Origin of the sequence: Chromobacterium alkanivorans (assembly GCF_016937655.1) — a bacterium.
GTDB classification, from domain to species: Bacteria; Pseudomonadota; Gammaproteobacteria; order Burkholderiales; family Chromobacteriaceae; genus Chromobacterium; species Chromobacterium alkanivorans.
Genome location: NZ_JAFHKL010000009.1, coordinates 1 through 55636 on the forward strand (window position 1 = coordinate 1; position 55636 = coordinate 55636).

The 55636-nt window shown below is 65.5% G+C and carries 54 protein-coding genes and 3 tRNA genes (1 of these 57 cut by a window edge); 25 read left to right on the plus strand and 32 right to left on the minus strand.

What is annotated here, in order from left to right; all coding sequences use genetic code 11:
• Positions 1 to 62: 62 nt before the first annotated feature.
• From JW897_RS16040 to JW897_RS16060, 5 genes are all read left to right on the plus strand, one after another.
• A tRNA-Asp gene (locus tag JW897_RS16040) sits at positions 63 to 139 on the plus strand.
• A 42-nt stretch (positions 140 to 181) separates the two neighbouring features.
• Positions 182 to 258 (plus strand) — tRNA-Val (locus JW897_RS16045).
• Between the two features lie 6 nt (positions 259 to 264).
• Positions 265 to 341: transfer RNA gene (locus tag JW897_RS16050), tRNA-Asp, on the plus strand.
• 188 nt (positions 342 to 529) lie between these two features.
• Positions 530 to 2086 (plus strand): FecR domain-containing protein, encoded by a 1557-nt coding sequence (locus JW897_RS16055; protein ID WP_205466907.1) that lies wholly within the window; start codon positions 530 to 532, stop codon positions 2084 to 2086.
• Positions 2087 to 2095: 9 nt separating this feature from the next.
• Entirely contained in the window at positions 2096 to 3748 is a 1653-nt protein-coding gene (locus JW897_RS16060) for a CHASE2 domain-containing protein (protein ID WP_205466908.1), read from the plus strand.
• A 52-nt stretch (positions 3749 to 3800) separates the two neighbouring features.
• Here JW897_RS16060 and JW897_RS16065 read toward each other — a convergent pair whose 3' ends face one another.
• The 6 genes from JW897_RS16065 to pmbA all read right to left on the minus strand — a co-directional run bounded on the left by JW897_RS16065 (position 3801) and on the right by pmbA (position 11579).
• Positions 3801 to 6446 carry a TonB-dependent receptor plug domain-containing protein gene (locus JW897_RS16065; protein WP_205466909.1) on the minus strand — a complete coding sequence of 882 codons (2646 nt, stop codon included), beginning with the start codon at positions 6444 to 6446 and terminating at the stop codon, positions 3801 to 3803.
• Between the two features lie 313 nt (positions 6447 to 6759).
• Positions 6760 to 7251, minus strand: a complete 492-nt coding sequence (locus JW897_RS16070) for a disulfide bond formation protein B (RefSeq protein WP_205466910.1) — start codon at positions 7249 to 7251, stop codon at positions 6760 to 6762.
• A gap of 82 nt (positions 7252 to 7333) precedes the next feature.
• Positions 7334 to 8473, minus strand: coding sequence for a patatin-like phospholipase family protein (locus JW897_RS16075; protein ID WP_048413359.1), 1140 nt, complete (start codon positions 8471 to 8473; stop codon positions 7334 to 7336).
• A gap of 188 nt (positions 8474 to 8661) precedes the next feature.
• A complete protein-coding gene (locus tag JW897_RS16080) occupies positions 8662 to 9579 on the minus strand; it encodes a DNA-3-methyladenine glycosylase family protein (protein WP_205466911.1) in 918 nt (305 codons plus the stop codon).
• A 3-nt stretch (positions 9580 to 9582) separates the two neighbouring features.
• Positions 9583 to 10227: a DNA oxidative demethylase AlkB gene (alkB, locus tag JW897_RS16085; RefSeq protein ID WP_205466912.1), complete on the minus strand. Its 645-nt coding sequence runs from the start codon at positions 10225 to 10227 to the stop codon at positions 9583 to 9585.
• Positions 10228 to 10235: 8 nt separating this feature from the next.
• Positions 10236 to 11579: a metalloprotease PmbA gene (gene pmbA, locus JW897_RS16090; RefSeq protein ID WP_048413356.1), complete on the minus strand. Its 1344-nt coding sequence runs from the start codon at positions 11577 to 11579 to the stop codon at positions 10236 to 10238.
• Between the two features lie 85 nt (positions 11580 to 11664).
• On the opposite strand from pmbA, the gene yjgA reads away from it, so the two are divergent.
• Genes yjgA through JW897_RS16115 form a run of 5 tightly spaced genes read left to right on the plus strand, consistent with a single transcriptional unit; the run spans position 11665 to position 15702 of the window.
• On the plus strand, positions 11665 to 12216 hold the full coding sequence (gene yjgA / locus JW897_RS16095) for a ribosome biogenesis factor YjgA (RefSeq protein ID WP_048413355.1): 552 nt from the start codon (positions 11665 to 11667) through the stop codon (positions 12214 to 12216).
• Entirely contained in the window at positions 12216 to 12794 is a 579-nt protein-coding gene (mog, locus tag JW897_RS16100; RefSeq protein WP_048413354.1) for a molybdopterin adenylyltransferase, read from the plus strand. The genes yjgA and mog overlap by 1 nt, the downstream gene beginning before the upstream one ends.
• Positions 12795 to 12797: 3 nt before the next feature.
• On the plus strand, positions 12798 to 13745 hold the full coding sequence (locus JW897_RS16105; RefSeq protein WP_048413353.1) for a YheT family hydrolase: 948 nt from the start codon (positions 12798 to 12800) through the stop codon (positions 13743 to 13745).
• 58 nt (positions 13746 to 13803) lie between these two features.
• Complete coding sequence (locus JW897_RS16110) at positions 13804 to 15120, plus strand: MFS transporter (RefSeq protein WP_205466913.1); 1317 nt, start codon at positions 13804 to 13806, stop codon at positions 15118 to 15120.
• A 12-nt stretch (positions 15121 to 15132) separates the two neighbouring features.
• Positions 15133 to 15702, plus strand: a complete 570-nt coding sequence (locus JW897_RS16115; RefSeq protein ID WP_205466914.1) for a hypothetical protein — start codon at positions 15133 to 15135, stop codon at positions 15700 to 15702.
• A 203-nt stretch (positions 15703 to 15905) separates the two neighbouring features.
• On the opposite strand, the gene JW897_RS16120 is transcribed toward JW897_RS16115, so the two are convergent.
• The gene (locus JW897_RS16120; RefSeq protein WP_205466915.1) at positions 15906 to 17057 is read right to left on the minus strand and encodes an HD-GYP domain-containing protein; all 1152 of its coding nucleotides are present in this window, start codon (positions 17055 to 17057) and stop codon (positions 15906 to 15908) included.
• A gap of 167 nt (positions 17058 to 17224) precedes the next feature.
• Between JW897_RS16120 and JW897_RS16125 the strand changes: the two genes are divergently transcribed.
• A complete protein-coding gene (locus JW897_RS16125; protein ID WP_048413350.1) occupies positions 17225 to 18070 on the plus strand; it encodes a dienelactone hydrolase family protein in 846 nt (281 codons plus the stop codon).
• A 6-nt stretch (positions 18071 to 18076) separates the two neighbouring features.
• Here JW897_RS16125 and JW897_RS16130 read toward each other — a convergent pair whose 3' ends face one another.
• Positions 18077 to 19183 carry an HD-GYP domain-containing protein gene (locus JW897_RS16130; RefSeq protein WP_048413349.1) on the minus strand — a complete coding sequence of 369 codons (1107 nt, stop codon included), beginning with the start codon at positions 19181 to 19183 and terminating at the stop codon, positions 18077 to 18079.
• A gap of 142 nt (positions 19184 to 19325) precedes the next feature.
• Here JW897_RS16130 and JW897_RS16135 point away from each other — a divergent pair, with 142 nt between their 5' ends.
• From JW897_RS16135 to JW897_RS16150, 4 genes are all read left to right on the plus strand, one after another.
• Positions 19326 to 19925 (plus strand): HD domain-containing protein, encoded by a 600-nt coding sequence (locus JW897_RS16135; protein ID WP_048413348.1) that lies wholly within the window; start codon positions 19326 to 19328, stop codon positions 19923 to 19925.
• A 240-nt stretch (positions 19926 to 20165) separates the two neighbouring features.
• A complete protein-coding gene (locus JW897_RS16140) occupies positions 20166 to 20369 on the plus strand; it encodes a cold-shock protein (RefSeq protein WP_019101682.1) in 204 nt (67 codons plus the stop codon).
• Between the two features lie 79 nt (positions 20370 to 20448).
• Entirely contained in the window at positions 20449 to 21009 is a 561-nt protein-coding gene (locus JW897_RS16145) for a DUF1415 domain-containing protein (RefSeq protein WP_048413347.1), read from the plus strand.
• 81 nt (positions 21010 to 21090) lie between these two features.
• The gene (locus tag JW897_RS16150) at positions 21091 to 21825 is read left to right on the plus strand and encodes a hypothetical protein (RefSeq protein WP_205466916.1); all 735 of its coding nucleotides are present in this window, start codon (positions 21091 to 21093) and stop codon (positions 21823 to 21825) included.
• Positions 21826 to 21929: 104 nt separating this feature from the next.
• On the opposite strand, the gene JW897_RS16155 is transcribed toward JW897_RS16150, so the two are convergent.
• The 3 genes from JW897_RS16155 to JW897_RS16165 all read right to left on the minus strand — a co-directional run bounded on the left by JW897_RS16155 (position 21930) and on the right by JW897_RS16165 (position 24554).
• A complete protein-coding gene (locus JW897_RS16155) occupies positions 21930 to 22499 on the minus strand; it encodes a lysophospholipid acyltransferase family protein (protein ID WP_048413345.1) in 570 nt (189 codons plus the stop codon).
• A 196-nt stretch (positions 22500 to 22695) separates the two neighbouring features.
• Positions 22696 to 23334, minus strand: coding sequence for a helix-turn-helix transcriptional regulator (locus JW897_RS16160; RefSeq protein ID WP_240352246.1), 639 nt, complete (start codon positions 23332 to 23334; stop codon positions 22696 to 22698).
• Positions 23334 to 24554 (minus strand): MFS transporter, encoded by a 1221-nt coding sequence (locus JW897_RS16165; RefSeq protein ID WP_205466917.1) that lies wholly within the window; start codon positions 24552 to 24554, stop codon positions 23334 to 23336. The genes JW897_RS16160 and JW897_RS16165 overlap by 1 nt, the downstream gene beginning before the upstream one ends.
• A 218-nt stretch (positions 24555 to 24772) precedes the next feature.
• Here JW897_RS16165 and JW897_RS16170 point away from each other — a divergent pair, with 218 nt between their 5' ends.
• The 3 genes from JW897_RS16170 to JW897_RS16180 all read left to right on the plus strand — a co-directional run bounded on the left by JW897_RS16170 (position 24773) and on the right by JW897_RS16180 (position 27152).
• Positions 24773 to 25000, plus strand: a complete 228-nt coding sequence (locus tag JW897_RS16170) for a glycine zipper 2TM domain-containing protein (protein ID WP_048413343.1) — start codon at positions 24773 to 24775, stop codon at positions 24998 to 25000.
• A gap of 96 nt (positions 25001 to 25096) precedes the next feature.
• Positions 25097 to 26464: a deoxyguanosinetriphosphate triphosphohydrolase gene (locus JW897_RS16175; RefSeq protein ID WP_231589223.1), complete on the plus strand. Its 1368-nt coding sequence runs from the start codon at positions 25097 to 25099 to the stop codon at positions 26462 to 26464.
• A gap of 46 nt (positions 26465 to 26510) precedes the next feature.
• On the plus strand, positions 26511 to 27152 hold the full coding sequence (locus JW897_RS16180) for a histidine phosphatase family protein (RefSeq protein WP_205466918.1): 642 nt from the start codon (positions 26511 to 26513) through the stop codon (positions 27150 to 27152).
• A gap of 44 nt (positions 27153 to 27196) precedes the next feature.
• On the opposite strand, the gene JW897_RS16185 is transcribed toward JW897_RS16180, so the two are convergent.
• The 3 genes from JW897_RS16185 to JW897_RS16195 are packed head-to-tail and all read right to left on the minus strand — an operon-like array spanning position 27197 to position 30249.
• Positions 27197 to 27817, minus strand: coding sequence for an SCO family protein (locus JW897_RS16185; RefSeq protein WP_053077274.1), 621 nt, complete (start codon positions 27815 to 27817; stop codon positions 27197 to 27199).
• Between the two features lies 1 nt (position 27818).
• Positions 27819 to 28265 (minus strand): hypothetical protein, encoded by a 447-nt coding sequence (locus JW897_RS16190; protein WP_053077273.1) that lies wholly within the window; start codon positions 28263 to 28265, stop codon positions 27819 to 27821.
• Positions 28237 to 30249, minus strand: a complete 2013-nt coding sequence (locus JW897_RS16195) for an RICIN domain-containing protein (RefSeq protein WP_205466919.1) — start codon at positions 30247 to 30249, stop codon at positions 28237 to 28239. Before JW897_RS16195 ends, JW897_RS16190 begins: the two co-directional genes overlap by 29 nt.
• A gap of 499 nt (positions 30250 to 30748) precedes the next feature.
• Between JW897_RS16195 and msrB the strand changes: the two genes are divergently transcribed.
• Entirely contained in the window at positions 30749 to 31141 is a 393-nt protein-coding gene (gene msrB, locus JW897_RS16200) for a peptide-methionine (R)-S-oxide reductase MsrB (RefSeq protein ID WP_048413341.1), read from the plus strand.
• Between the two features lie 260 nt (positions 31142 to 31401).
• On the opposite strand, the gene JW897_RS16205 is transcribed toward msrB, so the two are convergent.
• From JW897_RS16205 to hflX, 3 genes are all read right to left on the minus strand, one after another.
• Positions 31402 to 32244, minus strand: a complete 843-nt coding sequence (locus JW897_RS16205; RefSeq protein ID WP_240352247.1) for a PhzF family phenazine biosynthesis protein — start codon at positions 32242 to 32244, stop codon at positions 31402 to 31404.
• A 457-nt stretch (positions 32245 to 32701) separates the two neighbouring features.
• On the minus strand, positions 32702 to 34369 hold the full coding sequence (locus tag JW897_RS16210) for an ABC-F family ATP-binding cassette domain-containing protein (protein WP_205466920.1): 1668 nt from the start codon (positions 34367 to 34369) through the stop codon (positions 32702 to 32704).
• Between the two features lie 216 nt (positions 34370 to 34585).
• Positions 34586 to 35974, minus strand: a complete 1389-nt coding sequence (gene hflX / locus JW897_RS16215; protein WP_205466921.1) for a GTPase HflX — start codon at positions 35972 to 35974, stop codon at positions 34586 to 34588.
• A gap of 162 nt (positions 35975 to 36136) precedes the next feature.
• Here hflX and JW897_RS16220 point away from each other — a divergent pair, with 162 nt between their 5' ends.
• Complete coding sequence (locus JW897_RS16220; protein ID WP_205466922.1) at positions 36137 to 37393, plus strand: DEAD/DEAH box helicase; 1257 nt, start codon at positions 36137 to 36139, stop codon at positions 37391 to 37393.
• A 99-nt stretch (positions 37394 to 37492) separates the two neighbouring features.
• Here JW897_RS16220 and JW897_RS16225 read toward each other — a convergent pair whose 3' ends face one another.
• Positions 37493 to 38272, minus strand: a complete 780-nt coding sequence (locus tag JW897_RS16225) for an HAD-IIA family hydrolase (RefSeq protein WP_048413337.1) — start codon at positions 38270 to 38272, stop codon at positions 37493 to 37495.
• Between the two features lie 326 nt (positions 38273 to 38598).
• Here JW897_RS16225 and JW897_RS16230 point away from each other — a divergent pair, with 326 nt between their 5' ends.
• The 3 genes from JW897_RS16230 (at position 38599) to JW897_RS16240 (ending at position 41520) form a co-directional block, all read left to right on the plus strand.
• Complete coding sequence (locus JW897_RS16230; RefSeq protein WP_048413336.1) at positions 38599 to 39339, plus strand: acetoacetate decarboxylase; 741 nt, start codon at positions 38599 to 38601, stop codon at positions 39337 to 39339.
• A 214-nt stretch (positions 39340 to 39553) separates the two neighbouring features.
• On the plus strand, positions 39554 to 40336 hold the full coding sequence (locus JW897_RS16235; protein WP_048413335.1) for a 3-hydroxybutyrate dehydrogenase: 783 nt from the start codon (positions 39554 to 39556) through the stop codon (positions 40334 to 40336).
• The gene (locus JW897_RS16240) at positions 40333 to 41520 is read left to right on the plus strand and encodes a DUF3734 domain-containing protein (RefSeq protein ID WP_205466923.1); all 1188 of its coding nucleotides are present in this window, start codon (positions 40333 to 40335) and stop codon (positions 41518 to 41520) included. The genes JW897_RS16235 and JW897_RS16240 overlap by 4 nt, the downstream gene beginning before the upstream one ends.
• 135 nt (positions 41521 to 41655) lie before the next feature.
• On the opposite strand, the gene yfcF is transcribed toward JW897_RS16240, so the two are convergent.
• The 13 genes from yfcF to cmk all read right to left on the minus strand — a co-directional run bounded on the left by yfcF (position 41656) and on the right by cmk (position 53198).
• Entirely contained in the window at positions 41656 to 42279 is a 624-nt protein-coding gene (gene yfcF / locus JW897_RS16245; RefSeq protein WP_338030576.1) for a glutathione transferase, read from the minus strand.
• A 110-nt stretch (positions 42280 to 42389) separates the two neighbouring features.
• Complete coding sequence (cysM, locus tag JW897_RS16250) at positions 42390 to 43274, minus strand: cysteine synthase CysM (RefSeq protein ID WP_048413332.1); 885 nt, start codon at positions 43272 to 43274, stop codon at positions 42390 to 42392.
• A 94-nt stretch (positions 43275 to 43368) separates the two neighbouring features.
• Positions 43369 to 43812 carry an NUDIX hydrolase gene (locus tag JW897_RS16255; RefSeq protein ID WP_205466924.1) on the minus strand — a complete coding sequence of 148 codons (444 nt, stop codon included), beginning with the start codon at positions 43810 to 43812 and terminating at the stop codon, positions 43369 to 43371.
• Complete coding sequence (gene rfaD / locus JW897_RS16260; protein WP_205466925.1) at positions 43809 to 44804, minus strand: ADP-glyceromanno-heptose 6-epimerase; 996 nt, start codon at positions 44802 to 44804, stop codon at positions 43809 to 43811. Before rfaD ends, JW897_RS16255 begins: the two co-directional genes overlap by 4 nt.
• A gap of 54 nt (positions 44805 to 44858) precedes the next feature.
• Positions 44859 to 45437, minus strand: coding sequence for a DUF924 family protein (locus tag JW897_RS16265; RefSeq protein ID WP_205466926.1), 579 nt, complete (start codon positions 45435 to 45437; stop codon positions 44859 to 44861).
• Positions 45438 to 45473: 36 nt separating this feature from the next.
• Positions 45474 to 46436 carry a D-glycero-beta-D-manno-heptose-7-phosphate kinase gene (gene rfaE1, locus JW897_RS16270; protein WP_053077271.1) on the minus strand — a complete coding sequence of 321 codons (963 nt, stop codon included), beginning with the start codon at positions 46434 to 46436 and terminating at the stop codon, positions 45474 to 45476.
• An 8-nt stretch (positions 46437 to 46444) separates the two neighbouring features.
• Positions 46445 to 47764, minus strand: a complete 1320-nt coding sequence (locus JW897_RS16275) for a UDP-glucose dehydrogenase family protein (protein ID WP_205466927.1) — start codon at positions 47762 to 47764, stop codon at positions 46445 to 46447.
• Positions 47765 to 47767: 3 nt separating this feature from the next.
• The gene (gene pyrF / locus JW897_RS16280) at positions 47768 to 48505 is read right to left on the minus strand and encodes an orotidine-5'-phosphate decarboxylase (protein WP_205466928.1); all 738 of its coding nucleotides are present in this window, start codon (positions 48503 to 48505) and stop codon (positions 47768 to 47770) included.
• Positions 48506 to 48714: 209 nt separating this feature from the next.
• On the minus strand, positions 48715 to 49875 hold the full coding sequence (gene lapB / locus JW897_RS16285) for a lipopolysaccharide assembly protein LapB (protein WP_048413380.1): 1161 nt from the start codon (positions 49873 to 49875) through the stop codon (positions 48715 to 48717).
• Between the two features lie 119 nt (positions 49876 to 49994).
• On the minus strand, positions 49995 to 50288 hold the full coding sequence (locus JW897_RS16290; protein WP_019104285.1) for a LapA family protein: 294 nt from the start codon (positions 50286 to 50288) through the stop codon (positions 49995 to 49997).
• A 135-nt stretch (positions 50289 to 50423) separates the two neighbouring features.
• Positions 50424 to 50738 carry an integration host factor subunit beta gene (locus JW897_RS16295; protein ID WP_019104286.1) on the minus strand — a complete coding sequence of 105 codons (315 nt, stop codon included), beginning with the start codon at positions 50736 to 50738 and terminating at the stop codon, positions 50424 to 50426.
• A 7-nt stretch (positions 50739 to 50745) separates the two neighbouring features.
• Positions 50746 to 52437 (minus strand): 30S ribosomal protein S1, encoded by a 1692-nt coding sequence (gene rpsA / locus JW897_RS16300; protein WP_085951937.1) that lies wholly within the window; start codon positions 52435 to 52437, stop codon positions 50746 to 50748.
• Positions 52438 to 52529: 92 nt separating this feature from the next.
• Entirely contained in the window at positions 52530 to 53198 is a 669-nt protein-coding gene (cmk, locus tag JW897_RS16305) for a (d)CMP kinase (RefSeq protein WP_048413326.1), read from the minus strand.
• Positions 53199 to 53427: 229 nt separating this feature from the next.
• On the opposite strand from cmk, the gene aroA reads away from it, so the two are divergent.
• Positions 53428 to 54720 (plus strand): 3-phosphoshikimate 1-carboxyvinyltransferase, encoded by a 1293-nt coding sequence (gene aroA / locus JW897_RS16310; protein ID WP_048413325.1) that lies wholly within the window; start codon positions 53428 to 53430, stop codon positions 54718 to 54720.
• Positions 54721 to 54869: 149 nt separating this feature from the next.
• Positions 54870 to 55289 carry a pyrophosphohydrolase domain-containing protein gene (locus tag JW897_RS16315; RefSeq protein ID WP_205466929.1) on the plus strand — a complete coding sequence of 140 codons (420 nt, stop codon included), beginning with the start codon at positions 54870 to 54872 and terminating at the stop codon, positions 55287 to 55289.
• A 175-nt stretch (positions 55290 to 55464) separates the two neighbouring features.
• Here the strand turns inward: JW897_RS16315 and JW897_RS16320 are convergent, their stop codons facing one another.
• Positions 55465 to 55636 carry the 3' end of a class I SAM-dependent methyltransferase gene (locus JW897_RS16320; protein WP_082158802.1) on the minus strand. Its footprint extends 461 nt past the window's final position, so the window shows 172 of its 633 coding nt (coding positions 462-633); its start codon lies beyond the right edge, outside the window; the stop codon is at positions 55465 to 55467.

Below are 55636 nucleotides of genomic sequence, written 5' to 3' on the forward strand. Positions count from 1 at the left end.
CGTCTGCCTTACAAGCAGAATGTCGGCGGTTCGACTCCGTCAACGCCCACCAAGTTTCGGTTGGAGTGGTAGTTCAGTTGGTTAGAATACCGGCCTGTCACGCCGGGGGTCGCGGGTTCGAGTCCCGTCCACTCCGCCAACAGCATTGCATAGCAGTACCCGGAAACGGTGCAACAGTTTCGGGCGGTTAGTCTCAGTTGGTAGAGCACTGCCTTCACACGGCAGGGGTCGCTGGTTCGAGTCCAGTACCGCCCACCAATTGCTGGAGTGGTAGTTCAGTTGGTTAGAATACCGGCCTGTCACGCCGGGGGTCGCGGGTTCGAGTCCCGTCCACTCCGCCAAGCATTGCAAAGAAGCAGCCTTTGGGCTGCTTTTTTGCATTTTGCGTCGCATATTTCATGCAAACATTCGCTTATCGCCCAATTTAGGACAAACAACTACCATTCTATTGCTTATCAGCTTGCAATGCGCCTAGGCTGCGGTGATACTTTTGGTTGACTTTCTGTATTTCATATAAAGAGATTCAACTATGCGCAATTTAATCCTGGCGGCTGGCTGCTTCGCCAGCGCGTTGGCCTGGGCAGGCGACCCCGCCGACAAGGCCATCTGGGAATATACGGTCAAGAACGGCGACAATCTGTGGTCGCTGGCGGCCGAGCATCTGTCGTCTCCCGGTTATGTGCCGAAGCTGCAAGCCAGAAATCGCATCGCCAACCCTTACCGGCTGATCCCCGGCAGCATCGTGCGGGTGCCCTACCCCTGGATCAAGCAAGCCCAATCCGACGCCACGCTGGAGGAAATGGCCGGCGAATCCGCCGCCGCCGACGGCAAGGGCAAGCCGCTGGAGCTGGCCGTGGGCAAGAAATACCCCAAAGGCACCCGCTTCACCACCGGCAACGACGCCATGATCAAATTGCGCTTCGTCGACGGCTCTTCGCTGGTGATCAACGCCAACACCGATCTGAGCCTGCAAACCCAGGTCTACTATCCCAGCACCGGGGCGATCCAGTCCCAGATCAAGCTGAACAACGGCAGCACCGGCAATTCGGTGATACCCAACATCCTGATGCCCAGCCGCTATGAAATCCGCACCCCGTCGGCGGTCACCACCGTGCGCGGCACCGAATTCCGCGTCAACGCCGCCGGCGGCGAAGACACCTTGGCGGAAGTGCTCAAAGGCAGCGTGGAAGTCAAAGGACGTCGCAGCAAGGTGGACGTGCCCGCCGGCTTCGGCACCCTGTCCAGCCGCAAAGGCGGGCCCAGCAAGCCGGAGGAACTGCCGCCGCCGCCCGACCTGTCCACCGTGGCGGACAACAGCCAATTCAATCCGCCGCCGCTGGAATGGCAGCGCGACGAGCGCGCCGCCTCCTACCGCGTCACCCTGAGCGGCAAGAAACGGCTGGCCGAACGCCAGTTGCAGACGCCGCGCTATTATCCGCGCCTGCCGGGCAACGGCGAATACGTGCTGAAAGTCCGCGCCAAGAACCGCTCCGGCCTGGAAGGCTACGACAGCACCCGCAGCTTCAAGCTGCAAGCCTACCCGCTGCCGCCGCTGTTGTTCACTCACGCGGACGGCGTCCAACTGCGGGGCAAATCCCTTCCCCTGCGGGTAAACGCCAGCCCGGAACGGCCGCTGCGGCTGCAGATTTCGCGCCAGGCGGACTTCGCCCAGCCGCTGCTGGAACAGACTTTGACCGATGCCGAGTTCAAAGCCGACTTGCCGGAATCCGGCACCTGGTACTGGCGGCTGGCGCGGCTGGACGCGCAAGGGCGGCCCGGTCCCTTCTCCGCCGCGCAAAAGGTGGAGTCCAAAGGCTGGCTCAGCCGGCTGGACCAAAGCGCCCCGGTGCTGGCCGCCCGTCCCTACCCCGTCGAGCGCGCGCGCTACACGCTGACGCTGAGCGCGGCCCAGGCCGCCAACGTCCCGCCGTTCTCGCTGAGCAGCGACCGGCCGCAATGGGAGCTGAAAGCGCTGGAAGCCTTGCCTGCCGGGCAATACAAAGCAACGGTCAAGATCGAGGGAGAACACGGCTACCAGGCGACGGAAGAGCAAGAAATGCTCACTCTTCCCGGAAAACTTCCCTAGAATGGCAACATGCTAACTCACTATCGCGACAAGATTTTGCGCTTGTTGCCCTTCTTGCTGGCCCTGCTGGCGGCTATGCTGACCCTCTCCGGCCTGTTGCTGCGGCTGGATTTCTGGCTGTACGACGGGCTGATCCGGCTCAAGTCCAACCATGACCAGACCAGCAATATCGTCGTGGTCTCCGTGGACGAGCGCAGCCTGTCGGAACTGGGCCGCTGGCCCTGGCCGCGCGAATACCACGCCCAGCTGGTGGACAAGCTGTCGCAGGCCAAGGCGGTGGGCCTGGACATCGTGCTGGCCGAACCCTCGCACAACACCCCGGAGTCGGACCAGGCGCTGGCCGACGCCATCCGCCGCAACGGCAAAGTCATCAGCCCGGTGTTTCCCGAAATGCAGGGCAATCGCCTGACCGAAACCCGCCCCTTGCCCGGCATCGCCGCCGCCAGCGCCGGCCTGGGCCATACCGACTACGAACTGGACAGCGACGGCGTGATACGCCGCGTCTATCTGAAAGCGGGTCTGGGCTCCCCTCACCACCCCAATTTCGCGCAGGCGGTGCTGGACCTGGCCAACGGCCAGCGCCAATCCGAACAACAAAAAATGGACATGCCCCACGGCAACCCGGACAGCTGGCTGCGCGAAGACCCGGTGATGGTGCCCTATCTGGCCGGCTCCCCGCCGTTCCAGCAAGTGTCCTATATCGACGCGCTCAATCAGCTGCCCCCGTCCTTCTTCGCCGGCAAGATCGTGCTGGTGGGCGCCACCGCCACCGGCCTGGGCGACATTCACTCCACGCCGCTGTCGGCCAACAACCGCGGCATGCCGGGCGTGGAAATCAACGCCTTCCTGCTGTACGGGCTGCAGCAGGACAACACGCCGGTGCCGCTGCCGCTGGGGTGGAAGGCCGTCATCAACGCGCTGGCCATCCTGCTGCTGGACTTGCTGCTCAGCCGCTACAAGCACCGCCAGGGCATCCTGCCGGCCTATCTGCTGGCCTCCTGTGGCGTGCTGGTGCTCAGCGTGCTGCTGCTGACGCTGGCCTCGGTGTTCTGGAGCGGCGTCACCACCGCCATCCTGCTGTGGCTGGCCGGCAGCGTGCGCTTCGTGTCGCGACAGTCCAAGCTGCTGCTGCAGGCCAACACCGACGGGCTGACCGGGCTTTACAACCGCCGGCACTTCGACGAGATCCTGGCGCCGACGCTGGACAAGCACCGCGCCGCCGGCAAGACGCTGGCGCTGTTGATCCTGGACGTGGACAACTTCAAGGGTTACAACGACCACTACGGCCATTACGCCGGGGACCTGATTCTGCAAAGGCTGGCGCAAGAATTGAACGCCTATTTCAGCGCCCGCCGCCACATCGTGGCGCGCTTGGGCGGCGAGGAGTTCGGCATTGTGCTGGAAGAATGCGGGCTGGATCAGGCGGTGGCGGCGGCGGAAGGCTTCCGCGCCCGGCTGGAGGAATTGGAGCTGCCGCACGTGAAGAGCCCCTTGCGCAAAGTCACCTGCAGCATAGGCGTCGCCGCCCGGGTGCCGGAAGTGGACGACAACGGCCGCACCTTCTACGAAGACGCCGACAGCGCGCTCTACATCGCCAAACGCTCCGGCCGCAACGCGGTCAGCCCCGCCCCCGCCGCGCTGACCCCGCAGCACCAGCGCTGACCCCGCTCCGGAACGCCGCGTCGCCGACGCGCCGCGGACGCTGAACCAGCGTTTAGAATGCGTAGCGGCCGGACAGATACAACATCCTCCCCCATAAATCGGTGGCCGGGCCGGAGTAAGCGGCCGCCCCGCCGCTGAAGCCGGCGCCGGTGGCGTAGCTGGGCATCCGGTTGCCCAGATTGCGGATGCCGCCGCTGACGCTGAGGTTTTTGATCGGCTTCAAACCGAAATTGAGATCCAGCGCGGTATAGGACGCCACCCTCTCCTTCACGTTGCCGGCATTGTCGTACAGCTGCGAATACAGGTTTTTGTAGGAGGCGTAGCTGCGCGCCGTCAGCCCCACGGAATAATCGCCGCGGATATAGCTCACTTCGAAGACGTTTTTCCAGCGTGGCTGCGCGCCGTAGTCGGCGTATTCCAGCAGCGGGTCGGTTTCGGTCTGCGACTCCTGATAGCTGAAGATCCGGTTTTGCGCATTGCGGAACTTCAGCTTGCCGTAAGCGCCCAGCGACCAATCGTACTGCAGGTCGATGTCCACGCCGGTGGTCCGGGTCTTGCCGATATTCATATAGGGCGCGGAGATGTAGTCGATGTCTCCCCTGACCCCGGGCAGATCCGCGGCTTTGCGCACCACGAAGCCGGGAAAGCGGTCCGGATTGTCCAGCACGTATTGCGGATCCAGCGACTGCACGGTGTTGGACACCTCGATCCGATACCAATCCACGGTGGCCGACAAGGCCGGACTTGGCTGCAACACCAGGCCCAGCGCGTAGTTCCGGGAATCTTCCGGCTTCAGCCCGGCGTTGCCGCCGCTGCGCAGCTGATTGCTGGCCAAGCCGCAGCGCTCGCGGGCGATGCCGCGGTCGGCGCACTGCGCGTAGTCGTACACCGAGGCGTAAGCCTGGCGCGACGCGTACAGCTGCGGCAGCGTCGGCGCCTTGAAACCGGTGGTGACCGAGCCGCGCAGCATCGCCGGCTCCCAGGGACGGAAGGAAAAAGCCAGCTTGGGGTTGATCGTGTCGCCGAAGTCATTGTAGTGGTCGGCGCGCAAAGCCAGCTGGACCTCCAGATTCTTCAGCACCGGCAGATTGACCTCGCCGAAGGCGGACAGCACCGAGCGGCTGGCCTGCAGGCTTTGCTGCACGGCGAAGTTCATGATCTTGCCGGCTTGCAGCTGCGGGTCCGGCTGCGAGTCAATCGACTCGTGCGACCACTGCAGGCCGGCGGCGAAGCCGGCCGCGCCGGCCGGCAGCTGGAACCACTCGTCCGTGCTGGCCTTGAACTCGAACGCCGACAGGCGCGACGACGAGGAGTTGGCGATGGTGGTCAGATACGGCCGCAACGCTGCGGCGCTATTGTTCTGCGAAAACGGGTCGTACAAGGGCTGACCGGCGGCGCCGTTCCGCAGCATGGAAAGAAAGGCCTCGCTGAGCACCACATTGTTCTGCCTCGCCTCCGCCTTGTTGAGTCCCAGATTCAGCGAGCCCTCCACGTCCCAGCCTTGCAACACGGTGCGCGCGCCCGCCACCGCGCGATAGGTGTCGCTGGTGACCTCGTTGAGCCGGCGGCCGTTCTCGGACAGATTGCGGGTGATCTGCAGATTGTCGGTGGGCTTGAAATCCGGGTAGACCGAGGCCAGGCCGCCGTCCCGCGGATACACCGCCCAGCCCGGGCCGACTATGGTCTGGATGAAGGAATAGCCGCCGTCCAGCGGCGTCTGGCTGCGGTTCACGCCCAGTTCGGCGAAGAACTCGGCGTCGCCGCCCAGACGCTTGGTGTAGTTGGCCATCAGACCGTAGCGGCTGGTGCGCGGCGACAGCTGCGTGCCCAGCTCGTCGACATCGGACACGCACAACTTCGCGCCGCTGGGCCGCGTGGTCAGCCGCCGCGGCGGGCAGCCCGGCAAGGGCTTGGCCAGCGCGTTGCTTCGGTCGGCATTGGGCGTGCGGTCGTTCCAATAGCCCCATTGCGCGCCGCTGCGCAGGTCCGGCCCGCCCTGAAACCGGTAGTCGTTGCTGCGGGTGGCGTCGTGCTTGCGGCTGAACACCGGCTCGCGGTGGTAGACGTCGAAGGACAGCAACAGGTTCTGGCCGTCCCGTTCCAGGTCGCCGAAGCCTCCGCTCAGGCTCAGCGCCTGCTCGACGCCGTCGCCGTCCAGATTGCCGCCGCCGCGCAGCGTCGCCTCCGCGCCCCGGTAATTGCGCCGGGTCTTGAAGTTGATCACGCCGGCCACCGCGTCGGAACCGTAAATGGCCGAAGCGCCGTCGCGCAGAATCTCCACCGATTCGATAGCCGACAAGGGCAAGGTGTTCAGATCGACGAAGGCGTCGGTGCCGCTGATGAACATCGCGTAATTGGGCAGCCGCCGGCCGTTCAACAACACCAGCACGTATTTGGAGCTCATGCCGCGCAGGCCGGCGGTGGCCGCGCCGGCGGCGAAGCTGCTGGAGTTGGTGCCGGCCAGCAAGCTGCCCACCGACGGCAGCCGGTCCAGCAGCTGGATCACGGTGGACGCGCCGGTCTTGTCGATCTCTTCCTTCTTGATCACCTCCACCGCCAAGGCCTTTTCCTTGCCGATGCGCTTGATATTGGAGCCGGTCACCGTCACCCGCTCCAGCGCGACGGTCTCCTCCGCCCAGGCGTCCGCGCCCAGCGCCATGCTCGCCGCCGCGGCGCAAGCCAGATAGCTGCGTTTCATCTCCTCACCCCCTTGTAGTTGGCGCGCCGTCGCCCAAAGCGGCGGCGACGCGCGCCCTTAAGCTGCCCCAGCGGGCGCGGCAAAGAGATCGGGAACGGCCGCGCGCAGCCGCCCCCGGAGGGATTCATCGCAATATCATTAAAAATCAACAGCTTAATAAATAAATTATTGTTGCGGCAAAATGACAGGCCCGCCGCGCCGTCCCCGCCGTTGCGGACGCCTTCATTATTTTTTACATATTAAGCATGCAATAAGATCATGCGCCCATGAAAAAGGCCGCCCAAGGCGGCCTTGCATGGCTCGAGCTTGGGACTCAGGCCGATTTGCGCGCCAGCAGCCAGCCGGCGAAGCCGATCACGCCGACGAAGAACACCGCCACCCAGAACGGCATCGCCATGCCCAGGAAGGTCCAGTCCACGGTCGCGCATTCGCCGCTGCCCTTCAGCACCTTGGAAATCACCTCCATCAACGGCGAGGACTCCATCAGGAACTCCAGGCCCGGGCCGCAGGCCGGCACCTGGTCCGCCGGCAACTGCTGCAGCCACAGCTGGCGCAGCGACACCGACAAGCCGGCCAAGGCGGCCAGAATCGTCAAACCGCCCCAGGCCCTGACGCCGCAGCGGCCGGGGTTGGCCAAGGCCGCCAGCAAGGCGATGATGCCGGCGGCGATCACGCCTATGCGCTGGAAAATGCACAGCGGGCACGGCTCCAGGCCCAGCTGGTACTGCGCGAACAGTGCGAAGCCCATCGCGCCGGCGCAAGCGGCGGCGATCAGCAGAAAACCTTGTCGGTTGCTCAAGCCCATATCTTCCTCAATGTTTGGCGGTAAAACGTCATGGCGCATGATTGTGCCATACAACATGGAGGATTCAGAACCGCGCCGCGGCTTAAAGTTCCAGGAAGCGGCGGATCGCCTCTTTCTGCTGCAGGGCGTCCTTGTAGCCCAGCGTGATCAGCTCGCGGGTATAGCCCGGCTCGAACAGCAGATAGGTGGCCAAGGCGGTGCCGCGGTGGCGGGTGGCGCCGGTGCCCTTCATCAGGAAGCGCAGCAAGGGCGGAAACAGCCGGGTATGCCTGTAGGCGATGCCCTCCAGCGATTTGCTGGGGTTGAGCATGAAGATGTCCACCTTGCGCAACTGGGTCTGGCGCGCCAGCTCCTCGTGGCTTTGCAGCAGCGACACGGTGTGGTTGACCCGGGTCAGCCGCTCCATGTCCACCGACATGCTGTCGATGAACACGCTGTTGAGCAGATGGCCGAAAATCTGCGCCGGCGACGGGTAGAAGCCGCTGTGGCGGCGCTCTATGGTGTCCGGCCGCTTGCTGGCCAGGCCGACGACGAACAGCTTTTCCGCGCCCAGATGCAGCGCCGGCGACAAGGGCGACAACTGGCGCACCGCGCCGTCGCAGTAGAACTTCTCGCCTATGCACACCGAGGGGAAAATCAGAGGAATGGCCGAGGTGGCCATCATGTGATCGATATTGATGCGCTCGCGCATGCCCAGCCGCTGATAGCGCTCCCACTCCTCCAGGCTGTCCGCGCCCTGGAAAAAAGTGACCGACATCCCGGTGGTGTAGCAGGAGGCGGTCAACGCCAGCGCCTTGAGCGCGCCGTGGCGAACGGAATGGTCTATGCCCTCGAACACCATCACCTTGGTCAGCAGCTCGCGCAGCGGGGCGTTGTCGAGAAAGCTCTTGGGATTGCGCCACAGCCGGCCGCCGGACAGGATGGACAGGCCGAAGTGCAAAAAGGTCTTCAGGAAGTAGCCGGAACTGGCGTCGTAGACATCCTGGATGTGCAATTGCTTCCACATCTGCGCCAGCGTGGACACCGCCAGGTGGAAATTGCCGGCGCCGGAGGCCAGCGCCACCGCGTTGATCGCCCCGGCGGACGTGCCGCAGATGATGGGAAAGGGATTGACGCGCGCGTCCGGCAACAGCCGGGAAATCCCCAGCAGCACCCCCACCTGGTAAGCCGCGCGCGCGCCGCCGCCCGACAATACCAATCCGATCTCGGATTGCCTCCCCATCCCGCACCTCGCGTGGCTATGTTGGCGGCCCGGCTTGCCGGACACCGCGCGGCTTCTTGTTCTATTTAGGCATAGTCAAACGCCGCGGCCAGCGCCAACTTCGCGCGGAGGAAATCCGCTGGACACGCCGGAAGCGCCGCCGCAGGCAGCGCAGCTACAACGCGGGCTCAGGGCTCTTGCAGCCGCCCTTAATAGCCGGCCGCCGTCTGCATCGCCCACAGATGCGCGCCCACCAGCGCGCGCCACGGCGCGAAGCCCTGCAGCCACTGCTCGGTCTCGCGCGGCGACACCGCCTCGGCCCGGCCCAGTAGGCCTTGCAGGCCGCGCCGCACCGCCACGTCGCCGTGCAGCGAACCGTCCAGCCAGCCATAGCCGCGCAGCAGCGCGTAGCTGACCGTCCACGGTCCGATGCCGGGCAAGGCCAACAAGCGCGCGGCGATGTCTTCCGGCGCGCCGCCGTCCAGCCAGCCCTGCAGCGGCAGGTCGCCGTCGGCCGTCCGCCGGCTCAGCTCCAGCAAGGTCCGGGTCTTGGCGCGGGAGAAGCCGGACTGGCCCAGTTGATCCGGCTCCAGCCGCGCCAGTTGCTCCGGCGACGGATGGCACAGCAGGCCGCCGCTGTGGCGCTTGCCGAGCAATTGCATCAGCCGGCGCCGCAGCGAGACGGCGGCGTGCACGCTGATCTGCTGGCCGGTCACCGCCCATACCAGCGCCTCGAACGGGGTGGCGGTCTGCGGCACGCGCAAGCCGGGGCGCGCGGCGATCAGGCCGGCCAGTTGCGGATGGCCGCGATGCGCGCGCTCGAAATCCGCCACCGGCTGCTCCAGCCCCAGCATGCGGCGCGCCATGCCTGTCAGCGCGGCCTCGTCGCCGGCCCGCGGCGGCGCGTCCGCGTCCAGGCCCACCCGCGCCGCGTCCGCGGAAAAATCCATGCTCAGGCAGGCCGGCGCGCCGCGCCACAGCAAGCCCTTGCGCAGGCTCAGCTCCGTCACCCGCTCGGACAGCTCCTGAGCGTCGCGGCGGTGGAAGGCCATGAAGTCGTCGCGGCGGAAATCCGCGGGCAGGGAAAGGGATATGGACAGCGAAACGGAATCGGCCGGTTCAGCCATGGATCAGCGCGCCTTGCGAAAAGTCAGATTGATGCGGCGCCGCCCCAGCAAAGGGTGTTCGCCCTCCGCCACCGGCAGCACCCCGTGGAAACGCATGCGGTCCGGCCCGCCCCACACCAGCACGTCGCCATGGCGCAGCTCGACGCGGCCGGGACGTTCGGCGCGGCTGAAGCCGCCGAACAGGAAGATCGCCGGCAGGCCCAGCGACACCGACACGATGGGCGCGCCGAAATCGCGTTCGTCCTTGTCCTGATGCAAGGACATCTTGGCGCCCGGCGCGTAGCAATTGATCAGGCAGGCGTCCGGCGCGAAGCCGGCAAAGCCGGCCTCGGCGGCGGCCTCCTCGGCCAGAGCCCGAAACAAGGCCGGCATCGCCGGCCAGGGCCGGCCGCTGCCCGGATCGCGCTCGGCGTAGCGGTAGCCGCGCGCGTCGGACACCCAGCCGTAAGCGCCGCAGCTGGAAGTGGCCACCGACATCGCCCGCCCTCCCGGCGTCTGCATGCCGCGCGGCGGCGCCTGTCGCAGCACCGCCTCCACTTCCGCCAGCAAGGCGGCGTCGATGTCGCGGGCGCGGCGATGCAACAGCGCCGCGCCGGGCGACAGGCGCTCCAGCCAGCCGCCCTCGTCCGGCGCGAACAGATCCGCCATCGCCGGCCTCAGGCCTCGCCGGCCACCATCATGCTGCGCAACAGCACCGAGCCCATCTGCCGGCCGCCGCGCTCCAGCACGTCGTTGCCCACCGCGTCTATCTGCATGAACATCTCGCGCAGATTGCCGGCGATGGTGATTTCCTCCACCGGGTGCACGATCACCCCGCGCTCCACCCAGAAGCCGGCCGCGCCGCGCGAATAATCGCCGGTCACGGTGTTGACGCCCTGGCCCAGCAGCTCGGTCACCAGCAGGCCGGTGCCCATGGCCTGCAGCAATTCATCCAGGCTTTCGCCGGTGGAGTGCACGACCAGATTATGCGCGCCGCCGGCGTTGCCGGTGGTCTGCATGCCCAGCTTGCGCGCCGAATAGCTGCCCAGCATATAACCCTGCAGCACGCCCTTGTCCACCAGCCGGCGCGCCACCGTGGCCACGCCCTCGTTGTCGAAGGCGCCGCTGGCCATGCCGCGCAGCAGGAAGGGGTCTTCGTCCACGGTGACGTTGGCCGACATCACCGGCTTGCCCAGCGAATCCAGCAGGAAGGACGATTTGCGGTACAGGCTGCCGCCGCTGATGGCGGCCACCAGATGGCTGAGCAGCGAGGCGGCGATCGGCGCCTCGAACACCACCGGATACTGACCGGTCTTCACCTTGCGCGCGCCCAGCCGCCGCGCCGCGCGCTGGCCGGCCTTGGCGCCGATGGCTTGCGGCGCGTCCAGATCCTCGCGCCGCCGCGCCGACGAATACCAGTAGTCGCGCTGCATCGCGCCGCCGTCCTCGGCCACCACCGCCGCGGAGATGCTGTGGCGGCTGCTGGCGTAGCCGCCGATGAAGCCGTGGCTGTTGGCGTAGGCGAAATGGCTGGACTGAGACGAGGCGGTGCCGCCTTCGGAATTGCGGATGCGCGGATCGGCCGCCAAGGCCGCGGCCTCGCAGGACTTGGCCAGCTCGATGGCCTCCTCCACCGGCAGCGCCCACGGATGGTACAGGCTGAGATCGGGAAACTCGGTGGCCATCAGCTGGGAATCGGCCAGGCCGGCGCACGGGTCCTCGGCGGTGTAGCGCGCGATGTCCCGCGCGGCGCGCACGGTGTCGGCCAGGGCCTCGTCGGAAAAGTCCGAGGTGCTGGCGTGGCCTTTCTTCTGCCCCAGGTAGACGGTCACGCCCACGCCCTTGTCCTGGTTGTACTCGATGGTTTCCACCTCGGACAGGCGCACGCTCACGGTCTGGCCCAGGCCCTCGGAAACGTCGGCCTCGGCGGCGCTGGCGCCCTCGGCCTTGGCCAGTTCGATCACGCGGGAGGCGATGTCCTCCAGCGCGGCCTGGCTGAAACTGAATGTTTTGTCTGCCATAGTGTCTTTCGCAATGGTCGAAACGGCCGGAGGCCTTTTCCGGTATCATACCAGCCTTGAGAAAACCGATTGAGAATTGCCAACGATGACCCAATACCAGAACGACAGCCCGGACGACGGCTACGTCAGCAAATCCCAGCGCAAGCGCGACATGGATGCGCTGCAGGACCTGGGCCGCGAACTGGTGGAGCTGTCCAAGGACACGCTGAAGAAAATGCAGCTGCCTGAAGACCTGCTCACCGCTATTCTGGACTATAAACGCTTTACCGCGCACGGCGCGCTGCGCCGCCAGCTGCAATACATCGGCAAGCTGATGCGCGACGTGGACCCAGAACCGATCCAGCAGTACCTGCAAATTCTCAAGGGCGAATCGTCCGAGCACATCGCCTGGCAGCACCTGCTGGAGCGCTGGCGCGAACGGCTGATGGAAGACGACAAGATGCTGGCCAGCTTCGTCACCGACTTCCCGGCCGCCGATCCGCAGCAGCTGCGCACGCTGATCCGCAACGCGCGCAAGGAAAAGCAGGACAACAAGCCGCCCAAGTCCTTCCGCCTGCTCTACCAGGCCGTCAAGGACGTGATTCCGGAACCGGGCAAGCCGCGCCTGCATCAGCAGGACCAAGAGGACGACGAGTGATGTTGAAGGTAGGCCTGGTCTCGATCTCCGACCGCGCCAGCAGCGGCGTGTACGAAGACAAGGGCATTCCCGCGCTGCAAGACTGGCTGGCCGCCGCGCTGGCCAGCCCCTTCGCCGTCGTCGCCCGCCTGATCCCGGACGAACAGCCGCAGATAGAAGCCGCGCTCAAGGCGCTGGTGGACGAGGAAGGCTGCCAGCTGGTGCTGACCACCGGCGGCACCGGCCCGGCGGCGCGCGACGTGACGCCGGAAGCCACGCTGGCGGTGGCGGACCGCGAGATGCCAGGCTTCGGCGAGCAGATGCGCCAGATCAGCCTGCGCTTCGTGCCCACCGCCATCCTGTCGCGCCAGGTGGGCGCGATCCGCAAGCAGGCGCTGATCCTCAATCTGCCCGGCCAGCCCAAGGCGATCAAGGAAACGCTGGAAGGCCTGCGCGGCGCCGACGGCCAGGTGGAAGTGCCCGGCATCTTCGCCGCCGTGCCCTACTGCATCGACCTGCTGGACGGCCCCTACATCGAAACCCGCGAGACGGTGGTCAAGGCCTTCCGCCCCAAATCGGCGCAGAAAAAACCGGACTGAGCCATGGCTTACCAGTCCCCCTCCTGGCTGCGCGGCGGCCACGCCCAAACCATCTGGCCGGCGCTGGCGATCAAGACCCGCCGCCCGGACTACCGCCGCGAGCTATGGGACACCCCGGACGGCGCCCGCATCGCGCTGGACTTCGTGCCCGGACGGCCGGACGCGCCGCTGGTGGTGCTGTTTCACGGCCTGGAGGGCAGCAGCGACAGCCACTACGCGCGCGCGCTGATGCAGGCAGTGCAGCGGCGCGGCTGGAACGGCGTGGTGCCGCACTTCCGCGGCTGCGGCGGCGTGGACAATCCCTTGCCGCGCGCCTACCACGCCGGCGACGGCGCCGAGGTGCGCTGGATCCTGAGCCGGCTGGCGCAACGCTTCCCGGTCTTGGCCGCCGCCGCGGTGTCGCTGGGCGGCAGCATGCTGCTCAACTACCTGGCGGACGAAGGCGCGCAGGCGCTGCCGCGCGCGGCGGCTGCGGTGTCCGCGCCGCTGGACCTGGTGGCGGCCAGCACCCGGCTGGACCGCGGCCTGGGCAAGCTGCTGTACACCCGCATGTTCATGGGCACGCTCAAGCCCAAGGCGCTGGAATCGCTGCAGCGCCATCCCGGCCTGTTCGACGGCGGCAAGCTCAGCCGCGCGCGCACCTTCATCGAATTCGACGACCTGGTCACCGCGCCCATCCACGGCTTCGGCACCGCGCTCAACTACTGGCGGACCGCCAGCGCCAAACCGCGGCTGGGTCAGATCGCCCGCCCCACCCTGGTGCTGAACGCGCGCAACGACCCCTTCCTGCCGGAACAGGCGCTGCCGCGCCAGGCCGACGTGGCCGCCAGCGTCACGCTGGAATTCCCCCGTCACGGCGGCCACGTCGGCTTCGCCTCCGGCGCCTTCCCCGGCACGCTGGAATGGCTGCCGTCCCGCCTGCTGGAATTCTTCGAGCCGCATCTGGATTGACTGCGCGGCGCTTTCTGCGCATCTTGACGGCATCTCCCCAATCTCGCGAAAGCGCCGCATGAGCCCAGACGCCGTCCAAACCTCCGTTCTGCGCAAAACCTATCTGCGCATCCTCCTCCCGCTGTTCATCGCCTCGGTGCTGGCCTTTCTGGACCGGGTCAACGTCAGCTACGCGGCCTTGACCATGAACGCCGACCTCGGCTTCGACGCCAAGGTCTACGGCCTGGCCGCCGGCATCTTCTTCGCCGGCTACGTCTTGTTCGAAGTGCCCGGCGCCATCCTGGCCGAGCGCTGGAGCCCCAGCCGCTGGATCGCGCGCATCCTGTTCTCCTGGGGCGCGGTCAGCATGCTGCTGGGCCTGGTGCAGAACGAATGGCAGTTCTATTTCCTGCGCTTCATGCTGGGCGTGTGCGAAGCCAGCTTCTACCCGGTGATCTACGCCTCGGTGATCCCGCGCTGGTTCGTCGCCGAAAACCGCGCCCGCGCCATCTCCATCACCCTGAGCTCGCTGCTGGTCTCCGCCATCGTCGGCGCGCCGCTGGCCGGCTGGATGGTGGGCCTGCAGCCCTTCGGCCTCAAGGGCTGGCAAAGCCTGTTCCTGCTGGAGGGCGGCGTCACCGTGCTCTACGGCTGCGCGATCCTGCTGTGGCTGCGGGACGACCCGGCCAAGGCCGGCTGGCTGAGCGCGGAGGAAAAGCGCTATCTGATCGACGCGTTGCGGGCGGAAAAGGCCGCCACCCGCCAACAACAGCCGGCCACGCTGCGCCAGGCGCTGGCGCAGCCGGCGGTGCTGCGGCTGTGCCTGATCTATTTTCTGTGGATCACCGGCTTCTGGGGCTTCAGCTTCTGGATGCCCACGGTGATCAAGAACGCCTCCGGCTGGTCGCCGCTGGCCATAGGCCTGGCTTCCGCCGTGCCCATGCTGGCGGCGCTGGCCGCCATGCTGTGGCTGGGCCACTCCTCCTCGCGCCGCGCCGAGAAACGCTGGCACGTGGCGCTGCCGCTGCTGCTCGCCGCCGCCGGCTTCCTGATCGGCGCGCTGAGCGACAATGTCGCCGTGGCCCTGCTCTCCGTCACCGTCGTCGCCATCGGGGTCTACAGCCCGATGGGCGTGTGGTGGTCCATCCCCACCACCTTCCTCACCGGCACGCTGGCGGCCGGCGCCATCGGCCTGATCAATTCCGTAGGCAATGTCGGCGGCTTCATCGGCCCCTACGCGCTGGGCCTGATCGAGGCGGCCACCGGCAGCCACACCCTGGCCTACTTCTGGCTCAGCGGCTCCCTGCTGCTCAGCGCGCTGCTGGTGCTGGGCTTGAAGCCGCAAGCGCAAACAGCGGACAATTCAAGCCAAGCCGCCGCTTCCGGCGGTCGATAGGACGCCCGACCCATGCTGAAACGAATCTTCGCCCCCGCCCTCTGCGCGCTGCTGCTCGCCGGCTGCGCCACTATGGCCGATCGCCTGCGCGGCTCGCTGGAGCCGCCGGCCGAGCGCGGCTACGCCATCGTGTCGCTGACCGGCAAATCCGCCAATCCGGACAGCGCGACGCTGGGCATGGACATCGCCAACGCCTCCGGCCGCGTCGTGGCCGCAGACAGCGCCAGCCTGCTGACCGACACCGTGTTCGGCGAGCAGGGCAAATCGATGGCGGAGGGGAAATTGATGCTGTTCACGCTGGAGCCGGGCAGCTACCGGGTGGAACAGGTCTGGGCCAACTGGCTGGAGGACGGCGCCTGGGGCGTCAACCGCAAGATGCGCAGCTTCCGCCTGGCCGCGCCCTTCGAGGTGAAACGCGGCGAGGCGGTCTATTTGGGCAATGTGGAGGTGGAAATGAGCTTCCTGCCGGAAGCGCGCCTGCGCGACGAGTCCGAGCGCGACTTCGCCCATGTCCGCCGCATCTGGAAGATCAAGGATGTGTCCGGCGTTCAGCTGCGGCCGCTGGGCCAGGCGCACCCCTGAGAACCTGTTTACGATCTGCTGCGCTGCGGCGATACGACGTTGAAACCCGCTTCGAAATGCTCATGTACCACTCGTACATTCCGCTTTCTCAGCGGGTTTCGCCTTGTCTCGCTCTTGCTCGCGAGATCGTAAACACGTTCTCAGCGGTTTTCGTCTTGTCTCGCCCTAGCTCGCTAGATCGTAAACACGTTCGGAGAATTCGCTCACTTCTGCCACAGCTTGGCCAGATAGGCCGGCTTCACCACCGCCGCCGACAACGGCGCCGCCTCCAGCACCCGGTAGGCGTTCTGCCGGGTGTCGCGCAACAGCGCGTCGGCGTAGGGCGCGCCGTCCAGCTTGCGCAGAGCCGCCACGCGCGGCGCGTTGGCCTTGTCGCTGCGGTGGGTGACCACGCCGATCTCGTTGCTGGCCAGCTTGACGAAGCTGCCGGGCGGGTACACGCCCAGCTCCTTGATCAGCAGGGCCGCGTGCTGCGGATCGAAGTCGCCCAGCTCGCCGCGGTACAGGCTGCCTATCACCAGCGCCGGCAAAGCCGGCTGCGGCTGATGTATGCAGGAACACAACACGTCCACCATGTGCAGCAAGGCCGCGTCCGGGTGGATGTCCTCGCCGCGCAGCCCCTGCGGGTAGCCGTCGCCTCCGCGCTGCTCCTGATGGGTCTGCACCAATAGATGCCAGTGCTCGTCCACCACGCCCGCCTCGCGCAATATGGCGGAGCCGACGATGGGGTGGGCGTAGAGATCGTCGCGCTGCGCGGCGTCCGGCGGCGTTTGCTGCCGCGACAGTTGATTCAATAGGCCGGTGATCGCCAGATTCATGCTCAAGGCCGCGCCCACCACCGCCTGCAAGCGCGCCTCCTCCATACCCAGCCGTCGCCCCAGCACCGCCATGATCGCCGCCACATGCACGCTGTGGGCGCTGCCGATGTCGCGGTAAGGCGTCAGCAGTACGCTGGCCAGCACCCCGTCCGGCTGCTTGCAGGCCAGCCTGATCAGCGCGTCCGCCATGTCCACCAGCCGCCCGGCCAGTCCCGGCACCGCCAGGCCGTGCAAGAGCAGGCCCTCGGCGCGGCGGGTCTGGAAGCCCAGCTCCATGATGGGGTTGGGCTGCACCTGCGCCGCGGCCTCTTTTTCGCGCTGCGCCGCGCGCTCCAACTGTTCGCGCTCCAAGCGCGCCGCCACCTCCTCGCTGTCGCCGTGCGCCAGCGTCACCAGCCGCTCGCGCTGCTCCGGCGTCAGCACGTAATGGCCTTTTTTCAACAACAGCAGGCCGTTCTTGGCGTACACGTCGACCGGCAGTTGCTGGCCGATGCGCAAGAAGCTGGTGGGCAGCTTCACTTTGGAGGAGTCCGGCATAATCTATATACGTTTCGTTAAGTCATGCTTCAATGGCTGTGAATAATGCCGCATTCCCTCGGCCTAAGGAAGCCCCCGCGCTCCGGCGCGCGCGCCGGCTTGCCAGGCAATGCCGACAGCATTAATCTAGTTCCCTCAATCCCATCACCTCGTTGGAGAATGCCGTTATGACAAGCAATCGACCTGTCGACGCTTCGCGCAGGGACTTTCTGAACAGCGCGGTGGGCGTGGGCTTCGCGCTGGCGGTGCAGCCCGTCGCCGCCAGCGCCATTCTCACCGACGGCGACGGCCTCAACGCCGGCGCGGCGGAGATTCCGACCGGACCGGCCGTCATGCCGGGCTATATGGCCAAACCCTCCGCGGCCGGCGGCCCGCTGCCGGTGGTGCTGGTGGTGCAGGAAATCTTCGGCGTGCACGAACACATCCGCGACCTGTGCCGGCGGCTGGCCAAGGCCGGCTACCTGGCGGTGGCCCCCGAGCTCTATTTCCGCCAGGGCGACCCCAGCAAGGTGGCCAGCATCAGCGAGCTGGTTAGCGGCCTGGTCAGCAAGGTGCCGGACAGCCAGGTGCTGGCCGATCTGGACGCCACCCTGGCCTGGGCCGGCGGCCACGGCGGCGACGTCAAGCGCGCGGCCATCACCGGCTTTTGCTGGGGCGGGCGCCAGGTATGGCTGTACGCGGCGCACAATCCCGCGCTCAAGGCCGGCGCCGCCTGGTACGGACGGCTGCAGGGCGAGGCCGGCGCCAACACCCCTCGCCAGCCGCTGGACGTCGTCGCGCAACTGCATGCGCCGGTGCTCGGGCTCTACGGCGGGCTGGACAAGGGCATTCCGCTGGAATCCGTGGACAAGATGAAGGCCGCGCTGCGCGCCGCCGGCAAGGCGTCCGAAATCGTGGTCTACCCGGAGGCCGACCACGGCTTCAACGCCGACTACCGCCCGACCTACAACGCCGCCGCCGCCAACGACGGCTGGCGTCGCATGCTGCAATGGTTCAAACAACACGGCGTCTGACACCGGCTACTCTCCCGGCGGCCGTCTGGCGCAGGCCGCCAGCCGCATGCGGATCACCTGATTGAAGCGCGCCAGCCAGTAGGGATCGAACTGACGCTCCGAGGCGTTGATCTCGGCGATGGCGCGCATCATCGAATGCCGCAAGCCGCGATGCGCGTGTTTCAAGGTCACCGCCTCGAAGGCGTCCACCAGGGCCAGGATGCGCGCGCCGCTGCAAATCTCGTCGCCGCGCAAGCCCAGCGGGTAGCCGCGGCCGTCCGGCATCTCGTGGTGCTGGGCCACCATCCGCGCCGCGTCGGCCCAGGCCGGCATCCGCTCCAAGAGGCCGGCCGCCCAGCCGGGGTGCTCCGCCATCTGGAGGCGCTCGGATTCGCTCATCCTCCCCACTTTCAACCAGAACGACTCCGGCAACAGCATCATGCCGATATCGTGCATATACACCGCCGCTTCCAGCTGTCTGTCGTCCACCATCCCCGGCGCCTGGCGGCTGGCCTCCAGCGCCAGTTCCAGATTGCGTTCGGTGCGCCCCTCGAACTGCGGCAGGCGCTGCTCGAATTGCAGGGCCAACAGCCGGAAAAACGCCAGATCGCCCTGGCTGAGCTGCGCGGCGGCGTCCGCCGGCGCATCCGGTTCGATCACGTGCAGGGGAATGCCGGTGATCTGTTCCACCAATTGCTGGCAACGCTGCAACAGCTCGCCCACCGGACACTCCGCCACCTGGTTCAGCGCCCGCATCAGCAGGGGCAGTTGCAGATCGTCCAGCAATTCATGGCTCTCCAGCGCCTCCAGCGCCAGGCCCAGGCGGTCCATCACCAGCAGCATCACATCGCCTATCGAATCCTCGTAGGCCACCTCGCCGCTGCGCAGCCGCTCCAGCAGGCTTTCCAGCGCGTGAACGAAGGGCACCACGAAACGCACCTGGCACATGCTGGCGTCGCCCTTGATGCTGTGCAGCAAGCGAAACAGCTGATCGATCTGCGCGGCGTCGTTGTCGCCGAAACCCAGCTGGCAAACCAGATGCTCAACCTGCGGCGCGTAATCGCTCATCACTTCCATGAAATCGTGAAACGCCTCCGGCTCCACGATCTCCAGCGTCAGCTCCTGCTTCCCCATGCCCCCTCCCATTTTCAATCGCCCTTCATTCCAGTATATGCAGCATGCGGCAAAGCGTGCGACAGCGGCCTTTCCAAACCCTCGCGCGCCGCGCATAATTTGCGCCCTCGGCGCATCGCCCGCCCATCCGCCCGATATTCCCATGCCAAATCAACTGCAAACGCTGCAACAACACATCGCCTTCATTATTGAAGTGGACAAACTCAAGACCGTGCTGCGCAAAACCAAGGCCGCCCACGTTGACCGCTACGAGAACTCGGCAGAACACAGCTGGCAGATCGCCCTGTTCGCCCTCAATCTGCGCGACTTCGCCGCCCAGCCGGTGGACATAGACAAAGTGGTGCGCATGTTGCTGATTCACGACTTGGGCGAGATCGACACCGGCGACACCATCGTCTACGCCGCGGACGGCGCCGCCGAGCGCGAAGCCGAAGAACTGGCCGCGATGCGCCGCATCCTGGGCCTGCTGCCCCAGCCCATGGGCTCGGAGCTGCTGGCCTTGTGGCAGGAGTTCGAGGCCAGAGAAACCCCGGAAGCGCGCTTCGCCCGCGCGATAGACCGCTTGATGCCCATCTTGCTCAATCTGCAATCCGGCGGCCAGAGCTGGCGCGAAAACGGGGTCAGCAAGCAACAAGTGCTGAGCATGGCGGTGGGCAAAGTGGAGGACGGCTGTCCGCTGGCGGCGGGCTGGTTGCGCGCGGAATTGGACCGCGCGGAGCGGGCCGGTTGTTTCGGCGCCTGAGTCAAAACCCTAAAAAACCGGCAGAAATGCCAGGGGCTCCTGAAAAAACAGGGGAAAAACCCTTTCGGCCATGCAGAAAACGCTTGCCATGTCCCGGAACTATAGGCACTATTCCTGCCGCAGGATGCTCAAGTTGTGGATGTGTTGTTGTCGTAGTGGCATTAAGTCCGTACCTCAGTCGCCATTTCCCTTGAACTTCGTGCCTTTTATTTCAACTGCTCGTTTTGAGGAATTAACAAAATGGCAACCGGTACCGTTAAGTGGTTCAACGACTCCAAAGGTTTTGGCTTTATCACCCCGGATGAAGGCGGCGACGACGTGTTCGCTCACTTCTCCCAGATCAATGCCAAAGGCTTCCGCACCCTGGCCGAAAACCAGCGCGTTAGCTTTGACGTCGTAGACGGCCCGAAAGGCAAACAAGCCTCCAACATCCAGCCCATCTAATCCTCGCGATTAGTCAGCTTGATGAAAACCCGGCCTCGGCCGGGTTTTTTGCATTTACGCCTCAACGCAAGGAATTCCCATGTCCGCCTCCGACGACCACGAACACATCATCGCCGCCACCCGCGACTGGCTGGAAAAAGCGGTGATAGGCCTCAATCTCTGTCCGTTCGCCAAGAGCGTCTACGTGAAGAACCAGGTGCGTTACGTGGTCAGCGACGCCACCCAGCCGGACCAGCTGGCGCAAGAACTGGCCACCGAACTGCAATTGCTGGCCGACAGCAGCCCGGACGAGATCGACACCACCTTGCTGATCCACCCGCGCGCGCTGCAACGCTTCCTGGATTTCAACGATTTCCTCGACATCGCCGACGCCATCGTCGAAGACATGGGACTGGACGGCGAGCTGCAAGTGGCCAGCTTCCACCCCAAGTTCCAGTTTGAGGGCACCGGCGTCAACGATATCGAGAACTTCACCAACCGCGCGCCCTACCCCACCTTGCACCTGCTGCGCGAAGCCAGCATCGGCCGCGCGGTGGAAGCCTTTCCGCAAGCGGAAGCCATCTACGAGAAGAATATCGAAACGCTGAAACAGCTGGGCCTGGACGGCTGGAAAGCGCTGTTCGCCGGCAAAACGCAGTAAGCGCACGCGAGTCGCGCATTGCCAAGCGCGGCGCCGGCATGGTACACCAACGGGCATTCCACCCCTTGGAGTTCAAGTCTCATGTTGCTCAGGCCCTTGTTGCCGCTCACCGCGCTGCTGTTGAGCGCGTGTGCTTACACCCCGGTACAGAAGCCCGTCGCCGGCGACGACTTCCGCGGCAACGAGCTGGGGCAGAGCAGCGCCAACCGCATGGCCAATCTGGCCATGCGCGACAATCTGGCCAGCTTGCAGACCCTGCTGGAAAAACTGTACAAGCGCAATCCGCGGGAGTGGCGCAAAACCGGCGCCGCCGACTACCCGGCCGCGATGCGGCAGGTGATGGCGGCGATCCGCAACAACGCCCCGCTGCCGGCCCTGACCGGCCAGCGCTCCATCTCGGCGATGAGCGCGGCCTTCGAGCCGGGCTTTGGCGGCGACCGCGCCGGCGCGCTGATCTACGGCATGGGCTCGATGCTGGTGGACGCCTACGGCGGACGCACCGAGCTGTTCCTGGTGCACGGGCTGGACGCGCAACAGCTGGCCAACGCCTCGCACAATCTGGAAGTGGCCGCCTGGATGCTGAACAACCGCCAGATCAGCGGCGCGCCGGTCTTGCTGTCCAATGAAATCGGCAGCGTGCGCAATCTGTCCTTCGAACGGGAATTCGGCAAGATGATGGCCAGGCTGGACCTGCTGGCGGAGTTGTCGGACGAGAAACTGCGCCGCAGCGCCATCGACTTCGGTCAATCGCTGATCGCCGGCCCCTTCCTGCAGTTTCTGCCGGTCAGCGCCGCCGCCCAGGCCGCGGCGCCCTAGGAGCCGCTAACAAAACCTCGCGAACCAGGCGTTGCCGCTGAGAAAGCGGAATGTGCGAGTGCTATATGAGCATTTAGAATGCGGCACTCGCCACGCCACGCCTTTCAGCTCCGACGCTTGCCCACCTTGTCGCCATAGAAGGCGCGGATGCGCGGCATATCGGCGTCGATATCGCCGCTGGGCGTGAACATCGGCCCGAAACCGGCCTCCTTGCGGCCGTAGTCCAGGTAGGCCAGCGCCACCGGCACTTCCGCGCCGCAGGCGATATGATAAAAGCCGGTTTTCCACTCGGACACCGCCTTGCGCGTGCCCTCCGGCGGGATCGCCACCACCAGCCGATCCGAGCGCCGGTAGACTTCCACCATCTGCTGCACCAGCGAATTGTTCTGATGCCGCTTGACCGGAATGCCGCCCAGCCAACGCATCACCGGCCCCATCGGCCCGGCGAACAGCGTGTGCTTGCCCATCCAGTAAATCTTGGCCCGCGCGGCGAAGCACACCGCCAGCGTCAGCGGAAAGTCCCAGTTGCTGGTATGCGGCGCGCCGATCAGCACGTATTTGTCCAGCTTGGGAAACTCCCCCCGCAGCTTCCAGCCGCTCAGCTTGAGCGCGACGATGGACAGGCAGCGGAACAAAGGCCGGATCACGGGCGTGTCGAAAATGGTGAAATGCATGACGGTCCTGAGCAAGGGCCTTGCCGCAGGACGAGAGAGCCGCAACCGAGGTGGCGCCGCCCAGCGTCGGGGCAAGCGCCAACCACGTGGAAAAACGCCGGAATGTACCTGATAAAACTATCCCGGTAAATCCGCATTGCGAAATACAATCAGATCTCGCAAGTCCATGAATTCAAACAGCAAGCGCCGCGCCGCCTCACGCCGTCAACGGCGCGATGCGGTACACGCAGCGCCGCCCGCCCTCGTCCAGCGCGTGCTCCAGCCGCCGCACCTCCACGCCCGGCCCCAGCACCCGGGAAAACAGCGCCAGCTCGGAACGGCACAAGCCCTGGCATTGACGCGCCGCCGCGCAGATCGGGCAATGATTTTCCAGCAACAGCCAAGCGTCGCCGTCCGGGCGCGCCTCCGCCATATAGCCCTCCTCGCTGCGAATCCGCGCCAGCGCGGCCACCCGGTCCGCCAACGCGTCGGCGCCGGCCATCGCCAGCCGGTACTCCTTCTCCGACTGCGTCTCCCGCCGCTGGATCAAGCGCTCCAGCCCGGCCTCGCCGAACAGCTCCCGCACCTGGGTCAGCAATTGCAGCGTCAGGTCCGCGTGCCGATCCGGAAAGCGGCCATGGCCGCGCTCGGTCAAGCGCCAAACCTGGGCCGGCCGGCCCACGCCCTGAGCCTGGGCCTCCATCCGCGCCAGCCCCTTCTGCTCCAGCGCCAGCAAGTGCTTGCGCGCGCCCATGCTGGTCAGGCCCAACTCCGCCGCCAGCGCCTGCGCCGTTTGCGGTCCCCGCGTTTTCAGCAGATACAGCAAGCGGTCCGCGCCGTTGATCGCCGCCGCCATCAGGCTTCCGCCGCCTCGCGGATCACGCCTTGCAGCCAGCCGGCGGCCAGGCCGCAGGTCAAGGCGCCCAACACCAGCACCAGCCGGGTGTCCAGAATGGTCAGCACGCTGCCCAGCAAGGCCACCAACACGTTGGCCACGCAGAAGATCGTGGTCAGCAAGCCCATCACGCTGCCCTGCCCCAGGTTGGCGAAGCGCTCCGAACACCAGCTGGGCAGGATGGCGTTGTAAATCGCCAGCGGTACGCCCAACAGCACGATCAAGCCTATGCCCGGCCAGGGCAGATCCGCCAACAGACTCAGACCCAGCAGGCCCAGCGCCACCCAGACCGCATTGATGCGCGCCAGCTCCAGCGGCGCGCGCTTATGCCCGAGCTTTCCCAGCAAGACGCTGGCCGAAGTCATCAGCACGCACATCAGCGCCGTCACCAGCGCGATGCCGCGGCTGTCCAGCCGCGCGTACTCCACCAGCCACAAGGGATAGAACTCGTAAAAGGCATTGACCCCGATGGCGAAGGCCAGCTGCATCCAGAACAGCCGCGCCAGCAAGGGGTCCGCCGACAACAGGCGGAAGGAGTGCTGGCCGCGCATCACTTGCAGCAAGGACTGATCCTGATGCATGCGCTCGCCGGTTTCCGGCAGGAAGGCCAACAGCACCGCCAGGCACAGCAGGATGGCGCCGGCCGCCAGCAGGAAAGGCACCGCCTCGCCCAGCGGCAGGGTCAGCCCGCCTATCAGCGGCCCCACCAGCCAGCCGGTGTAGAGCACCGCGTTGAGGATGGCGAAGGAGCGCGCGCGGTCCAGCTGCGGGTGCAGGTCCGCGACGATGGCGCGCGCCACCGCCACATTGCCCTCGGTCAGGCCGGTGACGAAGCGCGCCAGCACGAACAACAGATACCAGCGGCTCCACAAGGCGTACGCCGTCAACAGATAGCCGGCGAAGGTCAGCAACAGGGTGCCGGTCAACACCCGCCGCCGTCCCAAGCGGTCCGACAAGGCGCCGATCAAGGTGCTGCCCAACAGAATGCCCAGCGGATTGGCGGCCAGGGCCAAGCCCAGCAGCAGCTTGGGCGGCAGCCCCAGAAAATGATTGAAGGCGTCCGGCGCGGAATCCACGAAGATGGGCGCCAGGATGGGATAAGGCATGGCCACGCCGGCCGTGCTCATCAGCGCCACCAGACAGACTGTCAGCAGAATCAGTTTTGGGTGGGAAACATTCATCACGCATACCAATTGGACGATGGCCCATGCTAATCCCGCCCTCGAAATAAGTAAACAAAATAGTTTACTTAAGCGCCGCCACCCACAGGAAAACATCAAGACAGCATGGGGGAAACTGTACGTATGGTTACGAAAAAGCGCCTATAAATCAGGAACCAGATGGCATCCCAAACGTCTCAAACAGCACAAGACCTACTTTATGTTCTTTGGAGACTTCCATGACTTCGATTACCAGCAAACCCGCCGTTAAAGCCATTGCCGCCAGCCTGCTCGCCGTCAGCCTGCTGTCCGGTTGCGCCAATATGTCCAAGCGTCAGCAGAACACCGCCATCGGCGCGGCCGCCGGCGCCGTGCTCGGCTCCGTGCTCACCGGTGGCGACGCCATCGGCACCGTGGGCGGCGCCGCGGTGGGCGGCGTGGTCGGCAATCAGACCGGCAAGCGCTAAGCCCGCGCCCTCATTCCAAGAGCCAGCCCCGCGCTGGCTCTTTTGTTTTGCCCGCCGCGCCCATATCATCAAGAGAACAGCACCACGGGCAACGCCATGACCTCCACCGCACGCATGAACTGGGAACGACTCCTCTCCACCAAACGCTTCAAAGTCATTCAGGGCCACGTCAAGGAAACCCGCACCCCGGCCACCGAGGAAGGCAGCCCGGGCCTGCGCACCGACTTCCACATCGACCACGACCGCGTGGTGTTCTCCAGCGCCTTCCGCCGGCTGGGGCGCAAGACCCAGGTGCACCCGCTGGCGCGCCACGACCACACCCACAACCGGCTGACCCACAGCGTGGAGGTGGCCAGCGTGGGCCGCAGCCTGGGCAACCGCGTCGGCATGATGATGCAGCACGCCCATCTGCTGCCGGACAACTACACCCCGCACGACATCGGCTCGGTGGTGCAAGTGGCCTGCCTGGCCCACGACATCGGCAATCCGCCCTTCGGCCATACCGGCGAATACGCGCTGCGCGACTGGTTCCGCGCCGAGCGCAACGCGCACTGGCTGCACGGCCTGGCGCCGGAGGAAATCCGCGACGTGCAGACCTACGAAGGCAACGCCCACGGCCTGCGCATGCTGGCCACGCTGGAGATGTACACCGGCGAAGGCGGCATGCGCCTCACCGCCGCCGCCCTGGGCGCGCTGATCAAGTATCCGTGGACTTCGGACGCCGAAGCCGCCCAGGCGCGCGACAAATTCAACATCTACCGCACCGAGCTGCCCTATTTTCAGCGCGTGGCCGCGGAGCTGGGCCTGCTGCCCAAGGGCGTGATGCAATGGAGCCGTCACCCACTGTCCTATTTGATGGAGGCCGCCGACGACATCTGCTACGCGATTCTGGACCTGGAGGACGCGGTGGAGATCGGCATCCTGGATTTCAAGGAATTCGAAACCCTGTTCTCCGGCTTCACCGAATACGAACGCATCTGGGACATGCAGGACGTGCGGCAGAAATGCGGCACCTTGCGCGGCATCGCCATCGGCCGCTGCGTCAGCGAGGTGGCGGAAAAATTCATGCTGCACCACGACAGCCTGCTGCGCGGCGAATTCCCGGCCAAGGACTTGATCAATCTGTGCGGCGCCCAGGTGCAAGACGCGTTGATCCACGCCAAGGAGCTGGCCAGCACCCGCGTCTACCGCCACCGCACCAAGCTGGTGACCGAACTGGCCTCCTACCCGTGCATGGCCGTCATTCTGGACGCGCTGATCCCCGCCGCCCACGCCTACGTCGGCAAGGGCGCCGAGCGTCTGAGCCCGCGCGAACACCTGGCCATGGGCCTATTGGAGCAACACATCCGCAGTGACGACAGCCTGTATCAGGCCTATATGAAAGTATTGGATTTCGTCGGCGGCATGACCGACAACTACGCCGCCAACCTGGCGCGCGACATCTCCGGCGTGGGCATTTTGTAAGGCGGCCCCGCCGCCTTTTCGGCAGTTAAAAATCAGAAAGACAGGAATGCAGCACATCACCCGATTTTGCATCGTCCGCCATGGCGAAACCGACTGGAACCGCGAATATCGATTGCAAGGCCACACCGACATCCCCCTCAACCCCACCGGCCAGGAACAGGCGGCCAGCCTCAGCCGCGCGCTCTGGCCGGGCCGCTACGCCTTCGACGCGCTCTACGTCAGCGACCTGACCCGCACCCGCCAGACCGCGGCGCCGCTGCAGACCGGGCTGAGCCTGATCCCCACCTACAGCGCCGAACTGCGCGAGCGCCACATGGGCGTGTTCCAGGGCCTGACCTACGCCGAGGCGGAACAAAGCATCCGCGACGACTATCTGCAGCTCAAATCCCGCGACCCGGACTACGACCTCAAAGGCGGGGAAAGCCTCAACGCCTTCATGCGGCGCATCCGCGACGGCTTCACCGACATCGCCCGCCGCCACCTGGGCCAGACCCTACTGGTGGTCACCCACGGCGGTGTGCTGGAAATGATGTACCGGCTGGCCACCGGCAAGCCGATGGCCGAAGCCCGCGATTTCCCCATCCCCAACGCGGCCTTGAACTGGCTGAGCTATAGCGACGGGCAATGGCGGCTGGAACAATGGGCCGACGAATCCCACCTGCCCGCCGCGCTGGACGAAATTCAATAGCGAGACGATGGCAGCCCGCTCAGGCCGCCGTGAACAGCGACCTGCTAAGCCAAGGCCGACAGGGTGCGGGCGATGGTTTCCGCCGACGGCAGTTCCGTCGATCGCCACGCCAGCCGGTGCTTGGCGTCAACCAGCAAGACTTCCGTATGATGCGCGTTCAAGTCCGTCCGCCGCTGATTGAACATGGCCAGCACCAGGTCCAGGGAGGCCAGCGCGGGGCTGGCCGCCCGCCAGCCTGGCTTGGGCCGAAACGGCGCCAGCCAGCGCCGCAGCTGCTCGGGCGTGTCGTTCAATGGATCAAGGCTCAGCGACAATAGCTGCACCCGCGCCCGCTTGGACTCCGGCATCAAGTCCTGCACCTGCCTGAAGGTCGCGCCCTGGATAGGGCAGACATTGGAACAACGAGTGAAAATCAGTTGCACGGCCGTCACCCGCCGCTGCAACAAATCATGAAACGAGCGCCGCAGACCGTCGCTGTCCTTCAGCATGAAATCCGGCAGCGGCAGCGGCGGGGAAATCTCCCCATGCGCCAGCGCCAACTCCCTCGGCAACACGGCCTTGGCCAGGGCGGCCGGGCTCGCCAGCCATAAGGGCGCCAGCCCCGCCAAACCCAGCGCAAACCGCCGCCGCCCTTGATTCAGGCGCTCGACATCCATCCCTTGCATGCTAATGCTCCTGCAAAAAAAGCCATAAGGCCCGGCACGCCGCCGCGCTCAGCCGGTAGCGCGGCATATCCGTGCCGATCAAGATCGCGGTCGGGTCTTTCCCGCTGCGCAGCATCTCGCAAAAGCTCTGCTCGGTGTACGCCCGCTCCGGCCCTCCGCGCCTGGCGCTGGGCTCCGTCAAGAAGCGCGCGCCCAGGTCCGGGCCGAAGCGGCCCTCCGCCGACGGCTGGTCCTGCAAGCGATGGCAGTTGGCGCAACGCACGTATTCGGCGCCCAAGGGGCGGTTATGGACGTACAGCTGGCCGATCAAAGCGGTTTGCCCGTAGAACAGCCGTCCGCCGTCCGGCGCCTCCTCGCCGCCGGCCACCCACGGCAGCCACCACAGCGCCAGCCCGAGCGCGAAGCCGCCCCAGCCGCGCTTAATTGACGGCGATGACGCGGGCGACACTGGGCACTCCCTGCGGGCTCAGCGCAAACAGCATGTAGTAACCCGGCAACACCACGCCGCTATCCGCCGGAATCTGCAGGGAATAACGCGTCTCGCCCGCCAGCGGCGTGATCTGCGACACCGACAGGGCGATGCGGCGCTGGTCGTTGTTGACCGTATGAGTCACCGCGGACAGCCGCATCAAGGCGAAGCGGCTCGCCGCCTGCTGGGTTCTGACTTCAATCACGCTGCCCGGCCGCGCCTGCGTCGGCGCGGCGCTAATCACCGGCCGGGCGGCCGGGCTGCCGTCCGCGTTCAACAGATACGGCGGCGTCAATATCTCCGCGTTCAGGTGATTTTGCGGGCAGCCGGCGCCGCACAAGCCGCCGCCGCCGACAAACACCCGCCCGTCCTGCAACAGAATGGCCGTGCTATGGTAGGTGCGCGGCACCTGCATCGGTTTCAGGGGCAGGAAGCTCTTCTTGGCCGCGCTCCACAACTCCGGCGTCAGCACCGCGTAGGAGTCCGTGAACGGTTGCGGTATCGTCTGCCCGCCCACCACCACCACGTCGCCGTCCGGCAACACCACCGCATTGGCGAAGGCGCGGCGATAGCTCATTCCGGCCAAGGGCTTGACCTGCACCGGGGCCTTGGGGCCGCCGCGGATATCGATCAGATAGGCCGAATTGCTGGCGTAAGTCGTGCCGGTGTTCTGCTGATAAGCCGGCGCCCCTCCCAGCTTCAGGATCAGGCCGGCGTCCACCATCACCGCATTGCCGTTGATGCTGTAAGGGTCGTTGCCGCGTGTTCCCGCCGAGACGATGCTGCCGGCGCCGCTGGTGCCTATCCAGTTCATCTGCGCGCTGGGGCCGGCATGGAACACCATCCCGCCGCCGCTGGCGAACAGCCACAAATGATTGTCGCCGCGATACACGCTGCCATTGGCGTCCTGCGGATCGGGGCCGATCACATTGTTTTCAGGCACGCCGGCAAGGACGGTCCAACGGCCGCCGTCCCACACCTCCCCAGTGCGGTTGGGCCGGCTCTTGCTGTTGTAGCCGCCGCTCCAGGAACCGCCCAAGGTCAGCACCCGGCCGTCCGACAACACGGTGTTGGCCTCATAGCCCCGCGGGATGTTCATATTGCCGCTGGCGCTCCAGCGCTTGGCCGCCCAATCGTATATCTGCGTTTTAGGGCTGCTGGAGCCGCCGTTGATCAACAGATTGCCGTTGGCCAGCATCGACGTGCCGGGGCAGAACAGATTCGCGCCGGTGGTCACCACCGTCAGCGGCAGCGGCGCGTTCTTCGCCGCGTCGAACAGCGCGGTATAGGTCTTGCTGTTGCCATTGCCGCTGTCTCCGCTGAAAGCGTCGGGAAAATCCGCCGACCACATCATCAGCTTGTTGTCCGGCAGATTGGCGACGCCCACCGGAGTCACCGGCAGGGGAATCACTCCGCTCCAGGCGGAGGGAAGCGCCGTGCTTTTGGCTCCGGGGTAATCGAACATGAACTGGTCGTTCACCTGCGCCTTGCCCTGGCAGGGCCATTGCACCACCTTGCTTCCCTGCGTCGCCACGCCGGAAAAAATGTTCACGCACTGGCCGCTGGACGCGGACACGATATGGTAGCTGCCGATGTCCACCGGCTGGATTTTCCACTGGTCATTGGTCGCCGCGACGCCCTGGCATGGCCATTGAATCAGCTGCACGCCCTGGTTGCGGCTGGAAGCCGGCACATTCAGGCACATCTGCGATTTCTGCGAGACGATGTGATAGAAGCCGTTGGCCAAGGGCACGAAGGTCCATTGCTCATTGCTGCCCGCCGAGCAAGGCCATTGAATGATGCCGGCGCCGGACTGGGTCGAACCGCCGCCGACGTTCAGACACTGGCCGCTGTTGACCGCCACGATGCCGGTGGTGGCCGCGCCCGCCTCGGGGCAAACCAGCCATGACAGCCCGAGCACGCCGCTCGCCAACGTCAGTAAATTGCTTCCAAGCCTCAACATGCATTCCCCCTTGAAGTCACGCGATCCCAATTCGTCCAGACTTGCCCAAGCGCCCTGCCGCCGCTCCCCCGCGGCAAGGGCGGCCCCTGCGCACGACGCCCATCCGCACCGCAAGGAAAGCCGCGCAAGCCGTGCCGCCACTCTGATGTCCGGCCTCGGCAAAGACAACAAAAATTTACAACAGATAATTGTTTTTGTATCAAATTCGGCACACTGCGCCGAATTTAAGGGATCAAACTCGCCGAAGGCTTGAAAGCAAGGACGCGATTCGAAAGCTTTTGCCCAAAAAATAAATATATTAATAAATGTACGGGTCTTGGCCGCCCCTACCCGCCGAATGCCGTCATCCTCGAGCCGCCGGCGCGACTAAGCGACAAGACAAGAGCCCGCAAACGTTCTTGCTCGAAGCAGGCATCACGGCGACACGCCAAGGCCGGATATACCGCAAGGACGGTCCCGCCTAAAATAGGACGGCATCCATCCGCGAAAGGAACCCACCATGACCATGCAAAAAACCGATCAGGAATGGCAAAAGCAACTGACGCCGGAACAATACCGCGTCACCCGCCAGGCCGGCACTGAGCGCCCGTTCAGCGGCGAGCACTACACCCGCACCGAAAACGGCGACTACCACTGCGTCTGCTGTGGCACCTTGCTGTTCCACAGCGACGCCAAGTACGACCCCGGCTGCGGCTGGCCCAGCTTCTGGGCCGAAGCCGCCGGCGCGCGCATCGCCCGCATCGTCGACCACTCCCACGGCATGAGCCGCGTCGAGGTGCGCTGCTCCGAATGCGACGCCCATCTGGGCCACGTCTTCCCGGACGGTCCCGAGCCCAGCGGCGAGCGCTACTGCATCAATTCGGTGGCGCTGGGCTTCACGCCCAAGGCGTAAGCCGCCGACCGCGACACATCCTAGTCAGCGCACCCCATCGCCTTGCACTTGCACTTGCACTTGCACTTGCACTTGCACTTGCACTTGCACTTGCACTTGCAAGCTTGCGCCGGAATTGGGCTCCCATAAGGGCTAGCCCAATTTTTTTGTCCGCCCCCCTTTTCTTGCCCGGCCTCAAGCCACAGTCATTCAGCCAATTGCCCGACATCTTGATCCGGACCATATACCGCCGGCTCTCCAACGACGCGGCAGGCTGGCGGCTACAACTTGAGGCGGCCTTCGATGCAGGTCACGGCGTTGCCGCCTATCCATACCTCGTCGCCCACCTGCTCCACCTCGACGCAGCCGGCGCGCCCCATGCTCAGGCCCTGGCTGACGCGGTAGCGCGCCGGCGCCAACCCGGCTCCAAGCAACCACTGGGCGATGCCGGCGTTCAGGCTGCCGGTGGCCGGGTCTTCGGGCATGCCGTCGCCGGCGATGAAAGCCCGTACCTCGAACTGCGCGTCGGTATCGTCGTGCTGCGGGTCGCAGGGTGCGACCACCCCCACCGCCAGCCCGCTCAACGCCGGATAGTCGGGTTGCAGGTCCAGCACCTGCTGGCGTTTGGCAAGCATCACCGCCAGCCAGCCGGCGCCGTTGTCGACCCACTGGGCGGCGACGATATCCCCGGGCGCCAGGCGCAGGCCCAGGCGCACCTGCTCCAGCAGCTCGGCCGCCACCGGCCCGGAACGCAGCAAGGGCGGTGCCAGGAACGCCAACCGCCGCCCCTGGCGGCGGATCCGCACCAGCCCCACCGCGCACTCCTGGATGATCTCCTCCCCCTGGGGCTCACCGCCGGACTCCAGCCAGGCGTGGCAGCTGCCCAGCGTGGGATGACCAGCGAACGGCAGCTCGTCCTGAGTGGTGAAGATCCGCAGGCGATAGTCGGCCCGCGGGTCGCTGGGCTGGAGAATGAAGGTGGTCTCGCTGAGGTTGGTCCAGTTGGCGAAGGTCGCCATCTGCCGGTCATCGAGCCCGTCGGCATTGAACACGACCGCCACCGGGTTGCCCTTGAGGGGGATGGAACTGAAGACGTCGACCTGCTTGAAGCTCAGGGAGCTCATGAAATGTCCTGTTGGTACTCTGCTGGGACGGCTAGTCTACGCCCCAACATCACCCTCGTGTAGCCGCGGCCAATCCAAGGTTTCGACCCGCGGCGCCCCAGCAGCCATTCACGCCTGCTCGGTCCGAATCAGACAGCCGCCCTCCTGGTATGTCTGCACCGCGAAACCAGGAAAGCGTCGTTTGAACTTGCTGGAATTGAATAGATTGTCGTGTTCATAGCAGGGCAGCAGTTCCCGAATTTCCCGCGCCGGCTTGGAGAACGGTTAATGCCCATTTCCCGACCAGCGCAATTGCCGGCAGGTTGGACGATCTTCGCGGCAAGGCAAGTGCCAGATCAGCCCAAACACGGCATTGCGGCTCCATGCGTCAAAACCAAAAAGGCAGCGCCGCCGTAGGGCGACACTGCCTTTGATGATTCAGCTGCACGCGGGCGGCTCAACAACCGCCGCTGCAGGCTTAGCGCTTGCCGGCCGCCTCTTCGCGCCGGCGCTTGGCCTCTTCCAGCAGATAGACCTGGTAATCGTCCAGATCGCCGTCAAAATCGCTGACCCCGCCGCGCGACACCATCCAGAACTCGTCGCAGACCGCGCGCAGCAGCGCGCGATCGTGGCTGACCAGCATCACCGAGCCTTCGAACTCGTTCAGCGCCACGCTCAGCGCCTCGCGCGTGGCCAGGTCCAGATGGTTGGTCGGTTCGTCCAGCAGCAAGAGATTGGGACGCAGCCAGACTATCATGCACAGCACCAGCCGCGCCTTCTCGCCGCCGCTCATGCTGCCCACCGCCTGCTTGACCATGTCGCCGCTGAAATTGAAGGTGCCCAGGAAGTTGCGCAGGCCCTGCTCGCGGCAATCGTTGGCCGGCGGACGCAGCTGCGCCGGCGTTTCGCGCGCCAATCTCAGCATGTGCTGCAGCGGATCGTCTTCCGGCCGCAGCACGTCCAGCTCCTGCTGCGAGAAGTAACCGATGTTCAAGCCCTTGCCGCGGATGATCTCGCCGCCGGTGGCGGTCAGCGCTTCGGCCACCGTTTTCACCAGCGTGGACTTGCCCTGGCCGTTGGCGCCCAGGATGCCGATGCGCTGGCCGGCCAGCACCGAGCGGTTCACGCCTTTGACAATCACCGTGGGCGGCGCGCCTTCCGCCGCGCCTTCCGGCGCCGGATAGCCGAAAGAGGCCTGCGACATGGTCAGCATCGGATTGGGCAGGCTGCTGGGCTCCTTGAATTCGAACTGGAAGTCGGCCTCGGTCAGCACCGGCGCGATCTTCTCCATCCGCTCCAGCGCCTTGACGCGGCTTTGCGCCTGCTTGGCCTTGCTGGCCTTGGCCTTGAAGCGGTCGATGAACTTCTGCAGATGCGCCATCTTCTCCTGCTGCTTGGCCAGCACGGCCTGCTGCAGAATCATCTGTTCGGCGCGCATGTCCTCGAACTTGCTGTAGTTGCCGCCGTAGCGCACCAGCTTGCCGTGGTCGATGTGCAGGGTAACGCCGGTCACCGCGTCCAGGAATTCGCGGTCGTGGCTGATCACCACCATGGTGCCGGCGTACTGCTTGAGCCAGGCTTCCAGCCAGACCAGCGCGTCCAGGTCGAGGTGGTTGGTCGGTTCGTCCAGCAGCAAGAGGTCGGACGGACACATCAGCGCGCGCGCCAGCTGCAGGCGCATGCGCCAGCCGCCGGAGAAGCTGTTCACCGGCTGCTGCAGCTCGGCCACGCTGAAGCCCAGGCCCAGGATCAGCGCCTGCGCCCGCGCCGGGGCGTCGTGCTCGCCGGCGTCGTTCAGCGCGGTGTAGGCGTGAGCCATACGCATATAGTCTTCGCCCGCCTCGGCTTCGGCCACTTCGCGCCGCGCCGCCAGCAGCGCGGTGTCGCCCTCCACCACGAACTCGGTGGCGGTCTGCGAGGTTTCCGGCATGTCCTGCGCCACCTGCGCCATCCGCCACTGGCTGGGGATGGAGAAGTCGCCGCTGTCTTCGTGCAGGCTGCCGTTCAGTACCGCGAACAGCGAGGACTTGCCCGCGCCGTTGCGCCCTACCAGGCCCACCTTTTCGCCGGGGTTGATATTGACTGTCGCGCCGTCCAGCAAGACTTTGGTGCCGCGGCGCAAGGCCACGTTTTTCAGAATGATCATTGGGAATAGCAGTGTTGCAGAATTTTAGGAAGCAAGAAAACAGCAGCCCGGCGACCACTTGCGTCCCGGCGGAATGCCATGAATGAAACGCGCCCGCGGACAATCGCCGAGGGCACGAGGGGAGAGATTATACGCGGAAGCGCTCCGACGGAGGACAGGCGCTGCCGTCAAGCCGCGCCCCCTGCCCGCGACGCGCCGTCGCTTAGCAGCCCGGCCTCAGAGCTCCCAGTACTCCTTTTCCCTCCCCTGCGAACCGGGATTCAGCTGTTCGCGCAGGCTGCGCAGCTTGTCCGGCTCGCCGCGCACGCGGAACCAGCTGCCCTCTTCGTCCGCGCGCTCCTCCAGCACCTGGCAGTGGCTGTAGATTTCGCCGCGCAGCTGTTGCGCCGACCACGGCAGCAGCAGCTCGCCCTCTTCCAGATCGCGCTGGAAGAAGGCGACGATCAGGGCGCGCAGCGCGGCCACTTCCTCGGAACGGCGCGCGCTCATCACCACGCAGTCCGGATAGCGTTGCCGCAGCTCGGCGGCGCAGGCGGCCTGCGCCGCCGCGTCGCCGACGTGATCTATCTTGTTGAACACCCGGATGCGCGGCACCTCGTCGGCGCCGATTTCCCTCAACACCTCGTCGGTGACTTCCAGCTGGCGCTGGAAGCCCGGGTCGCTGGCGTCGATCACATGCAGCAGCAAGGCCGCGTCCAGCGCTTCTTCCAGCGTGGACTTGAACGAGGCCACCAGGCCGTGGGGCAGGTTCTTGATGAAGCCTACGGTATCGCTGACCAGCACCCGCGGCACGCTCTCCGGGTAGATGGCGCGCACCGTGGTGTCCAGGGTGGCGAACAATTTATTGGCCACCAGCACCTCGCTGCCGGTCAGCGCGCGCATCAGCGTGGACTTGCCGGCATTGGTGTAGCCCACCAGCGACACCCCGCCCAGGCCTTGGCCCTGGCGCTCCACCCGGCGCGCGCGCTGGGTCTTGCGCTCCAGCTCCATCGCGATGATTTCGCGTTGCAGCTCGGCGATGCGGTCGCGCACCTTGCGCCGGTCCAGCTCGGTATGCGATTCGCCGGCGCCGCGGCCGCCCATGCCGCTGCGCTGCCGGCCTTGCGGGCCTGCCAGCTTGGCCGCCTCGCGCAGCCGCGGCGCCATATAGCCGAGACGGGCGATTTCCACCTGGGCGCGCGCCGCGCGCGAGCGGGCGTTGCGGTGGAAGATCTCCAGGATCACCATGGTGCGGTCCATCACCTCGCAGCCGACGGCCAGCTCCAGATTGCGCGCCTGCGACGGCGAAATCTCGTGGTCCACCAGCAAGGCGTCGATCTCCACCGCGCTGGCGTCCAGCACCGGCGGCGCATCGTCCAGCTCGTCGTTGCGCAGGCCGCGATTGACGAACTGGCTGATTTCCTCCAGCTTGCCCACCCCCATATAGGCGGTGCGGTCGAAGCTGTTACGCTTTTGCACAAAGGTCCGCACCACTTGGAAGCCCAGGGTCTTGGCCAGTTCGCTCAGTTCGGTGAGCGAGGCCTCGAACTCGACATCGCTGACATCCGGCAGCTGGACCGAGGCCACCAGGGCGTAGCGGGGTTTCTCTTTGACTTCTGTTTGCATGGGCGAATGACTTTAATCTTGATAGCGAGCCCAGATAGTACCCGCAAACGGAACTTCCCGCTGCGCGACGCGCGTTGCGCCGCCGCCACGCCCCGCTTGACCCGGCCGCTGGCAGCGCCGATACTCCTGCCGCTTCAAGCACCATAGTCGTCACCGCCACCCATGCCATTCACCTCTCTGGGCCTGTCGCCCGCGCTGGCCCAGGCCGCCAGCGATCAAGGCTATCTTGCTCCCACCGCCGTTCAGAGCGCCGCCGTTCCCGCCGTCCTGCAGGGCCACGACGTGCTGGCCACCGCGCAAACCGGCTCCGGCAAAACCGCGGCCTACTGCCTGCCGCTGCTGCAACAATGGCTGGCGGGCCGCCAGGCCGCGCCGCGCCAGGCGCAAACGCTGATCCTGCTCCCCACCCGGGAGCTGGCGGCGCAAGTGGGCGACGCCCTGCGCCAACTGTCCCAGGGACTGCCGCGCCGGCCCAAGGTCGCCGTGGTCTTCGGCGGCGTTTCCATCAATCCGCAGATGATGGCGCTGCGCGGCGGCGCCGACATCGTGGCGGCCACGCCCGGCCGGCTGCTGGACCTGCTGGCGCACAATGCGCTGCGGCTTTCCGCGGTCGACACCCTGGTGCTGGACGAAGCCGACCGCCTGCTCGACCTCGGCTTCGCCGACGAACTGTCCCGCGTGCTGGCGCTGCTGCCGCCCTACCGGCAAAACCTGCTGTTTTCCGCCACCTTCCCGCCCGCCGTCCACGCGCTGGCGGAACGACTGCTGAATCAGCCGCAGCGCATCGACATCGCGCCCGGCGACACCGCCGCGCCGGACATCCGCCAGCGCGTCATCGAAGTGGACGCCGGCCGGCGCACCATGCTGCTGCGCCATCTGCTGCAAACCCATGGCTGGGACCGGGCGCTGGTCTTCGTGGCCAGCCGGCACAACGCCGACCGGGTGGCCGGCAAACTGCAGGCCGCCGGCGTCCGCGCCGCCGCGCTGCATGGGGATTGCAGCCAGGGACAGCGCGGCCAGGTGCTGGCCGACCTCAAGTCCGGCCGTCTGCAAGTCCTGGTGGCCACCGACGTGGCCGCGCGCGGCATCGACATCGCCCGCCTGCCGGTGGTGATCAACTACGACCTGCCGCGCTCGCCGGTGGATTACACCCACCGCATCGGCCGCACCGGCCGCGCCGGCGCCGGCGGCGAAGCCGTCAGCTTCGTCAGCGCCGACTGCGCCGCGCATTTCCAGTTGATAGAGAAACGCCAGCGGCTGCGGCTGCCGCGCGAGCGGATTCCCGGCTTCGAACCCGTCGTCGCCGCGATCCCGGCTCCGGGCGCGGCGGCCGACAACGGCGGCGTCAAGGGCAAGCGCAAGAGCAAGAAGGACAAGCTGCGGGAAGCCGCCGCCCAAGCGCAGGCCGAGCAAGGCTAAGCGCTCTCGGCGCCGAGCCCAGCGGAAAGCGCAAACAACAGGGCCGTTCCAGCTGGAACGGCCCTGTTTTCGCCCACGGCCAAGCAGGCCGGCAATACTTTACAAGGCTTGCGGATCAATCTCCGCCACGCTCTCGAACACATAGTCCGGCTGGTAGGGAAACTGCTCCATGGATTCGCGCGACGACACCCCGGACAACACCAGCGCGGTGCCCATGCCTGCCTCGATGCCGCCGACGATGTCGGTGTCCATCCGGTCCCCTATCATCACCGCCTCTTCCGGATGCACGCCCAGCTTGCGGGTGGCCAGCATCATCATCAGCGAGTTCGGCTTGCCCACGATGTAAGGCTTCTTGCCGGTGGCGGCCTCGATGGCGGCCAGCAGCGTGCCGGCGGCCGGCTCGTAGCCGCCGCCCTCTATCGGGTCGATCATGTCCGGATTGGTGCCGATGAATTTGGCGCCCTGATCGATGAAACGCACCGCCTTCTTGATCTGCTCGAAGCTGAAGGTCTGCGACTTGGCCACCACCACGTAATCGGGGTGGGATTCGGAAATGGAAAAACCGACGTTGTACAACTCGTTGATCAGGCCGGCGCCGCCCACCACATAGGCGGTGGGCATGGCCTTGCGCGTCTGGCTGCGCAGAAACATCGCCGTCGCCATCGCGCTGGTGATGAAATTGTCCTCGGTCACGCCATTGATGCCCAGGCTCTCCAGTTTCAGCCTCAGGTCCAGCGGCGTCTGCTCCGCGTTATTGGTCAGAAACAGGAAGGGCGTGCCGCCCTGGGTCAGGCGGTTGACGAAATCGCGCGCGCCCGGAATCAGTTGCTTGCCCCGATAAATCACTCCGTCCATGTCGGAAATGATGCTTTTGCTCATTACGGTATATCCAAAACACAGGTGCCGACTCCGCCGGCACGGTGGCGGGCCGCGGCGTCATGCGCCGCAACCGCGACAGCATAGCACGGCGGGCCTGAGGCCAAGGGCTTCCTTGTCGGCCCGGCGCGGCGCCTCCGCCGGCCGCGCCGCTCCATCCCAACGGACAGGTGACGCGGCAACAAGCTATCTGTATGGGATCTTTGCCTGTACCATCAGTGCCAGATGCACGCCTGCCCGCCCGGCCGTTCCGCCGGCGGGCTCCTTTCGCAGCAGCGGCCGCCCCCTCTCCGGGCGCGACTTTTTGCCATCCAGGGAGCGCAGCACGTATGAACATCGACGCCATCCGCGAGCAGGCCTTCGCCATGCCGCTGACCAATCCCGCCTTCCCCCGCGGCCCCTACCGCTTCACCAACCGCGAATTCTTCATCATCACTTACCGCACCGACCCGGCCAAGCTGCGCGAAGCGGTGCCGGAACCGCTGCAGCCTGCCTCCGATCTGGTCAACTTCGAATTCATCCGCATGCCGGACTCCACCGGCTTCGGCGACTACACCGAAAGCGGCCAGGTGATCCCGGTCTCGCTGGGCGGCGTGGCCGGCAACTACACCCACGCGATGTATCTGAACGACCATCCGCCCATCGCCGGCGGCCGTGAGCTGTGGGGCTTTCCCAAGAAACTGGCCTGCCCGCGGCTGCAAGTGCATACCGACACCCTGGTGGGCGAACTGGACTACGGCCCGGTGCGGGTGGCCACCGCCACCATGGGCTACAAGCATCACGCCCAGGACGCCAGCGCGCTGCAGCGCTCCATGGTCAACACCCCCAATTTCCTCTTGAAGATCATCCCGCACGTGGACGGCAGCCCGCGCATTTGCGAGCTGGTGCGCTTCTACCTGAAGGACGTGACCGTGCACGGCGCCTGGAGCGGGCCGGCGGCGCTGGCGCTGTTCCCGCACGCGCTGGCCCCGGTGGCGGAGCTGCCGGTGCTGGAGGTGGTGGAAGCGCGCCACATCATCGCCGACCTGACCCTGGGCCTGGGTGAGGTGGAGTTCGATTACCTGAACTAAGAAGCTGTGCAATGTCTGCTGCTCGTCGTGAGACATGGCACGGTGAGCACAAGCTCAAAATTCTCACGCAGCACTCGTACATTGCGCTTTTTCGCTCGTTTTCGCCTTGTCTCGCTCTTGCTCGCGAGATCGTAAACACCTTCCAAGAAGCCGCTTGCCAGCGGCTGTAAACCGTTTCTAAACGGCCCTACCCACGGACAACAAGGAGAGCAGCATGCAATTGAACGGCAAAGTGGCATTGATCACCGGCGCGGCCAGCGGCATAGGCAAGGCCATTGCGGAAACCTACGCCCGGGCCGGCGCGGCGGTGGCCATCGCCGACATCAATCTGGCGGCGGCGCAGGCCGCGGCGGCGGAGATCCAGGCCGCCGGCGGCAAGGCGGTGGGCGTGGCGATGGACGTGACCAACGAGGAATCCGTCAACGCCGGCACCCAGGCGGCGGTGGACGCGCTGGGCGCGCTGGACATCCTGATTTCCAACGCCGGCATCCAGATCGTCAACCCGCTGGTGGACTACAAGTTTTCCGACTGGAAGAAAATGCAGGCCATCCACGTGGACGGCGCCTTTCTCACCACCAAGGCCGCGCTGCCGCATATGTACAAGGACAAGCGCGGCGGCACGGTGATTTATATGGGATCAGTGCATTCTCACGAGGCGTCCAAGCTCAAGTCCGCCTACGTCACCGCCAAGCACGCGCTGCTGGGCCTGTGCCGGGTGCTGGCCAAGGAAGGCGCGGAATACAATGTGCGCGCCCACGTGGTCTGCCCCGGCTTCGTGCGCACGCCGCTGGTGGAGAAGCAGATTCCGGAACAGGCCAAGGAGCTGGGCATCAGCGAGGAAGAAGTGGTCAAGAACGTGATGCTGGGCAATACCGTGGACGGGGTGTTCACCACGGTGGAGGACGTGGCTCAGACCGCGCTGTTCCTGGCCGCCTTCCCCAGCGCGGCGCTGACCGGCCAGTCCGTCATCGTCAGCCACGGCTGGTATATGCAATGACGCCGCCGCACAATCCGGCCTGCCCGCAAACCGGCGGCCTGTACCAGAGCCGCAGCCTGCCGCCCGGCCACCGCTATCAGGTGCTGGCGCTGGTGCTGCAAGGCGGCGGCGCGCTGGGCTCCTACCAGCCCGGCGTCTACCAGGGCCTGGCCGAGGCCGACCTCCACCCCAACTGGGTGGCCGGCATTTCCATAGGCGCGCTCAACGCCGCCGTCATCGCCGGCAATCCGCCGGAACGGCGGGTGGAACAGTTGCGCGCTTTCTGGGACACCATCTGCCGGCCGCCGTTTCTGCCGCCCAGCCCGTTCAGCCACCTGGACACCCACCATTGGCCGGCGGGGCTGAACGGGCTGATGGCCAGCTGGGAGGCCTGGCGCGCATTGACCGAAGGTCAGAACGGCTTCTTCCTGCCGCGCTCGCCGTGGCCGGCCGGCGCGCCCTCGCCCGCCAATTGCAGCCTCTACGACACCACGCCGCTGAAAGGCACGCTGGAACGCTTCGCCGACTTCGACCGCATCAACGACAGCGATCAGATGCGGGTGTCGGTGGGCGCGGTCAATCTGCGCAGCGGCAACTTCGTCTATTTCGACAATACCCGCCAGCGGCTGCGCGCCGAGCATTTCATGGCCTCCGGCGCGCTGCCGCCCGGCTTTCCGGCGGTGGAGATAGACGGCGAGTACTACTGGGACGGCGGCCTGGTGTCCAACACGCCGCTGAAGCAGATACTGGGCTCCGAGCCGCGCAAGAACTCCTTGGTGTTCCAGGTGGACCTGTGGAGCGCCAAAGGGGAGCCGCCCACCGACATGAAGGCGATCGCGATGCGGCAGAAGGACATCCAGTATTCCAGCCGCACCCGGCAGATCACCGACACGATGAAGCGGGAGCAGAACTACCGCGGCCTGCTGCGGCAGCTGATGGAGCTGGTGCCGGAAGCGCAGCGCGTGCACCCCGCCTACCGCCACGCCCGCGAGCTGGCCTGCGGCCGGCTGTTGAAAGTGATCCACCTGATCTATCAGGACAAGGAATACGAGGACCACCACAAGGACTATCAGTTCGGCGCCCAGACCATGCGCGCGCACTGGACCAGCGGCTATCAGGACATCTGCCGCACACTGAGCCATCCGGACTGGCTGGAGATGCCGTCGCCGGACCGGCCCTTCGTCACTCACGACGTGCACCGCTGAGGCGGCGGCCCCGCCTCAAATCCAGACCGCCGCGTTCTCCACGCCGGCGCTAAGCCTGGCGGACAAGTGCGATGGCTGGCGACAACAACTCATGAGCACTCCTAAAGCGGCGCGCGGCTGATCGCGAGCCGTCCCTCAGGCTTGCGCCGCACGCCGTCCCAGTTCCAGCCAATCCAACACCGCCAGCCGCCGCCACTGGCGCTCGGCGTAGGCGGCCAGCCGCGGCGGCAGGATGGCGTCGTATTGCAGCCGCTTCAACATCAGCGCCAGGTCGGTGTCGGCCAGACACCAGGCGCCGAACAGATCGCCGCCGTCGGCCGGCAGCAATTGCTCCGCCGCGGCGATCAGCTTGTGCGCCGCCTGCCGCGCTTCCGGCGCCAGGGTGCCGACCGCCGGCCGCAGAAACACCGCCTCGGTGTTGCGGTCTTCGCGCAAGGCCATCAGGTCGCTGCGCAGCCAGGCTTGCAGCTGGCGCGCGCGGGCGCGTTGGCGCAGGTCCAGCGGGTAGAGCCGGGGGCGCTCGGGATAAGCGTCTTCAAGATATTCGGCGATGGCCGAGGATTCGCTAAGTTGGAAGTCGCCGTCTTCCAGCATCGGCACGCGGGCGGTCAGCGACTGGCGCTGATAGTCCGGGGCCAGGTTGGCTTGCGCCTCAAGGCTCAAGGTCGCCAACTCGAAGGCCAGCCCTTTTTCCTTCAGGGCGACGAAGGCGGACAAGGCGTAGGGACTGAGGAAACGGGAATCGACATGCAGCAGCACAAGAGCCTCCGGAGGCGGAACACGGAACCTCAGATGCTAGCGACATCAGACGTCCGGCGCCAGCGCCGAAACGCGAACACTGCGTTCCGGCGCGCCGCCCATTTGGGCGTTTAACCGAACAGGCCGGTGGACAGGTAGCGATCGCCGCGGTCGCAAACAATGGAAACGATGACCGCGTTTTCCAGCTGGCGCGACAGGCGCAGCGCCACCGCCAGCGCGCCGCCGGACGAAGGCCCGGCCAGGATGCCCTCCTCGCGCGCCAACTGCCGCGCCATGTCCTCCGCCTCCTGCTGGCCGACGTGCTGCAAATCGTCCAGCTGCGAGAAGTCGCAGATCTTGGGCACATAGGGATCTTCCCATTTGCGGATGCCGGCGATCTGGCTGCCCGGTTCCGGATGCACGCCCACGATCTGGATCGCCGGATTTTGCTGCTTCAGATAGCGGCCGGTGCCCATGATGGTGCCGGTGGTGCCCATGCTGGACACGAAATGGGTGATGCCGCCCCGGGTGTCCCGCCAGATTTCCGGCCCGGTGCTTTCATAGTGGGCCAGCGGATTGTCCGGATTGGAAAACTGGTCGAGGATGCGGCCCTGGCCGGCGGCTTCCATCTTGCGCGCCAGGTCGATGGAACCGGGCATCGAGGCCTCCTTGGGCGTCAACACCACCTCCGCGCCGTAGGCGCGCATCGCCTGCACCCGCTCGGCGCTGGAGTTCTCCGGCATGATGAGAATCATCTTATAACCCATCATCGCCGCCGCCATCGCCAAGGCGATGCCGGTGTTGCCGCTGGTGGGCTCGATCAGGGTGTCGCCCGGTTTGATCTCGCCGCGCTCTTCGGCGCGGCGGATCATGGACAGCGCCGGCCGGTCCTTGACCGAACCCGCCGGGTTGTTGCCTTCCAGCTTGACCAGCACGGTGTTGCTGGTGACGCCGGGCAGGCGCTTGAGTCTGACCAGCGGGGTGTGGCCGACGAAATCTTCCAGATGCTTGTACACGACGCGTTCTCCAACGGGGAACGGCCATTATACCGATTGGCTATCAGCAAAGACGGAATCCTTATGTCTAAGCAAATAACCGTTGTTGCAACTATCAGCCCGCGGACGCTTCCGCCAGCATCGCCAGCAAGTCCTCAGGGAAATAGCGCTCGCCGGAAGCGGCCAGTTCGGCCGGCGACCACCAACGGCCCCGCCCCATTACCTGTCGCTCGACCTCGGTCCAGCCGGCGTCGTCCAGCCGCGCGTGCTCTAGGCGGACCAAATGGAAATGCTCGACCGCCCGCACCCGCTCGCCGTCCAGCAGCGTCAATTCGAACGAACGGCAGGCCACGACCGGGCCGGGATCGGCGATGTGATGGCCGGTCTCCTCCCGACATTCGCGCCGCGCGGCGTCGGCCAGGCTTTCGCCGCCCTCCACCTCGCCGCCCGGCGTGAACCAGTATTCGACCCGGCCCGCCGGCTGGCAGGGGAACAACAGCACCCTGCCCGCCGGGTCCAGCATCAGCAGCCGCGCCGCCTGCCGGACGCGCAGCGTCATTGCTTGATCAGCCAGTCCACGTAGCGATCCACGCCCTGCTCGACGTTGAAGAGCTCGGCGCCGTAGCCGGCGCTGCGCAGCTTGCCGATGTCGGCCTGAGTGAAGCTCTGGTACTTGCCCTTGAGCGCGTCGGGGAAATCCACGTATTCGACGATGCCCTGGGCCGCCATCTCCTCCAGGCTCAGCGCCGGCTGGCCCTCATGGCGGCGGCAGGCGTTGACGGTGGCCACGGCCACGTCGTTGAACGGCTGCGAGCGGCCGGAGCCCAGATTGAAGATGCCGCTCTTTTCCGGGTGATCCAGGAAATAGAGATTGATCTTGGCCACGTCCTCCACCGACACGAAATCGCGGCTCTGCATGCCGTCGCCCCAGCCGTCCCAGCCGCCGAACAGCTTGACCTTGCCGTGCTCGCGGTATTGGTTGAAATGGTGGAAAGCCACCGAGGCCATGCGGCCCTTGTGCTGTTCGCGCGGGCCGTAGACGTTGAAATAGCGGAAGCCCACCGCCTGCGCGCTCAGGCCTTCCTTCATCCGTTGGCGCAACACCTGGTCGAACAGGAATTTGGAATAGCCGTAGACGTTGAGCGGGCCCTCGTACTGGCGCTCTTCCTTGAACACGGTGCCCTTGCCGTAGGTGGCGGCGCTGGAGGCGTAGAGGAACTGGATTTCCTCGTGCTGACAGTAGTCGAACAGGGCCAGCGTGTACTGATAGTTGTTGTCCATCATGTACTTGCCGTCGTGGTTCATGGTGTCGGAGCAGGCGCCCTGATGCAGGATGGCGGACAGCTCGCCCTCGAACTCGCCTTCCAGCAGCAGGGCCAGGAAATCGTGCTTGTCCATGTAATGGGAGATTTCGCAATCCACCAGATTGCGGAATTTGTCGCCGCTGGACAGATTGTCCACGGCGATGATGTCGGTGACGCCGCGCTCGTTCAGCGCCTTGACCAGGTTGGAACCGATAAAACCGGCGGCGCCGGTGACGACGATAGTCATGTTTTGCCTTTCCGCCGCCGGCCATCGCCAACGGCGCGGGATAGGGGTTTGCGTTTAAAAGCCGGCGCCGGGCTCGGCCAGATAGGCCCGCTCTTCCGGCGTGTCCGCACGGCCCAGCGCGGCGTTGCGGTGCGGGAAACGTCCGAAGCGGACGATCACCTCGCGGTGGCGGTGCGCGTAATCGATGAAGCTGGCCATGGCCTTGTCCTCGGCCATGGTTTCAAACAGGCGGATGGCCTCGTCCTGATCCGCCAGCGATTCGCTGTGTTCAAACGGCAGATAAACGAAGGTGCGCGCGATAGGGGGCAGTTGCCGGTCCAGGCCCTGCTCCACCATGCGGCGGGCCAAGGCCAAGGCCTGGCCATCGCTGGCGAAGGCTTCGGCCGAGCCGCGGAACAGATTGCGCGGGAATTGATCGGTCAGAATCAGCCAGGCCAGGCCGCGGCGGGCGTCGTCGGCGTCCGGCGGCAACTCGCCGGCGCGCGCCTGCCGCCACAGCCCCAGAAAGCGTTCGCGGATGACGCCGTCGAACACCTCGTCCTTTTTGAACCAGGGGCTGCGCGGCACCGACAGGAAGCTGTCGTCGGCGCCGCCGAACCAGAACTCCAGGATGGCATCGGTATAGTGCTGCATGCGTTCTCCTTCAGGATCCAGCCTGACTGGACGGGATCACACCGCGAAAAGTTCGCGCTGGCTGCACACCGCGGTGCCCAGCTTGCCCACCACCACGCCGGCGGCGGCGTTGGCGAGACTCATCGCCACCGGCAGCGGCTGGCCGGCGGCCAGCCCCAGGCCCAAGGTGCCGATCACGGTGTCGCCGGCGCCGGACACGTCGTAAACCTCGCGCGCGAAGGTGGGCTGATGCACCACGCCCTCGTCGCGGAACAAGGTCATGCCCTCCTCGCTGCGCGTCACCAGCAAGGCGTCCAGCGCCAAGGCGGCGCGCAAGGCCTGCGCCTTGGCGGTCAGCTCGCTCTCCGACGCCCAGCGGCCGGCCACCTGGCGGAACTCGCTGCGGTTCGGCGTCAGCAAGGTGGCGCCGGCGTATTTGCTGTAGTCGTCGCCCTTGGGATCGATCAGCACCGGCTTGCCGGCCTGGCGCGCCAGTTCGATCATCTTGCTGACGTGAGTCAGGCCGCCCTTGCCGTAGTCGGACAGGATCACCACGTCGTGCTCGGCCAGGATCTGCTGATACTCTTCCAGCTTGCCGGCCAGAATCTCGTGGCTGGGCGCGTCTTCGAAATCTAGGCGGATCAATTGCTGCTGCCGCGCCACCACGCGCAATTTGATGGTGGTGGCGATGCTGGGATCGCGCTTCAGCGAGGTGGCGATGCCGTCCGCCGCCAGCAGGCGCTCCAGCGCCGAGGCGGCTTCGTCGTCGCCCACCACCGACAGCAGGGTGGCCTGGCCGCCCAGGCCGGCGATATTGCGCGCCACGTTGGCGGCGCCGCCGGCGCGCTCTTCGATGCGCTCGATCTTGGCCACCGGCACCGGCGCCTCCGGCGAAATGCGAGTAGCGTCGCCGAACCAGTAACGGTCCAGCATCACATCGCCCACCACCAGAACTTTCGCTTGCGCCAGTTCGGCGGCCAGTTTGGAGCTGTCCAGCCCCAGGTCTTGCATCAGGCCCATGGCTATCCTCAGCGGCCGATCGCGAAGTAATCGAAGCCCTGCTCGCGCATCCAGGCCGGATCGTACATATTGCGGCCGTCGAACACCAAGGGCTGCTTCAGCGCCTGCTTGACCGCGTCCAGGTCCGGCGCGCGGAACATCTTCCACTCGGTGACGATCAGCAAGGCGTCCGCCTGCTGCAGCGCCGCCATCATGTCGTCGGCGAAGCTCAGGCCGGCGATGTCGCCCATCACCCGCTGCGCTTCGTGGGTGGCCACCGGATCGAAGGCCACCACTTCCGCGCCGCGGCGGCTCAGTTCTTCCGCGATCACGCGGCTGGGCGCTTCGCGCATATCGTCGGTATTGGGCTTGAAGGCCAGGCCCCACATCGCGAAACGGCGGCCGGACAGATCCTGGCCGAAACGCGCCAACACCTTGTCGACCAGGCGCAGCTTCTGCAGATCGTTGGCTTCTTCCACCGCCGTCAGCACGCGCAGATCATGGCCGTTTTCCTTGGCGGTCTGCACCAGGGCCTTGACGTCCTTGGGGAAGCAGGAGCCGCCGTAACCGACGCCCGGATACAGGAAGTGGTAGCCGATGCGCGGATCGGAGCCCATGCCCAAGCGCACCTGTTCGATGTCGGCGCCCAGGCTCTCGGCCAGATTGGCCAGTTCGTTCATGAAGGAGATGCGCGTCGCCAGCATGGCGTTGGCCGCGTACTTGGTCAGTTCGGCGGAGCGCACGTCCATCAGCAGCACGCGTTCGTGATTGCGCTGGAACGGCGCGTACAGCCGGCGCATCATCGCGGCCGCGCGTTCGTCGTCGACGCCGATCACCACGCGGTCCGGGCGCATGAAGTCGTCGATGGCCGCGCCCTCTTTCAGGAATTCCGGGTTGGACACCACGCTGAATTCCAGCGCTTCGCCGCGCTCGGCCAAGGTTTCCGCCACCGCGGCCTTGACCAGGTCGGCGGTACCCACCGGCACAGTGGACTTGTCGACGATGACTTTATAATCCGTCATGTGGCGGCCGATATTGCGCGCCGCGGCCAGCACGTATTGCAGGTCGGCGGAGCCGTCCTCGTCCGGCGGGGTGCCGACGGCGATGAACTGCACGTCGCCGAAGGCCACCGATTCGGCGATGTCGGTGGTGAAGCTGAGCCGGCCGGCGGCGACGTTGCGCCGCACCATGTCTTCCAGGCCGGGTTCGAAAATGGGGATGCCGCCCTGTTTCAGGATGGCGATCTTATTGGGATCCACATCCAGGCAGCACACGTGATAGCCGGTTTCCGCCAGACACGTGCCGGTCACCAGACCGACATACCCCGTACCGATAACTGTGATTTTCATGTTTTATTGAGCCTGATAGTGCTGAATGTCTTGATTGATCGCGCGCAACGCCGCCAGCGGGTCGGCGGCGCGGGTGATCGGCCGGCCTATCACCAGGTAGTCGGAGCCGGCCGCCAGCGCGGTGGTCGGAGTCATCACCCGGCGCTGATCGTCGGCGACGCTGTCCGCCAGGCGGATGCCAGGCGTCACCAGTTTGAAATCGCGGCCCAGCGCGGCTTTCAGCTCGCCGGCCTCCTGCGCCGAACACACCACGCCGTCCAGGCCGCAGTCGCGGGTCAGCGCAGCCAGGCGCAGCACGTGCTCCTGCGGCGACGCGGCGATGCCGATTTCGGCCAGATCGGCGGCTTCCATGCTGGTCAGCACCGTCACCGCGATCAGCAGCGGGCGCTGGCTGTACGGCGCCAGCGCCTCGCGCGCGGCCTCCATCATCCGGCGGCCGCCGGAAGCGTGCACATTGACCATCCAGACGCCGGCTTCCGCCGCCGCCTTGCAGGCATGGGCCACGGTATTGGGAATATCGTGGAACTTCAGATCCAGGAACACCTGGAAACCCCTGGCCACCAGGCTCTCCACCAGGCTGCGGCCAGAGGAAGTGAACAACTCCTTGCCCACCTTGAGCCGGCACTCGCTCGGGTCCAGGCGGCTGGCGAAGCGCAAGGCACTATCCGCGTCGGCGAAGTCCAGGGCCACGACGACGGGCGAAGTCGGCTGCGACGCGCCGGCTGCGATCAAAGGGTTCATGCTTGCTCCATTCTTGCCGCCGGATGCGGCCGGCGGTCTGTATTCAAATCAACTCAGCCGCTCTCCGGCGGCTGCTGATCCGCTAAGCAAACCCCTGATCCCGCGTTGCGCCTCCTGGTAGTACAACGGGTACCGCCAGCGTCGGCGCGCCTTGGCTCAGGATCTCTGCGGGGTTTTGTTCGCGGCTCTTAATCTTAAGCCATGTCTTGTTACTGCGATTCCGAGCGGTTGGCGGTAAACCCCTCCCACTCGCCGCAGGCCGGGCAATGCCAGAAGAAGGCGCGCGAGCGGAAGTTGCAGCACTTGCAGCGATGCACGCTCAGACGCTGCGCGTGCTTGAGCACCAGCGCGCGCGCCACTTCCGCGTCCATTCGGCCTTCCGGGCTCAGTTCGTCCATCTGCGCCTCGATCAGCCGGTAGACGCCGGACAGGCTGGGACGCGCGTGCACGCCCTCGCGCGCCACTTCCAGCGCCTTTTCCTCGCCCTCGTAAGTGGCGATCTTCTGGTACAGCAGATCGGTCAGCTCCAGCTGCGGGAAGGTCTTCTGATAGCCGCGCAGCAAGGCGATGCCTTCCAGCGGCTTGTCCAGCCGCTCGTAAGCGTCGAACAGCCGCTCGGCGGCCATCGACAGGTATTCGTAGTTCTGCTTTTCGATGTTCTGCCAGGCCGCGATCGCCGCTTCCACATGGCCGCCGGCGAACTCGATGTCGCCGAGGATCAGGCTGGCGCGCACGCATTTGCGGTTGGCGGAAAACGCCTCGTCCACGTAGTGGCGCGCCTGCTCGCTATTGGATTTGTACAACTCGCCCTGGGCCAGCTCGCAATAGAACTGCGCCACTTCGTGCTGGAAGGAATGCGCGTCGCTGCGCAACTCCTTGGCGGTGGCGATGGCCTTGTGCCAGTCGCGGTCCTGCTGGTAGATGTCCAGCAGCTGACGGCGCGCCGCCAGGCCCATATTGCCGTCCTGCAGCTTGATCAGTATCTCTTCCGCCCGGTCCACCAGGCCGGCTTTGCGGAAATCCTGGGCCAGTTCGAAGCGCACCGCGTCGCGGTGCTCGGCCGGCAGGTCCGGCGCGTCCAGCATGCGCTGATGCAGGCGGATGGCGCGATCGTTCTCGCCGCGCTTGCGGTACAGCTTGCCCAGGGTGTGCTGCAGCTCCAGCGCCGAGCCTTGCTGGCGCGCCACTTCGGCCAAGGCCGAGGCGGCGATGTCGGTCTTGTCCTCCACCAGCGCGTCCAGACCGCGGAAAAAGCCGGTCGGCACCGCTTTCGCCTGCTTCAGCACCGTGCGCATGTCCACGCGCGCGGCAAACCAGCCCAGGCCGAAAAAGGCCGGAAACAACAGCAACCACCACAAATCCAGTTCCAACAGCAATCCTTTCCGGACAAACAACAACAGCCGCTCCGGGCGGCATCATCAAGAACGGCGGTTTGAATCGCGGCGGCGCCTAAGCGCGGCGCCGGCTCGTTTCGCCGCTCGCGCCAGGCTTAATCGGCGATCGCGTCGCTGGGATCGCTGATCACCTTGCTGGCGGGAGGACGGTTGCGCAATTCTTTTTTCAATTGGGAAAGCTCTTTCCGGCTGCGCAGATAATAGCCGAGCGTGGCGAGCAAACCAACCAGCGCGCCAACCACGAAAAACAGCAGCAGAAACACGATCAGCGGCGCGGACCAGGACTGGCCGAAGAACAATTTGAATTCAACCGCATGGCTGTTTTGCACGGTGACCGCGATCAGGAATACCAACAGGGCCAATTCAACGATACGAAGCAGGTAACGCATGATCTCGCTCGATTTGTTTGCCGGAGTGCAAGTTTAAACGATAGCCCGGCGCAACCCAAGCTGGAATTTCAGCCGCGCAAAGAAAAAGCGCCGCAAAAAGCGGCGCTTCGGATTCGCTAGACAGGGCATGAAGGCCTAGGCTTCGCTCTGCTCCAACAGGGACAGATCGACGCGTTCGCGCAATTCTTTGCCCGCCTTGAAATGCGGCACATATTTCTCAGGAACCGAGACGCTGGTGCCCGACTTGGGGTTGCGGCCAATCCGCGGCGGACGGTAGTTCAAATCGAAACTGCCGAAACCGCGGATTTCAATCCGGTTTCCCTGCGCCAGGTTATTGGCCATCGCATCCAGAATGGTTTTGACGGCCAACTCAGCGTCTTTGTAGACCAACTGAGAATTGCGCTCGGCGAGTCGTTCCGACAGCCTAGCGATCAGCTCAGATTTGGTCATGTCTCAATTACTCGTTAGAGCCGGACAGTTTTGCCTTCAGCAGGGCACCCAGATTGGTGGTGCCAGCGGAAGCGCTGTCAACGGACAGGCTCTTCAGAGCAACGTTGTCTTCCTGAGCGTCTTTAGCCTTGATGGACAGGCTGATGTTGCGGGACTTGCGGTCCACGGCGATGATCACGGCTTCCACTTCTTCGCCGTCCTTCAGAACGGAGCGAGCGTCTTCCACGCGGTCGCGGGACAGTTCGGAAGCGCGCAGGTAGCCTTCAACATCGGTGTCCAGAGTCACGACGGCGCCTTTGGCGTCAACGGACTTCACGGTGCCCTTAACCAGAGCGCCCTTGTCGTTCATCGCAACGAAGTTGTTGAACGGATCGCCTTCCATCTGCTTGATGCCCAGGGAAATGCGCTCTTTCTCAACGTCGATGGACAGAACAACGGCTTCAACCTCGTCGCCCTTCTTGAACTTGCGAACGGCTTCTTCGCCGGCTTCGTTCCAGGACAGGTCGGACAGGTGAACCAGGCCGTCGATGCCGCCCGGCAGGCCAACGAACACGCCGAAGTCGGTGATGGACTTGATCGCGCCCTTCAGCTTGTCGCCTTTGTGGAAGTTGTCGGCAAACTCGTTCCACGGGTTGGCCAGGCACTGCTTCATGCCCAGGGAGATGCGACGACGGTCTTCGTCGATTTCCAGGATCATGACTTCCACTTCGTCGCCAACCTGAACTACCTTGGACGGGTGTACGTTCTTGTTGGTCCAGTCCATTTCGGACACGTGCACCAGGCCTTCGATGCCTTGTTCGATTTCCACGAACGCGCCGTAGTCGGTCAGGTTGGTCACCTTGCCGAACAGACGGGTGCCGGACGGGTAGCGGCGGGACAGGCCCACCCACGGATCTTCGCCCAGTTGCTTCAGACCCAGGGATACGCGGTTCTTCTCTTGGTCGAACTTCAGTACCTTGGCTTCCACTTCGTCGCCCACGGCCAGAACTTCGGACGGGTGCTTCACGCGGCGCCATGCCAGGTCGGTGATGTGCAGCAGGCCATCGATGCCGCCCAGGTCAACGAACGCACCGTAGTCGGTGATGTTCTTGACGATACCCTTGATGATGGCGCCCTCTTTCAGGGTTTCCAGCAGAGCTTTGCGCTCTTCGCCCAGGGTTTCTTCCAGCACGGAACGACGGGACACAACCACGTTGTTGCGCTTGCGGTCCAGCTTGATGACCTTGAATTCGATCTGTTTGTTTTCGTACGGGGTGGTGTCTTTCACCGGACGCACGTCAACCAGGGAACCCGGCAGGAAGGCGCGGATGCCGTTGACCATAACGGTCAGGCCGCCTTTCACTTTGCCGCTGATCAGACCGGACAGGATCTTGCCGGTTTCCAGAGCCTCTTCCAGCTCCACCCAAGCGGCCAGGCGCTTGGCTTTTTCGCGGGACAGCTTGGTTTCGCCAAAGCCGTTTTCCAGCGCGTCGATGGCGACGGTAACGAAGTCGCCGATGGCCACTTCGACCACGCCTTGGTCGTTCTTGAATTCTTCAGCCGGGATCAGGGACTCGGACTTGAGGCCTGCGTTCACGGTTACAAAGTTGGAATCAACTGCTACGACTTCGGCAGTGATCACCTCGCCCACGCGCATGTCGTGAAGGGTCAGGCTTTCCTCAAACAGCTGAGCGAAGTTTTCCATGGAGAGGGTAGTCATCAAGCGTACTCTCGGTGCGCGCCTTGCGGCGTGCGGGGTTAGGGTTGCACAACGGGTTTATTGCCTTGCAGCATTTTCACCCGACAAAAAAATCATAGGCCGGAGACCTGTCTTTCCTCGAACCAACGCAGAACCTGTGCGACCGCCTGGTCGATGGTCAGCTCCGTGGTGTCGAGCAAAAAGGCGTCCGGCTCCTGGCGCAGCGGCGCTACCGGCCGGGCGGCATCGCGCGCGTCCCGATCGATAATGTCCTGCAGAATCTGTGGGAGATTAGCAGAATCCCCCTTGCCGATCAACTGCTTATAGCGACGTTCGGCGCGCTCCTCGGCGCTGGCGGTCAAAAACACCTTCAAGGCGGCGGCGGGAAACACCACGGATCCCATGTCGCGGCCGTCCGTCACTAGGCCCGGCAACTGGCAGAAATCGCGTTGGCGCTGCAACAGCGCGGCGCGCACCGCCGGCAGCGCGCCCACCTTGGACGCGCCGATGCCGATGTCTTCGCTGCGGATCGCCGCGCTGGCGTCGTTGCTCTCCAGCCACACCGCGCCGTCGGCGAACTCCGCCGGCAGGCCGGCGGCGGCGGCGGCCAGCCCCGGCTCGTCGTCCCAGCCGATATTGTGACGCTGCGCGAACAGCGCCAGCAGGCGGTAAAGCGAGCCCGAATCCAGATAATGAAAACCCAGCCGCGCGGCGACCAGGGCGGCGACGGTGCCCTTGCCCGAGGCGGACGGGCCGTCGATGGCGATGACAGGTGCGGTCATGTACAGACGATGTCCTTGCAGAAATTCGCGCCGGCCGCCGCAACGGGCAACCGGCCAAACCGTCGATTTTATCTCAAGCCGCCGGCCGGCACAGCAAGATTCTACGGCGCGCGCGCCGCGGCCGCGCCGCAACGCGGGGTTTGCGCAAAGACCTTGCTGGCGGTTACATTGTCCGACGGGCGCCGCGGCGCCCTCCGCCAATCCCAAGAACACAAGATCCCGAACCGCCATGGAACAACTGCATCTCGCCCCCGTCCGCCGCCTGTCCGGCGCCATCAAGCTGCCCGGCTCCAAGAGCATCTCCAACCGCACCCTGCTGCTGGCCGCGCTGGGCAGCGGCAGCACCCTGGTGCGCGAGCTGCTGGATTCGGACGACATCCGCCACATGCTGGCGGCGTTGAAACTGCTGGGGGTGGAGATCGAACAGATAGGCGACAGCCGCGACTTCCGCGTGCAGGGCGTGGGCGGCGAATTTCCAGTCAAGAGCGCGGACCTGTTCCTCGGCAACGCCGGCACCGCCTTCCGCCCGCTGACCGCGGCGCTGGCGCTGATGCAGGGCGATTACCAGCTCAGTGGCGTGCCGCGCATGCACGAACGGCCGATCGGCGATCTGGTGGACGCGCTGCGCGAGGCCGGTGCCCGGATCCAATACCAGGGCCAGCCCGGCTACCCGCCGCTGGCCATCGCGCCGGCGCGGCTGGAGGCCGGCCGCCCGATCCCGGTCAAGGGCAATGTGTCCAGTCAGTTCCTCACCGCCCTGTTGATGGCGCTGCCGCTGACCGGCGAAACCGCGGTGATCGAAGTCGACGGCGAACTGATCTCCAAACCCTATATCGAAATCACCCTCAACCTGATGGCGCGCTTCGGCGTGCGGGTTGAGCGCGACGGCTGGCGGCGCTTCACCATTCCCGGCGGCCAGAGCTATATTTCCCCGGGCGAAGTTCACGTGGAGGGCGACGCCTCCAGCGCGTCCTACTTCCTCGCCGCCGGCGCGCTGGCGGGCGGCCCGGTGCGGGTGGAAGGCGTGGGCGCGGACAGCATACAGGGCGACGTCAAGTTCGCCGACGCGCTGCGTCTGATGGGCGCCGAGGTCAGCATGGGCCCCAACTGGATCGAAGCCAGCGCCCGCCTGCCGCTCAAGGCGATAGACGCGGACTTCAACCACATCCCGGACGCGGCGATGACGCTGGCGGTGGCGGCGCTGGCCGCCGACGGCACCAGCACGCTGCGCAATATCGAAAGCTGGCGCGTCAAGGAAACCGACCGCCTGAGCGCGATGGCCGCCGAACTGCGCAAGGTGGGCGCCGTGGTGGAGGAAGGCCAGGACTACATCCGCATCACCCCGCCGTCGGCCTTGACGCCCAACGCCGAAATCGACACCTACGACGACCACCGCATGGCGATGTGCTTCTCGCTGGTCTCGCTGCTGGGCGCGCCGGTCACCATCAACGACCCCAAGTGCGTGGCCAAGACCTTCCCGGATTACTTCGACGCGCTGGCGGCGCTGCGCGGCCAGGAATAAGAAGACGTCCTTGAGCCTGTCACCATAGCCAACAGACTCTCGCGTCCTCCCAGCCCCGCTCCGGCGGGGCTTTGTCTTGCCCGCCGCTTGCGTCCAGCCCGCCGATAAAACACAATATATGGATTAAAAAAACAGAAAGCACCTACATCATGGAAAATTTCTTCGCTCTGCGCCGCCAGTTCATGCACCAGTTCGACATTCCCAGCCCGCAGCGGCCGCAATGGCAGCCGCAACAGCTGGCAATGTGGGAAACCATGCTGGGCGAGGAACTGGCGGAATTCCAGCAGGCGCTGGCCGATTACAAGCGCCAGGACGGCGACGAGGCGGAACGCGCGCGGCGCATGGCGGAACTGCTGGCCGAAGGCGTGGACGTGCTCAATGTGCTCAGCGGCCTGCTGATGTCGCAAGGCCTGCCGCTGGAAGACATGTTCCGGGAAATCCACGCCGCCAATATGCGCAAATGCGTGGACGGCAAGATTGTGCGCCGCGAGGACGGCAAGGTGCTGAAGCCGGCCGGCTGGCAGCCGGCCGACAAGGAGGGGGTGATACGCCGGGCGCTGGAGTTCTGAGAACCTGTTCAAAGTCTGCTGCGTGTCGTGGGCCTTACACGGCGAGCACGACTTCGAAATGCTCATGCGCCAAACGCGACTCCGCTCTCTCAACCGCAACGCTTTGTCTCGCCTTAACTTTGAACAGGCTCTGAGAGCCCGATAAAGCCCGCCGCGCGTCGGTGACGACGACGCTCTAGTGATCGCGCCGCGCGAACAGCCGGGCGATGCCGTGGTAATGCGGCTGGCCGTGGCCCACGTCCAGCGCGTATTCCTCCTGATAAGCCAGCAGGCTCAGCGCCGAGAACTGCCGGCGCAGCTCGCCGGACTGATAGTAGTGCTTGACGTAGGAAGCCGTTTCGCTGGCC

Bases quoted from the DNA above. Each gene is read 5' to 3' on its own strand.
- JW897_RS16055 (WP_205466907.1), top strand. From the start codon at position 530: ATGCGCAATTTAATCCTGGCGGCTGGCTGCTTCGCCAGCGCGTTGGCC.
- JW897_RS16060 (WP_205466908.1), top strand. From the start codon at position 2,096: ATGCTAACTCACTATCGCGACAAGATTTTGCGCTTGTTGCCCTTCTTG.
- JW897_RS16065 (WP_205466909.1), bottom strand. From the start codon at position 6,446: ATGAAACGCAGCTATCTGGCTTGCGCCGCGGCGGCGAGCATGGCGCTG.
- JW897_RS16070 (WP_205466910.1), bottom strand. From the start codon at position 7,251: ATGGGCTTGAGCAACCGACAAGGTTTTCTGCTGATCGCCGCCGCTTGC.
- JW897_RS16075 (WP_048413359.1), bottom strand. From the start codon at position 8,473: ATGGGGAGGCAATCCGAGATCGGATTGGTATTGTCGGGCGGCGGCGCG.
- JW897_RS16080 (WP_205466911.1), bottom strand. From the start codon at position 9,579: ATGGCTGAACCGGCCGATTCCGTTTCGCTGTCCATATCCCTTTCCCTG.
- alkB (WP_205466912.1), bottom strand. From the start codon at position 10,227: ATGGCGGATCTGTTCGCGCCGGACGAGGGCGGCTGGCTGGAGCGCCTG.
- pmbA (WP_048413356.1), bottom strand. From the start codon at position 11,579: ATGGCAGACAAAACATTCAGTTTCAGCCAGGCCGCGCTGGAGGACATC.
- yjgA (WP_048413355.1), top strand. From the start codon at position 11,665: ATGACCCAATACCAGAACGACAGCCCGGACGACGGCTACGTCAGCAAA.
- mog (WP_048413354.1), top strand. From the start codon at position 12,216: ATGTTGAAGGTAGGCCTGGTCTCGATCTCCGACCGCGCCAGCAGCGGC.
- JW897_RS16105 (WP_048413353.1), top strand. From the start codon at position 12,798: ATGGCTTACCAGTCCCCCTCCTGGCTGCGCGGCGGCCACGCCCAAACC.
- JW897_RS16110 (WP_205466913.1), top strand. From the start codon at position 13,804: ATGAGCCCAGACGCCGTCCAAACCTCCGTTCTGCGCAAAACCTATCTG.
- JW897_RS16115 (WP_205466914.1), top strand. From the start codon at position 15,133: ATGCTGAAACGAATCTTCGCCCCCGCCCTCTGCGCGCTGCTGCTCGCC.
- JW897_RS16120 (WP_205466915.1), bottom strand. From the start codon at position 17,057: ATGCCGGACTCCTCCAAAGTGAAGCTGCCCACCAGCTTCTTGCGCATC.
- JW897_RS16125 (WP_048413350.1), top strand. From the start codon at position 17,225: ATGACAAGCAATCGACCTGTCGACGCTTCGCGCAGGGACTTTCTGAAC.
- JW897_RS16130 (WP_048413349.1), bottom strand. From the start codon at position 19,183: ATGGGGAAGCAGGAGCTGACGCTGGAGATCGTGGAGCCGGAGGCGTTT.
- JW897_RS16135 (WP_048413348.1), top strand. From the start codon at position 19,326: ATGCCAAATCAACTGCAAACGCTGCAACAACACATCGCCTTCATTATT.
- JW897_RS16140 (WP_019101682.1), top strand. From the start codon at position 20,166: ATGGCAACCGGTACCGTTAAGTGGTTCAACGACTCCAAAGGTTTTGGC.
- JW897_RS16145 (WP_048413347.1), top strand. From the start codon at position 20,449: ATGTCCGCCTCCGACGACCACGAACACATCATCGCCGCCACCCGCGAC.
- JW897_RS16150 (WP_205466916.1), top strand. From the start codon at position 21,091: ATGTTGCTCAGGCCCTTGTTGCCGCTCACCGCGCTGCTGTTGAGCGCG.
- JW897_RS16155 (WP_048413345.1), bottom strand. From the start codon at position 22,499: ATGCATTTCACCATTTTCGACACGCCCGTGATCCGGCCTTTGTTCCGC.
- JW897_RS16160 (WP_240352246.1), bottom strand. From the start codon at position 23,334: ATGGCGGCGGCGATCAACGGCGCGGACCGCTTGCTGTATCTGCTGAAA.
- JW897_RS16165 (WP_205466917.1), bottom strand. From the start codon at position 24,554: ATGAATGTTTCCCACCCAAAACTGATTCTGCTGACAGTCTGTCTGGTG.
- JW897_RS16170 (WP_048413343.1), top strand. From the start codon at position 24,773: ATGACTTCGATTACCAGCAAACCCGCCGTTAAAGCCATTGCCGCCAGC.
- JW897_RS16175 (WP_231589223.1), top strand. From the start codon at position 25,097: ATGACCTCCACCGCACGCATGAACTGGGAACGACTCCTCTCCACCAAA.
- JW897_RS16180 (WP_205466918.1), top strand. From the start codon at position 26,511: ATGCAGCACATCACCCGATTTTGCATCGTCCGCCATGGCGAAACCGAC.
- JW897_RS16185 (WP_053077274.1), bottom strand. From the start codon at position 27,817: ATGCAAGGGATGGATGTCGAGCGCCTGAATCAAGGGCGGCGGCGGTTT.
- JW897_RS16195 (WP_205466919.1), bottom strand. From the start codon at position 30,249: ATGTTGAGGCTTGGAAGCAATTTACTGACGTTGGCGAGCGGCGTGCTC.
- msrB (WP_048413341.1), top strand. From the start codon at position 30,749: ATGACCATGCAAAAAACCGATCAGGAATGGCAAAAGCAACTGACGCCG.
- JW897_RS16205 (WP_240352247.1), bottom strand. From the start codon at position 32,244: ATGAGCTCCCTGAGCTTCAAGCAGGTCGACGTCTTCAGTTCCATCCCC.
- JW897_RS16210 (WP_205466920.1), bottom strand. From the start codon at position 34,369: ATGATCATTCTGAAAAACGTGGCCTTGCGCCGCGGCACCAAAGTCTTG.
- hflX (WP_205466921.1), bottom strand. From the start codon at position 35,974: ATGCAAACAGAAGTCAAAGAGAAACCCCGCTACGCCCTGGTGGCCTCG.
- JW897_RS16220 (WP_205466922.1), top strand. From the start codon at position 36,137: ATGCCATTCACCTCTCTGGGCCTGTCGCCCGCGCTGGCCCAGGCCGCC.
- JW897_RS16225 (WP_048413337.1), bottom strand. From the start codon at position 38,272: ATGAGCAAAAGCATCATTTCCGACATGGACGGAGTGATTTATCGGGGC.
- JW897_RS16230 (WP_048413336.1), top strand. From the start codon at position 38,599: ATGAACATCGACGCCATCCGCGAGCAGGCCTTCGCCATGCCGCTGACC.
- JW897_RS16235 (WP_048413335.1), top strand. From the start codon at position 39,554: ATGCAATTGAACGGCAAAGTGGCATTGATCACCGGCGCGGCCAGCGGC.
- JW897_RS16240 (WP_205466923.1), top strand. From the start codon at position 40,333: ATGACGCCGCCGCACAATCCGGCCTGCCCGCAAACCGGCGGCCTGTAC.
- JW897_RS16255 (WP_205466924.1), bottom strand. From the start codon at position 43,812: ATGACGCTGCGCGTCCGGCAGGCGGCGCGGCTGCTGATGCTGGACCCG.
- rfaD (WP_205466925.1), bottom strand. From the start codon at position 44,804: ATGACTATCGTCGTCACCGGCGCCGCCGGTTTTATCGGTTCCAACCTG.
- JW897_RS16265 (WP_205466926.1), bottom strand. From the start codon at position 45,437: ATGCAGCACTATACCGATGCCATCCTGGAGTTCTGGTTCGGCGGCGCC.
- rfaE1 (WP_053077271.1), bottom strand. From the start codon at position 46,436: ATGGGCCTGATGCAAGACCTGGGGCTGGACAGCTCCAAACTGGCCGCC.
- JW897_RS16275 (WP_205466927.1), bottom strand. From the start codon at position 47,764: ATGAAAATCACAGTTATCGGTACGGGGTATGTCGGTCTGGTGACCGGC.
- pyrF (WP_205466928.1), bottom strand. From the start codon at position 48,505: ATGAACCCTTTGATCGCAGCCGGCGCGTCGCAGCCGACTTCGCCCGTC.
- JW897_RS16290 (WP_019104285.1), bottom strand. From the start codon at position 50,288: ATGCGTTACCTGCTTCGTATCGTTGAATTGGCCCTGTTGGTATTCCTG.
- JW897_RS16295 (WP_019104286.1), bottom strand. From the start codon at position 50,738: ATGACCAAATCTGAGCTGATCGCTAGGCTGTCGGAACGACTCGCCGAG.
- rpsA (WP_085951937.1), bottom strand. From the start codon at position 52,437: ATGACTACCCTCTCCATGGAAAACTTCGCTCAGCTGTTTGAGGAAAGC.
- cmk (WP_048413326.1), bottom strand. From the start codon at position 53,198: ATGACCGCACCTGTCATCGCCATCGACGGCCCGTCCGCCTCGGGCAAG.
- aroA (WP_048413325.1), top strand. From the start codon at position 53,428: ATGGAACAACTGCATCTCGCCCCCGTCCGCCGCCTGTCCGGCGCCATC.
- JW897_RS16315 (WP_205466929.1), top strand. From the start codon at position 54,870: ATGGAAAATTTCTTCGCTCTGCGCCGCCAGTTCATGCACCAGTTCGAC.